We start from the raw sequence: 57,671 nt of genomic DNA, 5'->3' as shown, positions 1-57,671 counted from the left end.
GCAACAAGGTCCGCACTCTCCATCGGCGCCGTAATCTTTCCGGCTTCCGGTGACACATTGACATGGACTTTCAGCACCCGTTCCACGGTATGACGAGCCCTGTCAATGTCCAGCGGGTTTTGGACCGTCAGATGCAGCGACGAAGTCCCCACTGACATTTTCAGCTCATCTCCCGTACCTTCGGCCACCACCCGGCCGTAATCGATGACGGCGATTCGGTCAGCCAGCTGATCAGCCTCCTCCAGATACTGCGTCGTGAGCAGTACAGTTGATCCGGTATTCACCAGCCTGCGGATCGTATCCCACATCTGTGAACGCGTGCGCGGGTCCAGCCCCGTTGTCGGTTCATCCAGAAAAATGAGCGGCGGCTGGGCAATGAGGCTTGCCGCCAGGTCCAGCCTGCGGCGCATGCCGCCGGAGAAATTTTTGAGCGGCCGCTTCGCCGCCTCCGTCAATCCGAATTCCTCCAGCAATTCTTCGGACTTGCGCCGTGCCTCTGTACGGCCCAGTCCCAGCAAGCGTGAGAAGATGATCAGATTCTCGGTGGCGCTGAGCGACTCGTCAACCGATGCGTATTGGCCGGTCACCCCGATTAATTGACGAACGATCTGGGATTCCGCAAGCACATCGTGCCCGAAAATTCGGGCGGACCCTGCATCCGGCCGCAGCAGGGTCGCCAGCATCCGAATGGTGGTTGTCTTGCCTGCACCATTCGGTCCAAGCACGCCGTAAATCGTGCCTGCGCGCACCTGCAAATCTACACCGTCTACTGCACGATTGCTGCCAAAGGTTTTGACAAGTCCATGCGCTTCAACAGCGAGATCTCCATTGTTCGGTTCCATTCTCTTTCTGTATACATGCTCCACTTCTATTTCCTCCAATCCATTATTGATGATATGGGGATCGTAACACCCGTATTTAAACGGAATGTAAACCGTAAAATAAAATGGGCTCTTTTACGCGCCGCACACGAACCGTTCCTCCCCGCCGCTATGCTGTGCTGTGCAAAGGCAAACGTCAGACATAAGCAAAGAAACCGTTTCTTGGTTAAATGGAGGCACGTCCTGCCCATTTACGAAAGAAACGGTTCTTTGTTATTTTGATGAGGTGAGGTCTTCGTCAAGCGAGCGAACCTGCTCTAGGGGACAACCGGATCTTCCTCATCCTGATCCATCGTATATTTAATCTGCATCATAATATTTTGTTCATGATCGCCAAACTGACGGCCGAACAAATTCAGTCCGCCTTGATTTACGGCATCGGGTTTGATGCCGATACGCAGGCGCATTTTGGGGCTCTCGTTAATCCTAAGATGATCTAATGTAACATCGGACACTTTATCCATATCAAGGGTCGTCTTTTCGTGGTCCACTCGCCATGTTTTGAGAAAGCCGTATTGCGTGGCCCAATCATACCACCAATTCGGATTCAGTTTGCCGCGGCGGTCCCCGAAATCACCTGGACTTGTCCACATTCCAATCTCCACGCCGTTTACCCATACCGAAATATTGGACGGCCAATTATGATCATAATTCGGCGCTTCGGAACACATTTCCATGGACAGTCCAAGCGATTCAATGCGGGCTCCGGCCGGAATATCCATCGGCAGTAAATACTCCAGATACCCCTTGCGCAGCCAGATGATCTGGGCGTTCACATGCTTGGGATGGTAAAAGCTCGCAGGCTCGTCTTCCTTAATGATATAACCGTCCGCATTAGCCATTCCGCAGGTGGGAGATACCTCGCAATCGCTGTAATGTCCGATCGGCATCTCGACTTCATAAACATGCGTTACTCCCTTGGGGACCGAATTCTTCAAGTTCAGGGCAATGTGAATATCGTCGTAATTCCGGCTGCAGACCTTCATGGCCCCGCGGGAAGCCGGCAGCAGTTCAGTATTGATTAACTCGGCAGCTTCCAGTACTTTGATGTTGCTGGCTACTGTTGAGACCGGAAGTTTAAGCTTCTCGGCAATCTCGATAATATTTAAATTTTTGGAATTCAGGAGCCTTAGAATATCAACCCGTGAACGCGTTGACAAGGCATGGGATACCGTGACGAGTCTTTCCGGGTCGTTAAAGCCAAGTTCCAGCACGAATCTGCTCTCCTTTAAACTAAACATATTCATTACAATTATCTTACTTCTTAACGTGACGAAAAACAATCAAACTTGCAAAGGCTTACATCATTGATCTATCATCAATTATCCGTTAGTTAGCTCTTCGAAGGAGTAGGGGAGAACGCCTCCTTGCTTAGCCAGAAAAGGCCTCTCGGGAGAACCGGAAGCCATCCATGGTCAAGCGAACACCACTATTTTTTTCGGTTCCATCTGTCATGCACAGCGTGCTAATTCGCTGGCTTGATGTCAAAAAAATCGATTTCTCCGTAGCCTTCGCCTTTAGAAAAACGGATCTGGTTCACGCCGGCCTTAAGCTGAACTCGCGCCGTGGACAATCCCCAGTTCTCCCAGCCTTTATTCGTGATGTGAAACCTGCTAGGCACGCCTGAATTTACGCTTAACAGAAAATTGGACCAGTTCCCCCCGGCTGTGCCGTTTGCTGTCCGGGCGAGCAGAATATATTCGCCAGCCGATGCGGCATGAACGGAAAATTCCACATAACTCTCCGGCGTGTCGATATGTCCCGCCTTAAGTCCTCCCGAGCCGTTGGGGCTTCCGGATGCATAGGCGACACCGCCGAGCGCTCCCTCTTCCCCTTCGTAACGGGTGTGAGCGGCTTCGCCTGAAGGCAAGGTTATGGGCGCATTCGGATTCGCCGGAACACCAAGATTCGGGGTATTGTCCGCATTCCATGTGAATTTCTGCATTCGAACCTCACGATTCCACCCGGCATTATGATATTTGGCGACGTGGTAGAGCATCCAATCCTCCGTGCCATCCGGCGACTTCGTGAACGAATGGTGGCCCGGTCCGTACAGCCCATTACCCGACTTGAATATCGGTTGGCTGCGTTTGTTCCAGGATGCCGGGTTCAACAAATCGCTGGTCGTGCTGGCTGTGATCAATCCTAGACAATAGTCATTGGTCCAGCTCCCGCTGGCCGAGTACACCAGGCTAATGACGCCATTTTGGATAATCACCTGGGGACCTTCGTTTACGTGCGGGGAGTGATTCGTCTCCCAATGATAAGTAGGCCTTGCAATCTCCACCCGATCCGAGCTGATGGTCCACGGATTGCTCATGCGTGCGATATACAGATTCTGCCGCACATTGGTATCCCCTTCCCAGCCGGACCAGATAAAGTACAGCTGACCGCCTGCTTGCAGCACCGTGCCGTCAATGGCCCACTTGTTGGTGTGGTCCGTAATCTGACCTTTATACTGCCAGGTTCCCTGTGTCGGATCTGCCGATGTATTCTCCATCACATACATACGGTGATTGACATTGTCCCCGTCGTCCTTCGCGTAGTAGATGTACCAAGCGCCGTTGATGTAATGCAGCTCGGGAGCCCATATCCCGCAGCAGCCTGTGTTTACAACCGTAGTGGGAGCTGCATCCATCACCGTCAGCTGGGCTGACTTCCAGATCGTAACGTCACCGCCGGTCGTTTTCGTAAAATAGTAGTAACCGTCTGTATGTTTATAAACCCAAGGATCCGCTCCATCCTGCATGACAACGTTGTAGAAGTTGTTTTGGCTTGAGACGGCATGGGTCACCTGCCCCATAGGAAAAATAAGAAGTGCGCACACTGCGAGCAGCCATTTATTCCGAATGTCTACCTTCATTACCGGTCACGTCCTTTTTGGATAATGTAACAACATGCACTTGGGCATCCAAGATTCCGGCCTGTACAGAGCAGTCATGGGACAGCGGCTTCAATCTTCAATGGCGGCCTTACGCAAATTTATGCTTCGTATCACATCAGGATCGAATTTCGGCTTCCTGTCGTAGGTATACAGCCCGTTCACTTCCTGCTCGACATCGTATAGCTGGGTGTAACAAAATCCGAACATCCGCGGATGATCGAGCAAGACATTTGTCAAACCCGCATAACGCGTAAGAAAATCTTCTTCGGATGTCGGACGATCCCCGTATCCCCAGGACTTCTCGTCTTGCTGCTCCGGATTCCACCAGATGCCGCCATATTCACTGATGAAATAAGGCTGCCCCTCATACTGCTGCCGGTTCGGAAAGCTGTTGTACACCTCGCCGCCATCCTTCATCGGCTCATATCTCTCCTGGAATGTCTGCGGGTTCTGATCATAATCATGAATGTCGAATATATCCGTCACGACATGGAAGTTGCCGCTCGTATCAATGACCGGACGCGTCGGATCGATTTTTTTGGATACCTCGTATACAATGCGCAGCACTTCGTTATTTTGTTTGGCACCGTCCCGATCCCAAGTCTCGTTAAAAGGACACCAGCCGATAAGGGCAGGATGATTGAAATCACGCTCCATCCCTTCGAGCCATTCCGGCAGGAAATGGGACAGCCCTTCGGTTGTTGTGATGTCCAGTCCCCAATTTGCATGCTCTCCCCATACCAGATAGCCTAACCGGTCGGCCCAATACAAGAAGCGCGGTTCGAATATCTTCTCATGCAGCCTCGCGCCGTTAAAGCCAAGGCCCATCGATATTTCGATGTCGTTGCGAAGAGCCTCGTCGCTTGGAGCCGTATAGATGCCGTCCGGGTAAAAGCCCTGATCCAGCACAAGACGCTGAAATATGGATCTGCCGTTGATCCGAAACGCCATGCCGTCCAGCCTAACGCTTCTGAGTCCAAAATAAGCTTGCACCGTATCACCTGTTTTACCTTGCTCCTGCAGGGATAACTCCAGATCGTACAATCTGCCCTGACCAACCTCCCATAAGTGAACCTCCTCCAACGGAAGGGTGAGCTTGACGGACGGTCCGGATACCAGAGCGCTGGCATTCCCTACAGCCTTACCCTCATAGAGAGCGACAGCAGTGAGCTTGCCCCCCGCTGCCTTCCCGACCACCTTCACTTCAAGGTGTACGCAAGCATTATCAGGGTCTGCCACCACTTTCATGTCAGACAAATAGGCTTCCGGCACGTGCTCCAGCCATACCGTCTGCCAGATGCCTGTGGTGCGCGTGTAATCACAGCCATGGGAGTAGAAGCGCTCGCTCTGTTTGCCTCGCGGCTGACGTCCGGAACGGACATCGTCCTCCGCATATACGGTAATCACATTCGCGCCCGGTGTCATCTGAGGGCTGATATCAAAGCTGAACGGGGTATATCCTCCGCGATGGGTACCTATGGATACTCCGTTCACCCATACTTCCGTTTCATAATCGACCGCCCCGAAATGAAGCAGTGTTCTGCCATTCCAGCTCTCCGGCACGGTAAACTCCCGTTTATACCAGACGCCAGCCATAAAATCCTTATATTCAACGCCGGACAGCTTGCTCTCCGGGCAAAAAGGGACCGTGATCGTTCCGGACAGCTGATGTCCGATTTCTGGGTAACCGCGTTCTTTTCCGCTTCGGGCATGATCGATTTCGAATTGCCATGAACCGTTCAGGTTGATCCAATCGGGTCTTACCCATTGGGGTCTCGGGTATTCGGGACGCGGAACTGTAGTGTGGGTCATGGTTGAACTCCTTTTAACGTTTAATTTGTCTGTATAGTATCTATTGCCATGGGGCTGTAGGTGGGCTCTGTCTCAGCTTTTCTTAACGTACAGCCTGCTGGTCTCCTCCCATATCTCATCTGGCTCCAGACTGAAACAACCGACTTCCTCCGCTGGCATGTCCATATTGGGCGCATTGACCAGATTAATCTGCGGTTCAGGGCAGAGGAAACCCTCCGTCGCTTCATTATTCCAGATCATCCACTGCTTGTAGGAGGTGCCCACGTCGTACACCAGCGTCAATTGGGCCGCCTCATCAGTAAGCTCCATTCGGTTCCTCCCGTTCTGAGCGGCGGCGGTATAGTGATTGTCCATACGCTCGAAGAACGGATAGACGCCGTCGCCTTGCATCGCTTCCTCACTCGCGGACAATGGCTGATGGGCGCCGGTGGGCAGCATGGATTCACCGAGCTCCCACCGCTTACCGAGGGTCAGCTTCATCCGGTAATCCCGGGCATCGCCTCCCTCCACGAAAGGCGCATTAATGGACGTATGAAATGCAAGCAGGCACGGCATGGATGCTGTCCCCGTATTGGTTATCGTGACACGCTGGGATAACCCTTGATCGCTTAAGCTGTACCGCAGCTGAATATGAAACGGGAACGGAAAGGCTTCGTATACCGAATGCCGTTCATCCACATGGACAGATACCGTCACATAAGCCTCCTGCTTGGAGTGCCCGTAGTCATCAAGCTCCCATGGAATATTGTACAAGAAGCCATGAAGATGATGACCGGTTGCCTCCTCGTTGACGGGAAGGTGATGGATCTTGCCGTTCCACCGGAAATTGCCTTGCTCATAGCGGTTCGGGGGAAACAGCACCGGTATGCCGTGAATCATCGGTCTTTCCCTGAATGCCGCCATTTCCTCCGGTGCCGGTTCATGCAGAAACCGGTACCCCTTCTCCAGGTCCCGGAACGAGATCAGATTCCCCCCGATTCCCGGAAGCATGACTGCTTCATAAGCTCCTGCCCTTAAATAAACCGCGCTCTCGTCATGGTATACACCCTCATAGGCATTCGTTCGGTCCATTTCTTCTTCATCTCCCCCGATTAGGTTCCCATCATAATCTTACGGATGGTCTCAAGCGGTGCTTTCGGCTTGCGGTCATACGTCAGCAGTCCATTGATCTCCTGCTCAACATCCGTTAGCTGTGTGTAGCAATATCCCTGAACCACAGGTGACGAGAACATTGGATCGACCACCGCCTTCAGCCGGGCCAAGAAATCCTCTTCATTCTCTGCGCCGGAATAACCCCAGCCATCCCACTCACTCTTCTTGAAGGCAATGCCGCCGAACTCCGATACGAATATCGGCTGTCCTTGATAGCTGGCTCCGCCGACAAAGATCCTCCGGTTAGCCGGCATGGCCTGCACCGCAGACGCGGCTGTTGCATACCGCTCCTCCAGCACCTCCTGACGGCTCTCATAGTCATGAATCGTGACCAGATCGGTGGTCATATGCTCCCATCCGTCGTTATAAACGACGGGTCTGCTATCATCCAGCGATTTAGTCAAATGGTACATCGCCAGTCCGTGCTGCTGCTGGCGCCGATCCATCTGGACATTCGGAATGCCCCAGCTCTCGTTCAGCGGAACCCACGTGATGATGCACGGATGATTGTAATCCCGCTCCATAATCTCCTGCCACTCCGCCGTGAACCGGCGGACATACGCTTCGGAGTATTCATACGCGTTAGCTGCCTCACTCCATAACAGCAGGCCGAGTCGATCACACCAGTACAGGAAGCGGGGGTCCTCACTCTTCTGATGTTTTCGCACCCCGTTAAAGCCCATTTCCTTCGCCAGTTCCACATCGCGTTTTAACGCCTCATCCGACGGCGCCGTCAGGATGCCCTCTGGAAAATATCCCTGGTCCAGCACCAGCCTCTGAAAGTAAGGGCGATTATTCAGGCACAGCTTGCCATCCTCGATGGAAACCTTGCGCATGCCAAAATAACTCGATACCTGATCCACCACGGCTTCGGCTTGAAGGAGGCGAAACTCGATATCATACAGGTTCGGATGCTCCGGGCTCCACAGCCGCCCCAATCCATGATCTGTGAAATCACTCAGACCAATGGTCCGAAGCTGCTCCGCATTTTGAATCGCATATTGATCCTCCGCGACAAGCTCTCCCTGAAACCTTACGGTAATCTGCAGCTTGATCTCCTCCGCAGACTTAACTCCCTCTATAAACGTCCGGATGCGGATTTCATTTCGATCAATATCAGGTGTCATCATCGTCTTGCTCAGATGTACAGGGGATACCGGCTCGATCCATACACTTTGCCAGATGCCGGTCGTGCGGGTGTAGAATATGCTTGCGGAATGCTCAAGCCAATACTGCTTGCCGCGCGGCAAGGTGACATCGTGGCTGAAATCCTCGGCTCGAACGATGACGGTGTTGCTTCCTGCCGCCAGCGCAGCCGTGATGTCTGCCTGGAACGACGTATGACCGCCTTCATGCACCGCCACCATATGCCCGTTCACCCATACTTTGGCCGCATAATCCACGGCGCCAAAATGAAGCACGATCCGTTTACCATGCCAATCCGGCGGAATCTCGAACGTTCTACGGTACCACACGACATCGTGAAAAGCCGGATCGTCGATGCCGCTCAGCTTGCTTTGAAACGTAAACGGGACCGTTATTTTTCGTTTAAAAGATTGTTTGGCATTCCCCAGAAACCATCGCTCATCCTCACCGATGCCAAGATCATCAAATCCGAAATCCCATTCTCCATTAAGGCTCAGCCATTCCTTGCGTTGAAACTGGGGTCTTGGATATTCGCTGCGCAAACCTGTTTGTGTCTCGCTAACTGCTGTCGTCAAGATGTGACTCACTCCTGTTCGATTCATCTCTATCTAGTTCATCCAAGTACAAGTTCACCGTCTATCCTTTGATCGAGCCTACATAAACGCCCTTCACAAAATACTTCTGCAGGAACGGGTACACCAGCAAGATCGGAACCGTGGAAACCACGATTGCGCAATACTTCACGAGTTCCCGGAACGCAGTGGAGCTCTGAGCGCTATTGATGACAACACCGCCGGCGCTGCCGATCGTTGTCGCCGTAGCGTCATTGGCAACAAGAATTTCCTTCATGAGCAGCTGCAGCGGGAACAGCTCCCGATCCTTCAGCAGCACCATTGCATTAAACCAGGAGTTCCAATTGCCAACCAGATAGTACAGGAATATGACAGCCAGCGTCGCTTTCGATAGCGGGAGAATCACCGTTACCAGGATGCTGAACTGGCTGGCGCCATCGATTACTGCCGCTTCCTCCAGTTCCTTCGGGATGGACTGGAAACCGGTCCGCAGGATGATGATATTCCATGTGCTTAACGCCGTTGGCAGGATCATGGCCCACAGATTGTTGTACAGGCCGATATCCTTCATCAACAGGAACCATGGAATCAGCCCCCCGCCGAAAAACATCGTAATGGTAATGACAATCATGATGAAATTCTTGAAATACAAGTCCCGCCTGGATAACACGTATGCACCTAATATCGTCATGACCATATTGACCAGCGTACCGAGTCCCACGTAAATGATCGTGTTCTTGTACCCGTTCAAGAGACTGTTATCTTTGAACACCAGCTTGTAGCCATCCAGTGTGAATCCCAAGGGCTTCAACAGCACCCCTTTATGTGCCATTAATGCGCCCGGATCACTGACGGAGGCGAACAGGATATGCAGAATCGGATAAAAGCACACCAAGGTCAATGCGGTAAGTACCGTATAGTTGGTCCAATCGAACACGCGGTCCCCGATGGACTTGTGCTTTCTGCTTCGTTTCGCTTTGGGTTGCATGATATCTTTCATAACCGTCCCTCTTTCTTACCATAGGCTGGATTCGGATCTACGCTTCGCTATCGTATTTGTCATCCATAACAGCCCGAAATTGACGATGGAGCTGACAAGTCCCACAGCCGTGGAGTAGCTGAGGCTCGCTTCCCTTAAGCCCCTTCGGTAAACATACGATGCGATGACATCTGCCGTATCGTAGATGAGCGGATTATACAGCAGAATGATTTTCTCGTAACCGGACGACATCAATCCGCCAATTGCAAAAATAAACAGGATGATGATGACCGGACTGATCTGCGGCAGCGTGATATACCACATTTTTTTCACCCGACCCACGCCGTCGATATCGGCTGCTTCATATAACGAAGGGTCAATGCCGCTCATCGCGGCCAGATAGATAATGCTGTCCCATCCGATACTCTGCCATATTCCCGAGAAGGTGTAGATCGGCCGGAACAAATTGGAGTATCCCAGAAGCGACGAGTAATCTTTGCCTGTGATGAACGACAGCAGCTGGGTTACGACCCCTTCGTTCGCCGTGAATATGTGTATGATGCCGCACACCACAACCAATGAGATAAAATGCGGCATGTACGTAATGGTCTGCACGGTCCGCTTGAACTTGGACGAACGAATTTCATTCAATAGCAAGGCAAGTATGATTGGAGCGGTGAATCCGAATGCGATGCCCCACACGTTCAGAAGCAGCGTATTCTTGACCACTCTCCAGAAATAAGGCCCTGTGAAAAAGTCGATGAAATGCTTGAAACCGACCCAATCGCTATCGGCAAATCCGAGCAAGGGCTTGAAATCCTTGAAGGCGATCATCACGCCCCACATCGGGCCGTAGCAGAAAATCAGGAACCAGGCTACGACCGGAAGGGCCATCAGATAGACAAACCAGTTTTTCTTTAGATCCTTTTGAATCAGTCGCTTCGTATTCTTCGGTTTCGGGTTCAAACCTACCGGGTCCATTTCCCTTGGTTTCCTTAATATCTCCATGATTCAACCACCTGTTCTTCGAAAGTGACACTAGCGTTGGTTGTACCGATCCAAGGCTGCTTGATGGAGACTTAAGAATTCCTCCAGCCCCATGCTTTGCGCTTCCTTCAAAAATTTATCGTACGCATCCACCGGCAGTTCACCCATCATGATCTTGGCAAAATATTCACCGCGCAGCGTAGACAATTGGTTCCCGAGCTCTGCCTCCCGTGAGGCTTCCTCTTTCGTGAATGTAATCGGCGGCATCGCCATGCTCGTATCCATGTTCTCCGTCCAGGTCTTTCGGATATCGCCCGAATAGCTGCCTTTTGCCGCAATCAACGGATTCGCATGGTGCTCGTCACGAATATTCGGCCAGTTGTGCATGCGGTATTTCCAGAGCGTCACATCAACCGGCTGACCATCCGGATCATTGTAGATATAGCTGCTCTCCGGGTAATACGGCATCCCCTGCTCATCCACCAAATGCACCGTGCCGTACTCGCCGAAGTTAATGAGCTCCCAGCCTTTTTTCGTGAAGTTGAAATCCAGCCATGCCATAGCGGCCTCTACGTTCTTGCTCTGCGTGGTGATGGCCGCATTGGTACCGGCTCTCTTGAAATTCTTATAGGTGGATGCGGATTTATCCCCTTTGTTCAGCACAGGATTCAGCGCCCCGACAAAATCGATATCGTTCTGCACCTTCCAATAGCTCCACATCGTATCCGGCGAGTCCATCATGACAGCCGTATCATCGGAAATGGCGCTTGCCATCCGTTGATTAAAGTCAGCGGTCGCCCAGTCCCGATTCAGTAAGCCTTCCTTGTTCCATTGCTGCATCGTGGTCAGGTATTCCTTCGCTTTCGGCTGTGCCGGTCCCCATGCAACCTTGCCGTTCTCATCGATGAAGGTCCAATCCCACACGCCATACGCTCCGTTAATGATGCCAGTAAAGATTTGGCCGTAAGTGGATCCGTAATTCAGCGGGTTCTTATATCCAACTTCCTGGCATTTCTTGAGGAACGTGTACCATTCATCAATCGTTGTCGGAACTTCAAGCCCTGTCTTATCCAGTGCTTCCTGCTTGATTAAGGTTCCGAACCAGATCCATTCGGAATACGGCGCGATGCCGTAGAAGCCAAGCAATCGGCCATCGTCCGTTACGGTCGTTTTTCTTCTCATTTCATCGGAATTTCGCCATGCCGTGTAGTTGGGGGCAAACTCTTCCATCTTATCGGTGAGGTCCAAATAGGCACCATCGTTCACCCCGGCTTCAAAACCTCCCGGGTAACGCCCCGGATCGATAATGATATCCGGCAGCTCGCCGGAGGAGATCATCAAGGTGAAGGCGTCCGCCTCCTGCCCGACAGGCGGCGTAATGAAGTTCACTTTGATTCCGGTCAGCTTCTCCACCTGCTTCTGAACCAAGTGATTATTCATATCCGGGATATTGGAGTTCGCGGGCATCCACACATCCAGTACCACGTCACCTTGGACCGGATATGCAGAATAATCACTCGGAATCACTTCCTCGTAAACATCACCGAGGTATGTATCGTTTAACGTGCTGTTCACCTCGTCAATCTGCTCCTGCGTCGGTGCTGTATTCCCGCGAATGTCTCCGCTGATGTCTTCGAAAGTCACTTGATTCTTCTCTTTGGAAACGCCTTCTTCTTTGGCTACGGGATTATCGGGCTCATTGTTTCCTTTACCGCTGCAAGCGGTTACCGTCGAAATGATCAATATGGATATGAATAACAGTGTGAAAAGGCGCTTCATCGTTCTGTTCATGCTTAACCTCCCATGATATGAATAGTTGCAAGCGTTCCCGTATGGTGTCGAGATGTTCTATTAGCTGTAGTTATTCAAGGGCGCCTGATTAAAGCTTGACTTCATTCTTAAATCTCGGAGCATTGGTTGCTTCTCGGAAAGCGAATGTTATTCACTCCAACAAGAACATAGAAATGCGGACCAGCACCTCCTCGCTGGAAGCCATGCTTCTGCTCTCATTACCATCCCGAAAACAAGTCCCCTTTCAGCTATAAAATAACTAGAACAAAACTCAAATCCCCCTCATTTAATACAAATATCCTGTATATTTAATCGAAGTATAAGCATATATCATTGTTTTGTCAACGCTTTCAAACGTAATTAATGTAATTAATTTGATGTATTTTTTAATCTTTATGTTTTTGGAATTGTAAGTGTTGGAATAGAAAAACATCGATAAGTCTTGTTTCATTAGTATTATCAATAAAAATTCATCGGATGAGTCAGCAGTCCCAGACGTTTATCCGACTAAACCTCTATTCGTAACAAACGCCCATTTATTACAGATTACCTGTAATAAATGGGCGTTTGGGTTCCCGTGAAAAAATCTATCGATTTACAGCAGTTCATGCATTTGTAATTCAGGAGGTGATTCCCTTTGAGGGAATCGACCTTGCAAGACGAAAGCCGAGATCCTCAATTCGAAATGTAGGATGACTTCGGCGGCGGCACGTTGCTCCACATCCCCTGGCTTCTTCAGCCCAGCTTCCACCACGAAAAACTCTGTAGGGACCGTACACTTCCGGGTCGTATAAATCCCAACACCACTCCCAAACATTTCCCAGCATATCGTAGAGCCCCCACGCATTCGGCAGCTTTTTGCCTACTTCATGCGCCATACCCTCCGAGTTTTCACCATACCATGCAATTTGATCCAGCTCGCCGTACCGATAACCACCCGTCCCTGCTTTACAGACATACTGCCATTCCGCTTCTGTAGGTAAACGATAGCCATCCGTCTCCCGGTCACAGATAACCTGCTCTCTATCATCGCTTACCGAGTAACATGCCTTTAAACCTGACTTCTGCGATATTGTATTACAAAAGAGAATCGCATCATGCCATGAAACATTCGCAATCGGCGCTTGAGGCTTGTCACCGAGTTTACCTGTCTGTTGCATAATCGAGCAATACAACGCAGCCGTAACTGGAATCGGTGCTAGCAAAAAAGAATTTACCTGAGCTGTCCATGTTGTCTTGATACGATCGTCCCTTAGTTGAATTTCACCTGCCGGTATTTGTACCATAGGATACCCGTCTCGATTACGCTCTGGTTTCAACCACGTTCCTCCTCCCGTTCCTGCTAACTTATCCGCTATTTTTATTCCACAAATAGCAATTTTAGGTTGTGTTTCACAATTCAATTCTTTCAAATCTAACGTTTGTTGACTATAGTATCAAGTTTGTTGTCTGGAAGCATCGAAACTTTCTCTTATACAATGAATTCAACAAGGCCACTACAAGCGAGATATCCCCGTAAGGAGTGACGGACATGAGCTCTACAGCCGAACCAAAAGATAAACGAAAGCGCTTTCGAATGCGCTGGCACAAACAGGATACGGAACTGACCCTGTTGGCATTGCCAACGACGATCTGGTACATCCTGTTTAGTTTCTTGCCGATGTTCGGGATCATTATCGCCTTCAAAAATTTCAGGATTAGCGGCGGCTTCTTGAGTAATGTGTTCAACAGTCCATGGATAGGCATCAAAAACTTTGAGTTCCTGTTCAAGTCGAATGACGCCTGGATCATTATCCGTAACACCATTGGCTACAATATGATTTTTATCATTACTGGGATTGTGCTGCCCGTTCTATTCGCCATTATGATCGGTCTGCTCCACAGTCGAAAGGCAAGCAAAGTCTATCAGACGATGATGTTCCTGCCCTATTTCCTATCCTGGGTTGTCGTATCTGCCGTAGGCTGGGCCTTCCTGAGCTTTGATAAAGGGATTGTCAATCAAGTGCTCGTCAATATGGGCAGCGATCCGATTAACTGGTATATGGAGCCAAGTTATTGGCCGTACTTTCTGATTCTCCTGAATATCTGGAAAGGCTTAGGTTATGGCATGGTCATCTATCTGGCAACCATCACGAGCATTGACAGCACTTATTACGAAGCAGCTGTCATTGATGGCGCCTCCATCTGGCAGCAGACAAGATTTATTACATTGCCCATGCTCAAGCTGGTGATTGTCATGATGTTCATTTTGGCCGTCGGACGGATTTTTTACACCGATTTCGGTTTGTTCTATCAGGTTACGCGAGATTCCAACTCTCTCTTCAACGTGTCTACCACCATCGACGTGATGGTGTATAAACAATTAAAAACCGCCACCGTAGGGATGGCCTCTGCTGCCGCATTTGTGCAGTCTGTTCTGGGGTGTGCTACCATTCTGATCGCTAACTGGATTGTTCGCAGAATTGATCCGGATAGCGCGATGATGTAGGAGGCAAAACGATGACAACAAAAACCGCTTATGAGACGGGCCTGGAGAAGTTTAACCGTACAAACAAAGCCGTGAACCTTCTGTTTAATCTAATTTTTATAATCCTGGCGCTGCTCTGCGTCATCCCTGTTGTTGTTGTTCTATCGATTTCATTCTCCAGTGAAGACTCCATCCGCGAGACGGGATATCATCTGCTGCCGGTTGCTTTGTCAGCTGACGCCTACGTCTATATCGTCAAGCAGGGTACGATGATTCTGCGCGCGCTCGGCGTATCCGCACTTGTTACCGTAGCTGGTACCGTACTCGGTGTACTGCTGACCACTTCGATGGGTTATGTTCTCTCTCGCCCAACCTACAAGCTGAGAGGTTTTCTGACTTGGGTCGTATTCATCCCCATGGTCTTCAATGGCGGCTTGGTATCCAGTTACTTCATTAATACAAATCTATTAGGTCTCAAGGATAGCATCTGGGCCCTTATTCTACCGCTGGCTGTTTCATCATTCAACGTCATCATATGTAAAACTTTCTTCAAAAGCACGATTCCGGATGGGCTGATCGAATCTGCCGAAATTGATGGCGCGAGCCAGCTGCGAATCTTCTTCTCCATCATCATGCCGATCTCGCTGCCGGTCATCGCAACGATCGGACTGTTTCTCTGCTTTAGTTACTGGAACGACTGGTTCCAATCGATGCTGTATATCGACAACCAGAACCTCTATTCTCTGCAAGCACTGCTTAACAGCTTAATGAGCAATGTGGATGCACTTGCCAAGAATGCCGCAAGCATGGGCGTCAGCTACGCGCTGCTTGTCGCAACGATGCCGAAGGAATCTGCCCGCATGGCTGTAGCCATTCTCATCGTTCTGCCTGTCGCATTCGCCTACCCTTTTTTCCAAAAGTACTTTATATCCGGACTTACGGTCGGTGCAGTCAAAGGATAACAGCGAAATAAGCCAAGCCATACTTGGTTTATGATAGATCACTCATATACAACTTTTACGGTGAGTTAACTTCAAAAAGGGGGAAATGGAATGAAGAAATCTTTAAGGTTCTTATCTACACTGTGCGTGATGACACTTATGCTGGCTGCTTTGGCGGCCTGTGGCGGCTCGAAGCCTGCATCCACGTCTGATGGATCTTCGACGACACCGGACACATCTAAAGAATCCGCAGCTGAAAGCAAGGATGTCCCAACGCTGACTTGGTGGACCATTGGCGGTCAAGTGCCTAATAATTTCAGCAAAGCGATTGATGCCATGAACGCATACACAGCCGAGAAGATTGGCGTGAAGATTGACATCAAGGTTGCCAGCTGGGGGGAATGGGACACCAAAATGAACACCATTGTGAATACCGGCGAGCCATTTGACATCATGTTCACGAACAGTGGTAAATACAGCAAACAAGTAGCTATGGGCGCATTTGCCGATATCACGGATCTGGTGCAGAGTGAAACGCCCGACTTGTACAAATTGATTCCCGAGAAGGTATGGGAAGGCACAAAAATCGGCGGCAAGTATTATTCTGTTCCGACTTACAAGGATTCGGCACTGACGCAGTACTGGGTATTCGATGATAAGCATGTACAAAAGTACAATATCGATATCAATCAGATGAAAACATTGCAGGATCTGGATAAGCCTCTCCATGACATGAAGGCTGGCGAAGGCAAAAGCTTCTATCCGCTCCCGATGACGCAAGGCGAAGGCTTGAACGGCTTCTTCAACGAGTATGACGATTTGACCTTAGGCTTCCCGCCCATCGGCGTAAAGGCTGACGATGCATCGCGTACGGTTGTCTCTGTCCTTGAGCAGCCTGACATCATGGCAAACCTGAAGCTCTTGCATGGGTGGTACCAGGACGGCATCATCAACCCGGATGCGCCGACAAAAACAGAGAACGACAAAGGAAGAGCATTCTTTGCAGCCCAGGCCTTCCCTGGGGCAGAGGTCAGCTGGCAAATCAATGACGCCGTGGAGAAGTACGATATGGTTCAGCATTACGGACCTATTTATACAACCAGTACGATCCAAGGCTCGCTAAACGCAATTTCGGCGAATTCAAAATATAAACAGGAAGCCCTGAAGTACCTCGAGTTAGTGAATACGGATCCCAAGCTCCGCAATATGCTGGCCTTCGGCGAGTTAGGCGTGGACTACAACAACGTTGATGGCGAGAAGGTGATTGAGCGCACCTCCGATACTTGGCCGCTGGCTGCCTATACGCAAGGGACGTTCTTTAATTTAGCGGTTACAAAAGGCGCTCCTGAAGATCAATGGGAACAGGTCAAAAAGCTGAACGATGCAGCGACCTCTTCAACGATTCTGGGCTTCGCGCTTGACATTACCGATCTTCAAACCGAAGTGGCGAATTGCCAGGCCGTATGGGATAAATACAAATATGAACTCATTACAGGTGCATCCGATCCGGAGAAAATGGTGCCCAAAATCACGGCGGAATTAAAGTCGGCCGGCATGGACACGATTATGCAAGCTGCTCAGGAGCAAATCAACCAATACTTCAAGTAATGCTTAGAATTCATGCGCATCCCTTAATGAGTCGCTGTTAAGGGATGCTTTTTCCTTACACCTATGAAGCTTGGTGTTAATCGTGTTACATTGAGATATAGCAACGATTATTTCGGCCGATCTGCTGCAATCGAGGTGTCGTATGGGCTCTTTTTTACAAATCAAAATTTATCGTCACAAGTTTATTGCCTATTGTATCTTCGTCGTGGCCATCGGACTCACCCTCGGCACGCTGACCAGTGCCATGCTGCTGAATCAATGGATTGGCAATGCCCGCATCGAGGCGGCCAATGCCTTCGCGCGCGTTGAGAACGAGCTGCAGTATGATGCCGACCGAATCGAAGCCTACATGCAGCGGATATACTCCAATCCCGGTCTGATGAACGACGCTCGCAGCTTTTTAAGCAGCAGTGCGGAAGGCTACTTAACCAACAGGCTGGTCAACAGCCAATTCTCACAGCCGCTGGTTTCCTTTCCGGAGGACGTTAAGACCTACCTGTACAGCTGGGCGCAAGGCGAAATTACGCAGATTAGTCTGCACACCGCCCGGTATGGCAATGTCGTACGTTTTAACGAAAACGGAACGGCAAGCTTCAGCTTCGGGCTGCCGAATGCAGATGAGGCCTTTCGCGATACCATTATGAAGGGCTTCGTATATCGCAAGAAACTGTCGGATCCGGCGCTCGGCGCTCCGGAGTTCGGGGAAATGCGCTTCCTGATCAGCAGTGATCAGGTTTTTAAATCCATACGAAATTTTCGATTCGGCAATGCTGCTGCCGTTAGTGCTTCTGGTGATACCTACCTCATCGGCAATGGACAGGACCAGGACCTGGAGGAGCTATCCCGTCTGGCTGAGGCGGATGGACGCAGTCATGGTTTTATTTCGAAAGGGTTCATGAAGCATATCCTATTTGCCTCCTTCCCGTCCACCAAATTTAATTTCAAATTCATCACCCTCATCGATTTATCCATGCTGATTCGTCAGCATGCCGGCATGCTGGTCACCGTTTTTCTGATTGTATTGGCAGCCATGATTAGCGTGCTTCTTCTCATTGCATACAATATGCGGGATGATGCCCTCTTCCTGCGCCGCATCATTCAATCGATAGGACGTGTGAAGATGGCCAATTTTACGCCAAGCGGGCCTGCCCGCTATCGTCGCAATGAATACGGCATGATCGCCCGGGAATTGGACGATATGATTCAGCAGCTGAATAAGCATATCCGCAATGAATATCTGCTGAAAATCAAACAGCAGGAAACTGAAATGAAAGCGCTTCAACATCAGATCAACCCTCATTTTTTATACAATACGTTAGAGGTTATCCGCTCCACGGCCCTTGTCAACCAGGACAGGGACACCGCGGACGCCATTGCTACGTTAGGGACGCTCTATCGGGAGATGGTGAAGAAGGAAACTGTCATTTCGATTGCAAGCGAGCTGGAATTGCTGCAGAAGTACTTGGAGATTATGGAGTTTAAATACCCGGGACGTTTTTATTACCAAATCAATGTGGAGCCGCCGCTGCTCTTGCTCCCTACCGTGAAATTCTGGATGCAGCCTTTGGCTGAGAATTTTTTCATTCACGGCTTCAATACCCATCACGAGTTTAATCTGTATGTAGTTAATGGTTTTGAGTCCGAAGCGTGTTACGTGCTGGAATTTGTGGACAACGGGAGCGGGATTTCGCCAGAGCGCTTGGAAAACGTCCGAAGCACGCTGTCTAACCACGATGATCCGTCTTCCGGCAGCATCGGGCTGCGCAACGTATACACACGCCTTCACTTCTTCTATGGGAACGGCTTTTCGATAGAGATTGAGAATAATAAGGAAGCCGGAGTCAAAATTTCCGTGCGGATTTCAAAAGAGGTGATTGCACATGTACAAACTGATGATTGTGGATGACGAACCTCAGATTTTGGAGGGGATGAAGCGAATTCTGGATTGGAAGCAATACGGCTTCGGCCGGATCGAAACCTGTGAATCCATCAACGAAGCCATGTCCAAAGCAGTGGACCTGATGCCGGACATCGCCATATTTGATGTCTGCATCGGCAAGGAGCTTGGATATGAGGCGATTCGCAGACTCAACGAATTTCAGCTCCCTACTAAATTTATTATCATGAGCGGTTATAGCGAATTCAAGTATGCTCTGGAAGCCATTCGCTGCGGTGTCAAAGACTATCTGCTCAAGCCTGTGGAACGCACCAAGCTGCAGCAAGTGATCGAGAAGATTATAGTGGAGGAGCTGAACGGTTCGATTGGTGATATCAATAGCGAGAGTTTGAACAAAGATCCGGTATTAGGTGTAAGTTATGACAGCTTATCGAAGCTGGTCAACCGCATTCTGCTGATGATCAAGACAGAGTATGCTCAGAACATCACCTTAAAATCCGTGGCGGAGCGTTTTCAGATGAACAGCACCTACCTTGGACAATTGTTTCTCAAAGAAACCGCTATGAAGTTCTCAGAATATCTCATGGCTTACCGAATGCTTCTTGCTCAAGAACGAATTCAAGGAACCGATGAGAAAATTTCCTGCATCGCGCTTTCGGTGGGCTACAACAATCTCAATTATTTCTATACGCAATTTCACAACTTTTTCGGTAAATCTCCTTCTGAACTGCGGGGAAAAGGATAACAACACGCTTCGAGAAAGGAGGAGATCGATGTTGAAGCATGCCAGACCCCGAAGATGGTTCATGCATATTGTTCTTATAATGCTGCTCACATCGTATACAACCGGCTGTTTCCCGCAGCCCGGACATAACGACGAGGCCTACGATGGCGACACGGTTAACCTGATCTATTATACGATCGGAGAGCCGGACAAGGATCTCCAGCTCGTAAACGACAAAATCAATGAAATCATGGCTCGCAAAATCGGCGTAACGATCACCTATGTCAAGGTAAGCTGGCTGGAATACGAGGATCGGCTGAACACGCTGATATCCGCCGGGAGTCCGTTTGATATCGCTTTTGCCCCCGATTATGCAACAACTGCGATGCGCGGCGCCTGGCTGAAGCTTGATGATTACCTTACCGGCATTGGTAAGGACATGTACGATGCCATTGACCCAACCTTCTGGCAAGGGGTGCGTATGAACGATGGCAGCATTTACGGCGTGCCCACCAATAAGGAATTAGCCGTACGTGATCATTGGATGTACCCCGCTTCCATCGTGAACAAGCACAATATCGACATTACCCAATACAATACGCTGGAATCCCTTGAACCCTTGCTACGAATGATTCGCCAGGAAGAGCCGGCATACATGCCTATGGAATTGGACCGGGATTCACAGAATTTCTTCGCGCTCCATGGATACGAATATATTCTGAACCATAAATTGCCCTTGATGGTGCAATCGCTGGACCCTGCCGCCCAGGTGGTGAATATCTTCGAAACCAAGGAAGCGCGGCAGGTGCTGGATACGTTGCGGCGTTATTACAAGGAGGGCTTCATTAACAAGGATGCCGCGCTGCGAGAGCCTGGAGCGCTTAAGCGAGGGGCCAAGGTGTTCTGGAAGTCCTCGGGCGGCGGACCGCTCTCGGAGACAACTTGGAGCAAGGATCGCGGCTACAAACTTGTAGCCCATCCCGTAACCCCTAACACCGTGACTACGGAAGCCGTCCGTGGAGGCATCATGGCCATTAATGCCAACACCAAACATCCCGTGGAGTGCATAAAATTCCTGAATTTGCTGAATACGGACCCGGAAATACGCAACTTGTTCAATTACGGGATCGAAGGCGTGCACTACACGCTGGATGAACAGGGCCAAGTAGTTCTGATTACGGATAAGAACAGCAATGACGACGCCGTCCCGGATACGCCGGCAAGCAGCTATTCAGGAGTGCAGTACACGCAGGGGAATTGGTTTATCCTGAAAACCATGGGCGGCGATAACCCGGAACCCCTCGACAAATGGGACCAATTCCGTAAATACAACGCCGGTGTCGTTAACTCCACTGTTCTTGGATTCACGCCAGATCTATCCAGCCTGACCGCCCAAACCACTAACATCGAGATGGTCTGGCAAAAATATTATCCAAGCCTCATGACAGGCTCCGTCGATGTCGATACCATCCTCCCCAAGTTTAACGAGGAGCTGAAGCAAGCAGGCATGGACGAAGTACGACAAGAGGTGCAGAAGCAGCTGGACGCTTGGCGAAGCCAAAGAGAGTAAGCGGCAGGTGGCGGAATTGAACCGGGGTGAATGAACCCTATTGCCTATATTCAGAAGAGACCTTGAAGCTGATTGCTTCAAGGTCTCTATTTGCAGTTTTACTCCCATTTGTCGTAGGCTGCCTGCAAATTCATTCCGGACAGGAGTCCTTTTTGCAGCTGCGGACTCGGAACCATCCGGTTGTACTTCATAATTTTTTGGTTGATGGCCTCCAGCTCAGCCTCCGGGATTGCATTTAGCTCTGGACGACCCAAGAGCCGCTTAATGTCGGCCGCGATTTCTTTTCTCAGCTCAATCCATGCCGGCTGGTAATTCGCGTTTTTCATGATACCGGTTAATACATCCCCGTCTTCGATCTTGATTGGCTTTCCCTTCAACGGCAAATCGTCAAAGCCGCCTTCTCTTGCAAACTTATCGACCGCCGATTCCAGAAGCCCGCTGCTGGTCGACACAGGACGCCGTTCTTTTTCTTGATGCTGATCTTCATCAGCTGCAGAAGCAGATTCCTTTGGGTCCTTGTTCACATCCATCTGCTTCACCTCCTTTTTTTCTCCTACCGAGGGAATGAACATGACTCCTTCTTTAACTCATTCTGCATAACCATCGTCATGACCTGTAAAATGATCGAAAAATATAACATTTTCTCATCCGTAAATGGAAGATAACCGGTGTGGAATGAATTAAGCTCATATACTTCTTCTAAACCAGGCTAATACGTTGAGTAAGGATTGTTCAAAGCTCCACCATCGCTTTGATCACCTTGGCGGAAGGATGCATCCAGCCCTGAAATTCACGGATCAATTCTTCAAATCTGCACCGATGAGTTATGTACGTTTCTACATCCAGGCCGCTGTCCGAGATCCGCTTCATCACTTCATTGAAATCATCCTTGGTGGCGTTACGGCTGCCCATCAGCGTCAATTCCCGTTTATGAAATTCAGAATCCCGAAATGAGATATCTCCTTGAATCAAGCCGACATACACCAAGGTCCCCCCGTGGGCAACCATATGAAAAGCGTTGGTCATGGATTCCTGGTTTCCTGTTGCGTCCAAAACGATGGAGGGAAATTCTCCTCCTGTTAGCGCCGAAAGATCGGATAGTTCCTCTCCAATCTGAATCGTATGATCTACCTTCGCCCAGTCTTTGCAAAAGGCCAGTCGATCGGCGTTTGTATCCATGGCGATAAGGGTTGCTCCCATCGCTTTGGCACAAACCATGATTCCAAGTCCAATAGGACCGGCTCCGATCACCAAAACCGTATCCTTGCTGGTTACATTCGCCCGCTTAACGCCATGAGTTCCAATGGCTAACGGCTCTATCAAGGCCGCCTGATCCAAAGACAGCCCTTCGGTCCGCATCAAATGGGAAATCGGAACGGAGATGCGCTCGCGCATGCCGCCGTCGAGATGCACGCCAATCACTTTCATGGATCGACAACAGTTGGTTTTGCCTCTCAGGCAAGACCAGCATTCTCCGCAGTGTATATAAGGAATGACACAGACGGTGTCCCCGACCTTCAATCCCTCATCGTTAACTCCGACCTTTTCAATCACACCGGATAACTCATGACCGAGAATTCGCGGGTACGTGAAAAAAGGCTGATTACCGCGAAAGGCATGTAGATCCGTACCGCAAATTCCGATTCGCTTGATGCGGATGATGGCTTCTCCGTCGAGTAATTGTGGCTCAGGCAAGTCCTCCCGGTATTGAAATTCCCCAATCCGATTACACACAATTCCCTTCACTTCTAACTGCCTCCTCTCTTGATCAGCGGATGCCTTCATTGTATTCCGGACGGCCGCTTGTCCAAGTCCACCCTTGTACGGGCTCCAATATGTTCAACACTTCGGCTAAGACGATAGGATCCAGCGACTCTTCACTCCAAGCAGCATTACGCTTTATATTGTCAGGGTTAGCCGTACTGACCAGCGTTGTCGGTATCTGTTCATTCGAGGTTGAGAACTGCACAGCTAGTTTCGCAATATCCACTCCGGCTTTGGCGCAATATTCGGACGCACGTCTGCAGGCTTCCTTGATCTCCGTTGAAGCCGGGTGCCAGGACGGCGCTCCTCTGGGACCAAGCAATCCCATGGATAAGGGAGATGCATTAATAAGGCCAACTTCCTTGTCGTTAAGCAGCGGCAGCAAACCGGTAAGTGTCTGATCGTTCAAAGAATAATGGCAATAAGAAATGATGACTTCCACTTCCACTTGCACTTGGGGCAGCAGTTTCTCGAACAGCTGCAGCGGCAGACCGCAAATCCCGCCAAACCGGATTGTCCCCTTCTCTTTTAGATGCTGGAGTGCAGGAAGAGCCTCCTCGAGAATAACGGATGCGGGAACGAACTCTATATCATGCAAAAAAAGAATATCCACGTAATCGGTTTTAAGTCGTTTCAAGCTCTCATCGGCACTGTCGATAATCCGCTTGGACGTGAAATCAAAATCATGCTCGCCATACCGGCCTGCTTTCGTGGACAGGATAAACTTGTCCCGGGGTAATTGTTGGATTGCTTCGCCCAGCACGCTTTCCGCCTTTGTCAAGCCGTAATAGGGGGATACATCGATCAGATTGATGCCCGCATCAACGGCTGCGTGCACGGTTCGGATTCCCTCGCGGTCGTCCGTTTCCCGAAAGACGGAGCCTAGCGAAGAAGCTCCGAAGCTTAATATGGAAACATCGAGCCCGGTACGACCTAACTTACGATATTTCATGATGAAAACACCCTCCCTATTCATAGATATATCGATTCATGAGCTGCCCGGCTGTATCCCAGCTATTCTTCCAGACCGTCACCACGAACATCCTTAAGCTTGTAAAACGCCTTGGCATTCAGGCCGAACAATCGGGCATATTCCGCCTCTCCCCATGATTTCGGCAGAGCTTCGGCCAATACGTCAACCACTTGGCCATATTCAGCTGAAAGCAGGCATACGGGCCAATCGCTGCCGAACATGACCCGCTCAGGACCGAACATCGCTGTCACTTTATGTACATACTTATTAAAATCCTCCTGACTCCATCGGCGATGCTCCGCCTCGGTTACCATGCCGGAGAGCTTGCAGTAGATACTCGGAAAACCGGCAATTTGCTTCAGGAGGCTCTCCCAAGGCTCGATCCGCCCGCTCCGGATCGGCGGTTTGCCCAGATGATCGACAACTCCGCGGATGCTGGGAACCTGTTGGATTAGCTTCAGCAGCGGTTCCAACTGGTGACTCAGAACAAGAAGATCGATTGGAACCTCCTCCTTGGCATATCCACTAAATGCTTCGATGTATGACGGCTCCAGGATCACCTGGGCATCAGGCATATCCTGGATCATAATACGAAAGCCGATAAATTTCGGATGTTTCCGAAATCGCTCGTAATGCTGCCGGTGCTCGGGATCGAAGAGATCGATCCATCCTACCACTCCGAGAATGGAAGAATCGTGATCCGCGAGCGACAATAGATAGTCTGTCTCTTCCATGGTCGGTGCTGCCTGGACGGTTATGCTGCCGTCAAACCGGTGCAAATCCAAATGCGGCTTCAGATCAGAAGGCAGGAAGTTTCGATAAAGCTCTGGAATATCCGGCTTGATCCATCCATAATCTCCTCGTTCTATCAGCCAATAATGCTGATGGGCATCTACTCTCATGAACATCCCTGCCTTTTTGATGTAATGTTTGCTATTTTCATTGTATGATCAAAGTCTGTGTACAAATATAGCGTGGAATTGCAATTTTATAACTTATTTTGATATTGTGTTTCTATTAGAAGATAAGGAGCGATGATCATGACTCCCCTGCGCAAACCATTTAAAGGGGACCCCCTGTTTCCGATGGAATTGGTTTATCGGACTACAAAAAGCCCCGAAGTGGAGCTGCCTCATCATTTGCATGATCTTTACGAATTGGTATATGTGTACCAGGGAAAGGGCACTTTTTTTATTGAAAACAAGCTGATGGAGAAAAAAGCAGGCGACCTTTTCATCATCCCCGGAAACACGATTCACAGCTCTTTCCCTGACCCGGATGATCCGATTATTTCGAGTGCTTTATTCTTTGCGCCTTCGCTCGTCTTAGGTGCGAATGGAAGCGATCTGCAATATGCAATCCTTTCTTGCTTCGACGTTGCTCAAAAATCAGGATCTTATCGTCATGAATTACCCAAGTCAAATCAACAATATATCGAGGGTATGCTAAAAAGGATCTCGGAAGAGACCCGACTTGCTCAGTTGGGTTTCCGCGAGGCGCTTGTGCTCTTGCTGCGCTCCTTACTGCTGCATATCAATCGCTACATCAGTACCTTGTCCGCAGAACAGCCGGCCCACTCACAGATCGGCCCCTCCTGGTTGAGGGATTCCATCCAATGGATTCATGAACATCTGGATCAACCCATAGGACTAGCCACTCTGTCGGCCCATGCATCGGTAGACCCGGCCCATTTTTCCCGTATGTTCAAGAAATATACTGGTTTGCATGTTACGGGTTACATCAATGCCAAACGAATCGCCCGTGCTAAAGAGCTCCTGCTACACCACGAGAAATCTATCGGACAAATCGCTGAAATCTGCGGATACGACACCCTGACTCACTTTCATCGAAATTTCAAAACGTTGACGGGAATGACTCCCGGAGCGTATAGGAAGCAGGCAATTGACAGTTGACCCATTTAGAATTATATTATTTATAGTTAAGCACTTAACTAAATAGGGGGTGTGATCTCGTTGAATGACGACCTGCAACAATACGTGCTGGATTTGCCGCTGCCGACCCTTGCTTTCTTCACGTTGGTGGAAACAACGGCAAAGCTGGTCGACGTATCCGAAAGCTACTGGAAGGCACAAGGGTTGAACGGAGCCAGAATACGTATATTAGTTGAACTTATGAAAGAGGGAGGAACCATGCTTCCCTCCAAGCTGGCACAACAAATCGGAGTAACCAAACCCAATATCAGCCTGCTGCTCACCCCCTTGGAAAATGAAGGCTTGATTCGGCGGGATAACCATCCCCGGGACGGTCGAAAATCGGTTATCACCATTACAAATGAAGGTCAGCATTTATTAATCCATAACCTGCCTGCGAACAGGCAGCAAGTTTCCGCTAAGATGAACGTGCTGAATGACGAAGAATTAAAGCAGCTACTGGCCCTTCTGCGTAAATTAAAGGAGGCGTGACGGCTTTTCACGCCCATTTGGTTAAGCACTTAACTAAAATCAAAAAGGATGATGGCAATGTCAATCGTAATTACAGGAGCCAATGGCCGGCTCGGCAGCCTCATAATCCAAGAGCTTCTTCACCATGTTTCACCTGATCAAATCGTTGCTTGCGTTCGGCGTATGGAATCCGGAAAATCATGGGAGGACCAAGGAATAACTGTTCGTTTCTGCAACTACGACGAGCCCGCCTCCCTGGAGAAGGCCTTCGTGGGTACTTCGCGGCTGTTGTTCATCTCTAGTCCCCATCCCGATGATACCGTTCGTATGCGGCAGCATGCCCATGTGATAGAAGCTGCAAAAAAAGCGAACGTTGGCCATATATTCTATACCAGCTTTGCCTTTCCCGAACATAGCGACATTTCACTGACCCATTTGCATTTGGCAACGGAACATGCCATTCGCACAACCGGAATTCCGTATACTTTTCTTCGCAATGGCCTATATATGGACTTTATCGAAGCACTCGATGTGAATGCGTCCATTCTGACAGGAAATCTTCGTATCCATCCGGGGTCGTGGAAATTCAATGCGGTTACGCGCTCCGATCTGGGAGCCGCCATCGCGGCAGCATTATCCGGTGAGGGCCATCTTAATAAAACGTATGAGCTTGTGGCGCCTGACGTTTGGACCTTCAGCGATGTAGCCTCCACTCTTTCAGAACTAACGGGCAGAGTGATATCCCTATGTCCCACCAACGAGTTACAGCATTGGATATTCAGCTTTTTAAGAAAAATCGATACGGCTTCAACTTCTGGCGATCTGGAGTATTTATTGGGACGCCCGTTAACAACGATGAAAGAAAACATGAAAGCTTATGTCGGGGCAGTGATTAGATCCGACTGACGATGAATCGACATTTCCCCTTCATTGAGTACTGTGCAGCCAACGTACCCAATATAATTAAGCAATACGGGAATACGATGGCCCCTGGGACTCAAGGAAGGAGGCAGGAATATGCCGATACGTCCGCCCATATTGCAGAGAGGCGATACCGTTGGAATCGTTACCTTGGGCAGCCCGCTCGATGCCAACATCATCAATGCACGGATCGAATATTTACGAGCCATGGAGTTCAATGTCGTATTGGGCCAATATGTATATGCCCAAAACGGGTTTCTGGCCGGAACAGACGAACAGCGGGCATCCGATTTAATGATGATGTTTCAAGATGATCAGGTGAAAATGATACTGCCCACAAGAGGCGGCACCGGAGTAGCCGGAATCCTTCCATACCTTGATTATCAAGTGATCCGGAACCATCCGAAAATCTTGACGGGCTACAGTGATATAACGGTACTATTAAACGCACTGCATCAATTCGTGGATTTAATTACGTTTCACAGCCTCTTGCTTATCGACTTCAAACCCGAGACGCCCTCCTACAATTACGACCAGTTTTTTGCCGCGACGTCCCTGTATTCATTAACACGGCCCATCCTGAATCCCCCCGAGATGCCTCTGATTAGCCGGGTTCCTGGCAACGTTACAGGGCCGCTTGTGGGCGGTAATCTAACCTCGTTTGTAGATACGCTTGGAACGCCTTTCGAAATCGATACGCGGGGCAAAATAATCGTTCTTGAAGAAACTCATGAACCGACCAATACCGTCTACAGGTACTTGAACGATTTGAAACTCGCGGGGAAATTTCGTGACTGCATCGGCATTATCACGGGGGAATGTACAGGCTGCCAGGCTGCTTACGGCAAATCCTACGAGGATCTCATCAACGAGTTCATTGTGCCGCTCGGCAAGCCGTTGATCACGAACCTTGCCACGGGTCATGGTTTGTATAAAGCAGCTCTGCCGATTGGCGCCTTGGTTAATCTCGATTCCATTCTTAATACCATAACCGTGGTTGAACCTACGATCAGTGCATAAAGCTCGTTGCATGGGCCTCGCTTCATCCCCATGCTGCCCATGCGCAGCGAGATATTACTGAAAAAAAGGCAGTTGATCATTCAGATCAGCTGCCTTCATTTTTCTATGTGATGCTGCAGATAAACTCATAGCTGCGCTACAGATGGGCAAGACCTTCACACCTGATTTATTTGACGTAAAATGTAGCGTCTCTTTGATCCCATGCTGTCGAGACCGGAGAAATTTCCAACACGCCGTCCCGGTGTATTTTCCGTAATCTTATTTTCTGAAAACCTAGCTTGGCATAGGCATAGGTAATAAATGTATTTTTAAGATACTTGTCCTCTGTCTGTTTAAAGCTTCCTCGAGTTGCACTTTCAATCTGCTGAATTCCGATTGTGAAATTGGACAGTTAATATATATAGTATCTATTCCGATATTGACCATATATAAAATTTCTTGTATAGAACTACTAATTAAAGATAGATACATAAGGAAAATGCCATCTGTAGGAAGGCATACTGGTGGAGAGGGGTTACATTATTTAAGCATTATTCATTTGTTTGGTTTGCAATAAAAAACACAAGGACGGCGATCATCGCTGTCCTTGTGAATATTTCGGTGCGGCAGAGCCACTTGGTTAATTAGTGAGAGCCATGATGTTATCGAAATAGAGGCCAGTAATTTAATAAGGAGAGCCATCAGAATATGAGGGTTCCCCCATTTTTCAATTTTCAACTATCGTGCCCTTTTGATGGGCCGTTTACTGCGTGATGCGAGACTTCGGAACTCACATCGGAAACTTGCACCGATTTAACCTCTCTTTCGATAAAAATAAAGAGAGTGAGGAACCCTATCTCCACTCTCTCTCTTTGCTTATATCCTCTAAAAAACTGCTACTTTCCCAATTACAACGACTCGGATGCTTGCTTCAGATAGCCGGACAATTGGGCCAGATCCGGCTTATCTCCTTCGCGCAGCTTGATCCACTTCCGTTCGGCCGGACCCTCGAAGTCTTTCGGAAACGCCATGCCGACTGTATTCATGATCATAAATGCAATTGCATCTTTCGAAGGTGAAATGACGGCAGCAAACTGCCCGTTCTTCAGAAAATGCGGTTTCTTGTATTGAATCTTCTCTTCCGCTCCGGGAATCGTCTCGTGGACCATATGCCGAAGCTGACCGCACAATTGAACTTGCCATGGCGAGGACAGATTTTCAATAAATGTGGATACTTCTGGGTTCATTTTCAACACGTCCTCTCTTATCGATGGATATTAGGCTTCCTGTTGCAACTTGGCCAAATATTCGGCGTAACGTTCCATGGACGCAATCGCGCCTTGCTCCGCACCGGAAGCCAGTGAGCCTTGAAGGGCTTCAGCAGAGACGTATTCCGTGCGCATCGTCAATTTTGATTTACCGCCTTCAAGCTGTTCAAACGAGTCGAAAATGACGGATTCGTGCTCGTTATACGGAGCCACGTCAAAAATCATCGTATAGTTCAGTCGCTCAGGCTTCACAATTTCGCGATACGTACCGATGATAGGAAACTCGGTCCCATCCGGACCCAACTGAACATATCGGTAGGTGCCACCCACTCGCAAATCGATCTCGCAGGCATGGAGGGGTACTCCGCCGTGACCCCACCAGCGGGACACATGCTCCGGCTTTGTCCAAGCATCCCACACCAACTCGCGCGGTGCTTCGAAAATACGCTCAATGATTAATGCTTGTCCTTCTACTCGCGTTGTTGCTTTATTTGCCTGTTGACTCATCGTGTTTTTCCTCCTCATTTGGGTAAGAAATAGGGTTCTGCTCAGATTTTATCCCATTTTTTCCAATATCGCCAACACAGTAGTTAACGGTTCAAGTTTTGTTCCAAGAACGCATCGAGTTGATCAAATGTCCCGACGAATCCTTGCTGTACATGCGGGCGCATGCTCTCAAAGGTGGCGCGTTCTTCCTCAGTGGCGTTAAACGGACCGCCTCTTAGCGTAAGCGTCGTCTTTCCTTCGCTTTCGGTTAACATCAAGTGATTGATCACTTCGAGCGGCCACGTTCCGCTGAACGGAGCCCGGATCGTGTTACCTTCTTCATCGGAATACGATTGGATGAAGTCTGGATAAATCAGCATTTGGATTAACGTCGCGTGAAAACTCCAATCCATTCATACGCGCGATTACAAAGGATTCGCTATACGAAAGCAAACACGGGACCTTCTGACCAATGCTCCCAACAACAGGACGACGGCAACAATCAAGAATGCCGATTTCTTCGACCAAATCACTCCTTTTCATATTATTTTCTGTTCATTTTGAATATACCTGTCAAGGAATATACCTGTCAAGGAATATTTAGTATTTAAATTGACCGCACTTTCATTAATCGCGCCGAAGCGCGAAAGGCCAAGAATTTTACAGAATACCTCATGTCGTAGAAGTGTGCGCTTGACGCAGGCTTAAGCCGTGATTAACCATGTCTCGGACGATTCAGCGCGGCGGCGTCTGCCGAATACGAAATAGAAGAGGCCTAAGCTGGTAACTTGTAAGACCGCCAGCACGAACCAGATATTGCTGAAGATCAAGCCCCCGCGTTGCGGGTGATCCAAAGAGCGGATTCCATGCTGGAATCGCCGATCCGCTGAGGTCCGTCATCTTGCCATAGATCCCGATTGCCATCCCTTGCGCGATGAAGTTGACCATTGCCAGCATCGAACATTGGGAGGAACAAAGCCTATGAATTGCTAAATAGTGGCGAAATCAAGGCGATAAAGATGAAGGGCTATCGAATTCCGAAGATAGCTGTCAGGGATTACGTACTGTCGCAGGCAAAAATAACAATGGAACGCTACAAGGAATTATCAGAAGGAGATTAAAATAAGCCGCGCATTTTGCTGCGGCTCCGCTGGCTCGTACTATAGAGTCTATGATTTGATTGTGTGTACGAAGTTAGGCACTCCTGTAAATCCACGCAACTTGCTTCGAACGTTCTATGATTTGACGAAGAAAGCGAAAGTCCCTAAAATTTGGTTTCACGATCTTCGTCATACCGTGGTCACATTAATGCTTAGTAGTAATACAAACCCAAAGATTGTAAAGGAAATCCCTGGGCATTCAGACATTCGAGTGACCTTCGACATTAATTTCCATATTTCACCATCTATTCATAAGGAAACCACACATCAGTATGGCAACATGATTTTCGGGTCGCAACTTGAGAGCAAAGAAAAGGAGGTTTTAATCGCTGCCGACACGGGTAGCTCGTTAGAATTTGATTCTGAATCGTTAAACATGATTCAATAATTCATCCTCAACTTACTGACCGCCTTTCATCGGAGCATTTAGAACGGAGTAAAAGTAAATCACCCTGCCTCCAAAAGAGGACAGGGCGATTGTTTGTGATCGAGAAAAATAAAATAAAGGTCTGAGCGGAGTCCTATTTGCCTCGCAAAAGATGAAATAGCATTAAAAAAATCCTTAGTGTGACCAAACGTGTGACCACGCGCTCAAATCATATCTAAGCATAGCAAGAACCCGCCAAACACTCGAAAATCCCTGTGTTTAGCGGGTTCTTTTTAGTTATGGAGCCTAGGGGGATCGAACCCCTGACCTCATCGCTGCCAGCGATGCGCTCTCCCAGCTGAGCTAAGGCCCCGTAAGCGACTTCTATATCATATAAAATATCAGCAGGCCTGTCAACATTTTTTTGGCATTTTATGAAGACAAGCTGTACTTCTTTTACTCTCTATATAATGTCACTTATCATGATGAGGCTGCGGAGCCATCCTAACATCGGTATAGTACCCGTCTCCCTAAAAAACCACGACGCTCTTACAGCTCCTGTACGTCCGTATCCTTGGACAGCAGGCTTTTCAATTCCTTCATAAACATATTGATATCCTTGAACTGCCGATACACGGACGCAAATCGGACATAAGCTACCTCATCCACGGGATATAACCGTTCCATCAGCAGCTCGCCGATTTGGCGGCTCTCCACCTCGGCTGCTGCGGTATTGCGCAGTGCTTTCTCCACATCCGACACAATCATATCCAGCTGGTCGACGGATACCGGACGCTTCTCGCAAGCCCGAATCAGGCCACGAAGCACCTTCTCCCGGCTAAACTCTTCACGGCTACCATCCTTTTTAACGACAATCAGGGGCGTTTCCTCCACCATTTCAAAGGTTGTGAATCTTTTGCTGCACTGCTCGCATTCCCTGCGGCGGCGGATGGATTTATTTTCGTTGGCCGGCCTGGAATCCAGCACTTTCGTTCCGGCATAACTGCAATATGGACATTTCATAAAGTCATCTTCACTTCCTTTGTTCTTCGCATATTTAACCTGTAACTACATTCAGAAAAATTTACCAGCAAAACTTTTGTCTTTTATGTTATGAAAATGCGAAACCCGAGACATAATACTTTTACCAACTCAAGGAGGTGAACTTAACATGGCACAAAGCAACAACAACTCCAACAACCTGGTTGTTCCTCGCGCAAACGCTGCTCTTGAGCAATTGAAGTACGAGGTAGCTCAAGAGCTTGGTATCTCCATCCCACAAGACGGATACCAAGGTAACATGACTTCCTACGAGAACGGTTCGATCGGGGGATACATCACAAAACGTCTTGTAACCCTGGCCGAGCAACAATTGGCTGGTCAATACTCCGGTCAATAATTGATTCTTCCTTAAAAAAGGAGTGTTGGCGGCTCGATGTAAGAGCCTGTCCAGCGCTCTTTTTTCATTAAAAACCGCCCTTATATACGTCCGTATATTGATTATAATAATAAATTACTCGCTGTACATAATGCCTGGTTTCCCCAATGGGAATACTCTTCACATTCTCATAGGTTCCATCCCACATACCCTTGTTGATCCAGTTCTTGACGTTCCCGGGGCCGGCATTATAGGCTGCAATGGCGGCAATCGGATTGCCGTCCATCTCTTTGTGCAGGCTCTGGATATACCAGGTGCCCAGCTGGATATTCGCGTCCACTTCATTCTTTACGCTCAGGAGGTTCACCGAGGGCAGCTTGGCCATTTCCATCGCCCAATTTGCCGTATCCGGCATCAGCTGCATAATGCCAAGCGCGCCCTTCTTGGACTCCTTGCCCGGCTTAAAATTGGTTTCCACCCGAATGATGGACGCCACCAGGAATGGATCAACCTCATAGTAATCTGCATGCTTCCGGATCTCATCTTTATAATGGATCGGGTACAGGAGCGTCATCCAGTTGGAGCTCAGGAACAGAAGCGCTACAAAAGAAACAAACAGCAGAAGCAGCACTCTTTTTTTAAGCAGCCACTTCATATTTGAACCATCCTGCGCCACAGGTTGTCCACCTGCAGCTGTGTCTCGACTAGTGAGCCGCTGTTGTCGATAAGAATATCCGCCAGCGACTTCTTCTGTTCGATATCCATCTGGCTGCTTAAACGTGCCTCTGCCGCTTCTCTGGTAAGAGCATCACGATTCATCAAACGCTCAAGCTGCAGCTCTCGCGGTACATAGACAACCGCTATCTGCTCAAGAAAAGGATATTGCTCCCTCGCCTCCAGCAGCAGCGGAATATCGGCCACCACGAGCCGATCCGGATGCTGGCGTTCGTACGCTTCCGTCTGTTCCCGGATTTCCTGCCGTATCGCAGGATGTGTGATACCATTCAGCGCCGTTCTCTGCTCGGGATTATGAAATATGATTTCTCCGAGTTTTTTTCGATTCAAGGTACCGTCCTCAAACAGGATATCTTGTCCAAAATGTTCGGTCACTTCATCCAGCACCGGATGACCCGGGAGCATCACTTCCCGGGCGATGATATCCGCATCGACGAGAAGCGCTCCCTTCATGGCCAACATAGAGGACACGGTGCTTTTGCCTGTTGCAATTCCTCCGGTTAAACCGATATTCATGACTTCACCTCATAACAGCTTCATTATACCCATGACGATTAACAAAAAAGCGGGCAAATAAGAGATAAATCGCATTCCGCCCTTGGAAGCAAAACGTAAACCGATCCTCATGCCCATAACGAGGAATATCCCGCTAAACAATGCAACCACAGCCGCCGTACCCAGCGGCGAAAAACCCAGCATCGCTGCGCCAAGTCCAGCTCCGAACGCATCAAGCGATAACGCAATCCCGAGCCACATCGCCTCCCAGGGAGAGATGCTGCCGGAGTCATCCAGATCCGCCTTTGTCGGACTGCGCAGAATTTGAATGACAACGCCGATCTTCGGAATCTCAAGAGAGAATACAGCTTTCTGAAGCTCCTCTGGTTCAGCTGTGCCAGCCCCACCGTGGGTGGACTTCCTTTGATTTAAAGCAGCCTGGGCTTCCGTAAGGGATTCGGAAATCCCCGAAGCAGAAACCGGCTGCGCTTCAGACTCGCTTCTTCTGCGGACTTGCTGATAGAGGGACCACAAACCCAGCAGAATCAAAATGGCAGCTCCGATAACGGATGCCACAGATGGGGATAAGAACCGCTGTAACAGAGCACCCGCCTGCATGGAGACGCCTAGCACCAGTCCGGAGCATAGCGAGATGATTAATACAGACAATAGCGGTATCCTTGTTTTGCGCAGACCGTATGTAACACCCGCTCCAAAACCGTCCAGACTTAATGCCATGGCCAGCAGCGCAGACGAGAAAATATGATTGAGCACCCTTTTCCCTCCTCCGAAAGCGCCATAGACAGCTGCTCATTCATAAAGAGAGCAGCTCCATGCGCTCCACATATGTTCCACATTATATGTGTGAGAAGGGGAATGGGTGCACGCCTATATTTTATTGCTTCTGGACCGGTTGACATTTCGGGCAATAATGGGTCCCGCGTCCACCAACAACCATCTTATGAACCGGACCACCGCAAGCATGGCACGGCTTGTCCTTACGCCCATAAATCTGATGGCTGTGCTGGAACATGCCCATCTCGCCCTGTCCGTTGACGTAGGATTTAATAGAGGAGCCCCCAGCGTTTACGGCCTCGGACAATGTATCCACAATGGCATGGTACAATCGCTTCAGCTCCGCATCCTTCAAGCTGTTCGCGCTGCGCTCCGGATGAATCTTGGCCCGGAACAAAGCCTCATCGACATATATATTGCCGATTCCGACCACATATGCCTGGTTCAGCAGCACAGCCTTGATCTTTGTTTTTTTGCTGCCAATGACCTGCTTGAAGGTTCCTAACGTAAATGTGTCATCAAGCGGCTCGTAGCCTAATTTGGCAAGGGGAGCATGCTTGAATTCTTCCCCGGGCGCAAACAGATGCATCGTACCGAATTGGCGCACGTCCTTATAACGCAGCTCTGTGCCATCCGAGAAATGGAATATGACATGGGTATGCTTCTCTACAGGTTCCTCGGCCCTATATAATCCATATCGGCCTTCCATCCGAAGATGGGAAACGAGGACCAGCCCGTCCAGCAGTATCCGCAAAAATTTGCCTCGGCGCTCCACCCCTTGCACGGTGTGATCCTTCAGCATAAACGCAAACGCCTCGGCATCGTCGGGACGTTGAATAATCCGCGGCAAATGTACGGAAACTTGATCTATGTGCTTACCTTTAATCAATTGGTTAAGTGTTCGTTTAACGGTTTCTACTTCCGGCAATTCCGGCATAATGACTTCACCTCATGTACCATTATACCGGAAGTTGGGACACAGCGGGACCATGGTTTTGTGGAAAGGTATGGTGCATAATCAGCCCCCTCTTCACGCCATGATCCCTTAGAAACGTCCCATCATCTGTAAGCAAGCTGCCTGCGAGGCAGAGCCTGCAGCACATCTACTTCGCTTCGTACCAGTTCTCTCCGTAGCTGACTTCCGATTTCAGCGGTACCGACAGCTTCAATGCATGACTCATGACTTCCGGAACCAATTCCTTCATGACCTCCAGCTCATCCTCCGGCACCTCAAACACCAATTCATCGTGTACCTGAAGCAGCATGCGGCTCTTCAATTGGCGTTCATGCAGCGCTTTGTCCATATGGACCATGGCAAGCTTGATAATGTCCGCCGCGGTTCCCTGTATCGGCGTATTCATCGCCGTACGCTCCGCGAAAGAGCGCAGGTTGAAGTTGCTGGCGTTGATCTCCGGCAAATAACGTCGGCGTTCCAGCAGCGTCTTCACATAACCGTCCTGCTTCGCCTGCTTGACGATCACGTCCATATAGCGGCGTACGCCCTGAAACACCTCGAAATACTGGTCGATAAACGCCGCAGCTTCCTTCCGGGTAATGTTCAGGTTCTGGGACAAGCCGTAGTCGCTAATGCCATAGACAATCCCGAAGTTAACCGCCTTGGCGGATCGGCGCATATTTGAATCCACCTCATCCACGCCGACTCCAAACACATCCATCGCAGTCTTGGTGTGAATGTCCATATCTTGAACAAAGGCTTCCTTCAGCCGCTCATCATCCGAAATATGCGCAAGCACACGAAGCTCGATCTGGGAATAGTCGGCAGCCAGAATGCTCCAGCCGGGCTCCGACGGCACAAAAACTTTACGCAGCTTGCGCCCTTCCTCCAGACGGATCGGAATGTTCTGCAAATTTGGATATTGGCTGCTCAGACGGCCCGTCGCAGCTATTGTCTGACGGTAATATGTGTGTACTTTCCCGGTCTGTGCCGAGATTTCCTTCAGAAGGCCTTCCACATAAGTAGATTGCAGTTTAGCCAGGGTACGATACTGCAGGATCAGGCGAACGATATCATGATAAGGCGCCAGCTTCTCCAGCACTTCAGCATCGGTGGAATAACCGGTTTTGGTCTTCTTGATGACCGGCAGCTCCAATTTGACAAACAGTATTTCTCCCAGCTGTTTAGGCGAATTCAGGTTGAATTCTGTTCCGGCAATCTCGTAAATCTCTTTAACGAGTTTGTCGATCTGCCCCTCGAACTCACGCCCCAACTCCTTCAGAGCTTCCGCATTCACGGCAATCCCCTGCTTCTCCATATCGGCAAGAATGCGGGAAAGCGGCATCTCCAGATCATGGAAGAGAGGAAGCATTTCATTTGCTGCCAGCTCCTTCTCCTGTACCGGGACAAGCTCCGTGACGGCCAAACATTTTCTAGCCATATGTTCGCTAAGCTTCTCCAGCTCGGGAACCTTGTATTTTGCCCCTTTACCAAACACATCCTCATCGGCTTGAAGATACGCGAGCCCGTATTTGGAAGCCAGCCCGCTGAGGCTCTGATTTGATTCCGTCGGATCCAGCAGGTAGGCCGCCAGATGGACATCAAATGCCGCCCCTGCAAAAGCAATGCCCTGCCAGTGGAGCGCCAGATCAATCCGATGCAAATCATAACCGCGTTTTTGGATTTCACTATCAGCAAGCCAAGCACGGACAGGCTCCGCCTCCTCCGACTTCAGAACGTCAAACGGAATATAGTACTGCCGTTCCGCTGTTGCCAGCGCAATCCCGATCACCTCTGCATGATGGGGATTGTCTCCGTGCGTCTCGACATGCAGCATAGTCACGTGTTCAAGAATGTCAGCAACGCCGGCTAGCTCCTTCGTGCCTACAATTGCCACATCAATCTTCGCTTCCGGCTTCGCCTCCGCTGCATCACCGCTGATCCCGCTCGTGCTCAGGTTCAGCCTTTCAATCAGGGATTTGAACTCCAGCTTCGCCAGCGCAGGTCCGGCCGTTTCCTCATTCAAGCCTGCAAACGCCATATCATCGAGCGACTGCTCCAGCGGAACCTCGCGGAAGATCGTAGCCAGCTTCTTACTGAGAATGGCGGAATCCGCATGCTCTTCAATTTTCTCCTTCATCTTGCCCTTGAGCTCATCGGTCCGCGAGATCACAGCCTCTACCGAGCCGAATTCATGCAGCAGCTTCAGCGCTGTTTTCTCGCCCACGCCTGGAACCCCTGGTATGTTATCGGAAGCATCGCCCATAAGCCCTTTTAAATCGATAATCTGTTCAGGGGTCAGATCGTAACGCTCCTTGATCTGCTCCGGTCCATAATACTCGATATCTGTAACACCCTTGCGGACCATGGCAATCGTTGTATGCTCCGAAGCCAGTTGAAGCATGTCCTTATCTCCCGATACAACCATCACTTTACGGCCAGCTTCATCAGCCTGACGGGTAATGGTGCCGATGATGTCATCCGCCTCATAACCGCCGATTTCAAATTGGGGGACACCCAAGCCCTTAAGCAGCTCTTTAAGCAGCGGGAATTGTCCCGACAGCTCAGGCGGTGTCTTCTGACGTCCACCCTTGTAATCCTGATAATCCGCATGCCGGAACGTTTCCTTGCCAGCATCAAAAGCTACCATCATATGTGTCGGTTTATGCTCTTCAATCACCCGAAGCAGCATGGTGGTAAAACCGTAAACCGCATTCGTCTGCTGCCCGCTTGCATTCGTAAGCGGCGGCATTGCAAAGAATGCACGGTAAATGATATTATTTCCATCAATTAGAATCAGCTTGTCCATAGAACACCTCACACCAATATTACTTCCTTCCCACATGATAACATAGGTTACCGCTAATTCCGAACAATCCGTTCGATTAACGGTGAATTCAAGATTTCACGCAAAAAAACGCCGGCTTTCGCCAGCGTTTCCCTGTAATCGCGCTTATTGATTGAGGTCAGGACGATGCCCTGTAACGAGATATACGGTACTCTCGCCGATATTGGTTGCATGGTCGGCAATCCGTTCGATGTAGCGCCCCACCATGATCAGCAGCATGGCTTGATTGGCCGAATCCGGATCAGAAGTCAGATGCGCATAGAGGTCCTGCAGAATGACGCTGTATAGATGATCAACCTGATCATCGTCCTGAGCCATTTTATAAGCCAGATCTGTGTTTTCGGTTAGATAGGATTCGATCGATTCTGAAACCATCGCCCTCACCAAATCCGACATCCGTGGAAGATCCACGAGCGGCTTAATCAGCTTCTGTCCTTGAAGGCGGATCGTAACCTTGGCAACGTCTCGAGCCAAATCGCCCATACGCTCCAAATCGCTTGCAATGCGGAAGGCCACCAAAATCCGGCGCAAATCCTTCGCCACAGGCTGCTGGGTTACAATTAAGCGGGAGCCAATCTCCATGATCTGCTCTTCCATGGTGTTTAACTGCGCATCGTTCTTGATAACGGCCTGTGCTTTCTCCGTATCCAAGGTCTGGAGAGACTGTACACTGCTGGCCAGAGCTTCCTCCATATGTTTGCCCATATCCTGCAGCAGGGTCTTCAGCTCATTAAGCTGCTGATCAAACTCAATTCTCCGGATCATGTGTGACGCTCCTCCTATCTGCTTTTAAGAAAGATCATTTCGATATTGAATCATTACCCGAAGCGGCCCGAAATATAGTCCTCGGTACGCGCATCGGATGGTGTAGAAAACAGTGTATCGGTGTTTGCGGATTCTACCACTTCACCATTCAGGAAAAATACCGTCTGCCCGGATACACGGGCAGCCTGGTGCATGTTGTGCGTTACCATGACAATGGTGTAGTTGCTCTTCAGCTCTTGTACCAGCTCTTCAATCTTCAGCGTTGAGATCGGGTCAAGCGCCGATGTTGCTTCGTCCATCAGCAGAATATCCGGTTGCACGGCAAGCGCCCGGGCAATGCACAGACGCTGCTGCTGGCCGCCAGAGAGGCTCAAAGCCGAGCGCTTGAGATAATCTTTGACCTCATCCCACAGAACGGCTTGTTTCAGGCTCTGTTCCACGATTTGATCTAGCTGGGCTTTGTTGCGGATGCCATGCAGACGCGGCCCGTACGCGATGTTATCATAGATTGATTTAGGAAACGGATTCGGCTGCTGAAATACCATGCCTACCTGTTTGCGCAATGCTTCAACGTGAACCTCTTCGCTGTAAATTTCCGTCCCGCCAATTTGCACGCTGCCTTCAATCCGGGTGGAGGGAATCATATCGTTCATCCGGTTCAACGTACGCAGCAGAGTGGATTTACCGCAGCCGGACGGTCCGATGAATGCCGTCACGGTTTTCTCCGGAATGTCCAGATCTACATTTTTCAGGGCGTGGTACGTGTCATAATAAAGGTTTAGTTTCTCAATTTGTATGATGGATTCCATATCTTATTCATGTCTCCTTTTTCACGATTAGATCTGCTTATAGCCTCTCTTAGATGTTCTTCGAATACTTATTCCGGATCCACACGGCTGCAATGTTCATAATGAACAGCATGATGAGGAGCAGAATGATACCCGAAGCTGCCAGCTCGTGGAAAGCCTCACTTGGTCTTGATACCCAGTTAAAGATCTGGATCGGCATGACAGTAAACGAATCAAGCAGATTCTCCGGCAAGAAGGCCACGTACGTTAAAGCACCAATCATAATCAGCGGCGCGGTTTCGCCGATCGCGCGAGACAAGGCCAGGATAACCCCGGTCATAATTCCTGGAATCGCTGAAGGCAGCACGGCGCTGGATACCGTTTGCCATTTCGTTGCCCCAAGGGCATACGAAGCGTCCCGCCGATTCTTAGGTACGGCACGAAGCGCCTCCTGAGCCGCAACGATAATAATCGGAAGCACGAGTAAGGTCATCGTTAATACCCCTGAGAGCAGACTGCGGCCAAGGTTCATCCCACGCACAAAAATCGCAAGACCCAGGATACCGTATATAATAGAAGGAACCCCTGCAAGCGTACTGATATTCAACTGAATCAGCCGAACCCAGCGGCTGCGTCCCGCATACTCTTCAAGAAAGATTGCCGCACCCACACCCAGTATAAAGGACAGCGGCGCCATGAGCAGCAGCAGGTAAATCGTGCCGACAATCGGTGATTTCAAGCCAGCTTTATCCGCAATTCGTGACGGAAAGTTGGTGAACAGCTCCGGTGAGAGCCTGTGAACGCCATCCATCACAATCGTAACAATCAAAGCCATCAAGGCCAGAATACCAATGCTGGTACAAGCCAGAAAAATAATATGCAGCGTCTGGTCACTTCGACGTCTCCGGTTGATACCTTTGCTATCCCCCAGATTTAATTGTTCCATCTAGTATTCCTCCCTGAAACGGCGAGCGACCCACTGCGCCAGTATATTAAGCAAGAAGGTGATGACAAACAAAGTCAGACCTACTGCAAAAATCGTACCGTATTCGATCGTTCCGCGCGGAACGTCACCCATACTTACTTGAACAATATAAGAAGTCATCGTCTGAATGCTTTCCAGCGGATTCAGTGTCAACTGCGGGGTTGCACCGGCAGCCACCGTTACGATCATTGTCTCGCCAATCGCGCGCGAGAACGCCAATACAAAGGATGACACTACGCCCGATAGAGCGGCAGGCAGCACGATTTTCAGCGCAACCTCAAACCGGGTAGCTCCCAGCGCATAAGCGCCATGACGCAAACTCTTCGGTACAGCTCGCATGGCATCCTCACTTAGTGACGATATCATCGGCAGGATCATGATCCCGACCACAATACCGGCACTAAGGGCGTTGAATATACCCATGTTGGGAAAAATCTTCTGAAGGAATGGCGTTACCGTTTCGAGCGCAAAGTATCCATATACAATCGTCGGTACACCGGCCAATACTTCAAGTACTGGCTTTACAACCCCCCGAACCCGGGCAGGAGCGTATTCATTGAGATAAATAGCGCATGCCAAGCCGATAGGCACTGCGAATAAGACCGCAATGCCTGTAATCAGCAATGTGCCGCCCAGCAAGGGCAGCACGCCGAATTCTTTTGGAGGGAGAATTGGACTCCATGTCGTTCCTGTCAAGAAGGACCATACCGGCACTTCCTTAAAGAAGATCACGGATTCCTGTAGAAGCGTATATACAATACCGATGGTGGTAAGCACCGAAAGCATGGCACACAAGCCGAGCAGAACTGGAATGATTTTATCTGAGATGCGTGTTTTGCTTCGACGGAATGTCATGCTTTTAGTGCTTCCCGCCACGGGTGAAGTTTTGTTCATTCTCCTCTTCCCTTTCTATGGGTCGCCCGGAGGGAACCCTCCGGGCATCTAGTCTTTAATTATTTTGCCAACTTGTCTATTTCTTCTTGATACTGGTCATCTTGAAGTGGTACGAATCCAACTTCGCCAGCAAGACTAGCGGCATTTTCAAGGTAGAAGTTCATGAACGCATTCACTTCTGGACGCTCAAGCTCTTTGTCATTCACATAGAGCAGCAGCGGACGGGACAATGGAGCGTAACTGTTATCCTTGATCGTTTCGATGCTTGGAGCTACGGTAGCTGTTCCGTTATCAATCGGAACCAGTTTCAACTTGTCTTGGTTCTCTTCATAGAAGGAGAATCCAAAGTATCCAATGGAGTTCTTGTCACCGGCAACGCCTTGAACAACTGCGTTTGTATCGGCACTGAACGTAATTTGCTTATCATTTCTGCTTGACTGTGCTTCACCATTAATCGCTTCGGTGAAGTAATCGAATGTTCCGTGATCCGTACCTGGCGAGTAGATTTTAATTTCTTCTGCGGGCCATCCCTCGCGAACGTCAGCCCATGTTTTCACGGTGCTGTTTGGTTCATAGATTTTTTTGAGCTCATCCACGGTGAGTTTATCTACAAATTCATTGCTAGGGTTAACAACAACGGACAATCCGTCATAGGCTACCAGAACTTCGTGATACTCAATGCCGTTGGCTTTTGCTTCTTCTGCTTCGGTATCTTTAATTGGACGGGAAGCATTGGCCACTGCGATTTCACTGCTGTTAAAGCGTTTGAAGCCAGCACCTGTTCCGCCTGTTCCAATCGGAATACGAACATCCGGGTTTGCTGCACCGAACTCTTCAGCAATCGCTTCGGTCAAAGGATGCAGTGTGCTTGAGCCGTCAATTTCAATTGTACCTGTCAAAGCTGCTGTGTTCTCTTCGTTTTGCTGTGCTGAACCATTGTCTGTATTTTCCCCTGTCGCACTGCCGGAAGTACCTCCGCCACATGCTGCCAGAAGCGTGCTCAGCATTAACACCAATACCAGAATACCTGCTGGTTTACGACCCCGTTTTCTAAACAAACGAATCCACTCCTTCAAAATGGTTGTTGTCTCTACTTTCCTACTCACAATATTGATAATAATCCTGTAATGTAATAACAGTTTCTGAGAAATGTAAACTCTGTGTAAAATCTCAAAAAAAACTAGAATCATAGACATAGATTTCGACACTTACGTTGTTGAAACATCGCTGTTGCTCATTCCTGCAAGCTCTAATTTGACCCGCTCCACGCGCTGGACCGTTTCCTCTGCCAGTTGATAAACCCGATTGCCGGATATCTCTATCTCATGAACGGTCGTCTCCATTTCATGAAACATCTGACTGCCTTCACTCACATGACTCTCGCATGATTGGATTTCTCTCAGGGAAGATACGGCACCTTCGGCTGTATCCGCTGCGAGCCGCTCGATGTGCTGCAGCAGCTCCGATATATCGCCCGAGAGCTTTCGTGTCTGCTTGGCAAGCGACTGCACCTCCACCGCAACCACTTGAAATCCCCGTCCGTGCTCCCCTGCATGTGCAGCTTCGATTGAGGCATTCATGGCGAGCAGGCTGCTTTGATTCGCAAGCTCCGTAATCATTCCAGTGATAGAGGATATCCGGCTTGCATTCTGGACGAGCTCAGAAGCTTGTCCTTCACGCTTGGTCATATCATCGACAAGCCCAAGGTATGAGGTTCTGACAAGTTCCAGCTTCTCTTTCCCGGTATGGGACCATTCCCTCATCTGTTTGCATTCGGAACTTGTTTTCGCTGCTGCCGTTCTGACCTCGGTTAACGAGGATTGTATATTATGCGTATGGCGGTAACTTTCCTGCAAAATCAATTCCCGCTTCTCTTCGGCCTCGGCTTGAAGACCGCTGGACAGACGCATGAGGTCGCGGACAGTCAGCACACCTGCAAGCCGATCCCCATCCGTTAACAGGACACAGTCGTAGAATTTTGAATCCGGACGCTCCAAAGCCATTTGAAGCAGGGATCCTACCCTCTCCGACATGTCGATCTTCATCGGGTGATGGTCCGCAAACCGAAAGGCTGGCCTCGTATAATACAAATCTACGGAGAACCTTCCCATCATGCGCTGGTAAAAAACATCCCGCATGATCAGACCTGACGGCCTGTCCTCCTCATTGCAGTAAATAACACAAGGGATGGACGGATCTTTCGCGAATGTATTCAACACGTCCAGGCAAGATTCACTCTCCCGGATAACAGGGACCTTTCTTATGTACTGCCGATATGATGCACCTGCTTCAGGCTCCGTTGTTAATCGGCTCTCGTATGCCGTTTCTGCTTGTACTTCTACTACCGTTGATGGTGCCGGTTTGGTTTGAAGCAGTGTCATGCGCCCTCACCCCTTTTGATCTGGTCCTTTAGACGCATCTTACTGGACTAGTATTAGGAGAATTTACTCAAAATATTAAGGCAATGTAAACAAAAAAACCTAAAAAAGACTCCTCATCATTTCAAATCGAATGATGGGAGCCTTTTTTCGGATTAACAACCAGTTTATAGCCAACTCCGCGTATGGAGTCTATATGCACGGATTCAGGATCAAGCTCAAGCTTCTTGCGAAGTGAACTTACGTGAACGTCCACGGTTCGCTGTCCGCCAATATAATCAAAACCCCAGACCACGTTCATGAGATCATCTCTCGTTAACACAACGCCCGGTTTTTTGGCCAGATAGAGCAGTACTTCAAATTCTTTCGGCCGGAGGTTGATGCTCTGACCGCCCAGCCGCACCTCATATTTCTCAGGGTAGATTTCCAGCTGTCCCAGTGAAATGACATTCCCCTGCTGGTCAGGCGTCTTTACCTCTTCCACATGGCCCGAAACCCTGCGCATGACCGCGGACACACGCGCCAGCAGCTCGGATACCCCAAATGGCTTCGTGATATAGTCATCCGCTCCCATCTTCAGACCTTGAACAACTTCCTCTTCGGCGTTCTTCGCAGTCAGAATAATGATCGGCGTAGTGATTCCGTTGCCGCGCAGCTTCTCTAAAATCTGAAAGCCATTCATCCCAGGCAGCATGACATCCAGCAGGATCAGATCATACTCATGATTGGCTGCTTTCTCGTAGCCTGCAGTGCCGTGCTCCTCTACCTCGACTTGAAATCCTTCCTGCGTGAGATTGTAAGACAACAGCCGAGAAAGTGTCGGCTCATCTTCGATAACAAGCATGCGTTGACTCAATGTTACCCCCGCCCTTATCTAGATAATTGGACTGCTTATGCAAGTATATCAACAGAATGTTAACGGAGTGTTAACTTCCTGTTTCGTCCGTTTCCTGCAATACCGGAAGATCAATGATGAAGGAACTTCCGGTGCCGAGCTCGCTCTCCACCTTGATGGTGCCGTGATGAAGATCCACAAGATGCTTAACAATGGATAGTCCAAGCCCGGTTCCGCCTGATCCGCGTGAGCGTGCTTTATCCACCCGGTAGAATCGTTCAAATATGCGGGGAAGATCTTTTTTGGGAATCCCGATCCCGGAATCCGTCACCACGAACTCCACCATATCATCGGCACTGCCTTTATTATGCTGTTCACGCGCGGTTAATTTTACTCGTCCGCCTTCCTGCGTATAATTAATTGCATTGGAGAGCAGATTCATGAAAATCTGACGAAGTTTATCCTCATCCCCCTCCATAAACAACTCTTCCGGAATGTCCAGCTCCAGGGTGATCCGCTTCTTCTCAGCCACTGTACGCATCATTTCCGATATCGTATCAAAGAACACCGACAGGTGAATCGGCGAGTAATCCATCTGGATTCGCTTGGATTCGATTTTGGACAGCTCCAGGATGTCGCCGATCAGCCGGTTCAGCCGTTCGGATTCGTCGTATATAATCTGGAGGAAGGATCGCGAGGTCTTCTCATCTGTAACTCCACCCCCGAGCAGTGTTTCAGCAAACCCTTTGACCGCGGCAAGCGGGGTCTTCAGCTCATGGGACACGTTGGCTACGAATTCGCTCCGCATGCGTTCAAGCCTGCGAATATCACTTACATCCTGCAGCAGGAACAGCATTCCGCGATAGGAGTCCTCTTCCTCTTCCTGCCTCATCGTCACCCCATCCAACCGGATAATGGCTTCAACCGGATAATAAAGATTGCGCTCCTCATGAAAATCTTCCTTGCTCTCAAGTCCTTCCTCCATCAATTTCGTCAACTCATAATGCTGCTTGAGCTCACGGTATGATTTGCCGGTAATCACTTCGGCATCAATGCCCAGCATTTTCTCGGCAGCCCGGTTGACGAGAATGATCTGACCTGCCCTGTTCACCATAACGATGCCGCCCGTCATATTGTTCAGAACGCTTTGCAGCAAATCCTCATTATCCCTTATGGTGCGCAGCTGGGTTTGCAGGCTGTCAGCCATGGCGTTAATGGCTTGTGCCAATTGGCCAATCTCATCCTGACGGTGAATCTTCACCCTCGCATCATACTCAAGGCGCGATATCCGTCTGGCTACGCGCGTTATTTTTTCCAGTGGTGAGGTTAAACCCTTGGCAACACGGTAACTCACCAAGGCAGCAATCAGAAACAACACCAGCAGGCCGATCCCCATAACCGTCCAGCCTTGTCTGACTCCCTGATCAACTTCCTTCAGGCTGACAGACAATCGGACGAACCCGTCAAAGTTCTCCCCTGCCTGAACAGGAAGTGCAACGTACAGCATGTCCTGCTGAAGGGTATTGCTCCGGCGGATGGTGCTGCCGCGGCCTTCCTTCACCGCTTGAAGCATTTCCTCACGATAGGCATGATTATCCATGGTTAGCGGATCGCTCTCCGAATCCCCGATAACCGTCCCATCCTTCAATATAAAAGTGACTCGAGCGTCGGACAACTCCTCCAGTTGTTTCGATCGTTCGGTATAATACGATACGGCATCCGGATTCTCCGTAGCCGGAAACTCCATCATGGTCTGCAGAAGCCTGATCTCCCGAACCATATTGTCCTCGAGCAGCTGAATATGCGACTGTTTGAACACTGTCACCATAGCCAGGCCTGCTGCAAGCATGGATAGTCCAATTAAAGTAAGCATAATCAGGGTCAAGCGGTTGCGATACTGCCTCATGGTCTCTCCTCTTTCTGCTGCATAATCATTCTGGATATATTACCGCCCGCGTCCGCCTTCTATGAAACAGCGCATGAATAACCGTTGCGGCCGGCTGTTGAAACATAATGCCCAGCACAACCGGGATCGAAGCCTGCGGTGAGAAATAAGATGTCGCAAGCACCATCCCGAGAGATATATTACGCATTCCTGAAGCATATGTAAATGTGATTTGCATTTCCTGGGTCGGTCCAAGCATCACATACGAGCCAAAATACCCAAGCAGATAACATATCACAATCAGCGTAAGGACAACCGGTATAACCACCAGCATCTCATCCTTCATGCCAGCTGCATGGGGAGCGATGGCTGCCGCATTGAGCATAACCACCAGCATGAAAAACAGCTTGGATATCGGCTGTGTCACCGGAGCTGACCAGTCCTTCATCCGCCCTTTCGATACTTCGTACAGCATCACTCCGATCAGTGTCGGCAGTACCACCATGGTCAACAAATCCAGAATCAGTTCAGAAGAGTTCCATGTAACCAGAGCATCCCCGATAAACATGTCCATCAATGCTGGCACAACCAGCGGACTCAGTATAGTATCCAGCACTACAACAGCTAATATGAACGGAACGCTCCCGCCGGAGCTTCCCACCCACATCACCGAGGATATCCCCAGTGGAATGATGGCGAATAACAGCAGACCTATCGTATAGGCGGACTGTGCTCCGAATACGGCAGAACCCAGTCCGTAAGCAAGCACCGGAGCCGCCGCATGGGCGAGCAGCAGCGTCAGTATGACGGCAAAGGGCTTTTTTAGAACACCTTGCAAATGTCGGATGCCGCAGCCAAGAGCCATGATCAATGTAATATAACCAAACAAATAGGGGATCCAGTGTACAAAATCCAGCAAATAATCCGAGAGCAGCCAGCCAAGCACCAGCGAGCCGGGAATCAGCAGAAAGGTGTACTTTTCAAACCAAGCTGCAAAAGCCAATCCAAAACTTCTCACCTGTTTCCTCCTATGACTGAATTGACGTATTTGACTTTCATCATAAACCGGAGTGTTCTGATCCGCAACGAAAATTCGAAATAAGATCATGCGAATTCATTGTGACTACGTAAGCAGGCCCTTTAGCCAGCAAGTACCAGATCGCTATCCGGAGTGCCAGATTCCATATCATCCATGCTCCGATAAAAATGTGCCGATCTCTCCCGTTGTATCAACCATACCAATCTATGAATCTCGCATATATTGGTTAAGGAAAGGAGGAGATTACGATGAAGAAAGTCTCAATCTCCCAGGTAGTTTATCCCAGACTCGCGCTTTATAGAGAGGAGTTCTACGCAGGACGCCGGTTTGTCGGACGTGGAAACTTAGGGATCCGCAATCTCGAAGGAACCTTTGGTGACATTGAAAGCCTGCGATTCTTCTCGACAAGATCCAGCGCCACCCTGGTTCTGTTCTCAAGACGTAATTTCAAAGGTGTGTTCAGGGTGTTCCGCGGCAGCACCAATATCGCGGATCTTGGTGATATCATTGGCGGTGAGGAACCGGAATCCATTATCAGCTCGAACCGTTTCTTGACCCTGGCCGAAATCAGAGAGATCCGGGATACCGGCGTTCTTCCGAGCGGTTTCAGAAGCGTCTGATTATCCGAATCATCAATCACATGAAAACAGCGAATATCCAGGCTGAAGTCCTGGATATTCGCTGTTTTATTCTAGAAACGTATGCTCGAAGTCTCTCGTAACAGATACAAGTGACTTATCCGTTAATCACTTCACCGCCATTGACGTGAATCACCTGACCACTCACATAGGAGGAGTCTGTTGATGCCAAATATACATAAGCCGGAGCCAGTTCTTCCGGTTGACCCGGGCGCTTCATCGGCTGGGTTGCGCCGAATTCACTCACCTGGTCCTCCGGGAAAGTTGAAGGGATCAGCGGCGTCCAGATCGGCCCCGGGGCTACCGCGTTTACCCGAATCCCTTGCTCAACGATATTCATTGACAACGAGCGCGTAAAAGCAACAATGGCTCCCTTGGTAGATGCATAATCCAGCAGCTGCGGGCTTCCCCGGTAAGCCGTGATGGAGGTCGTATTAATAATCGAGCTTCCCTTGGACAGATGCGGCATGGCCGCCTGTGTCAGATAGAACATCCCGAATATGTTTGTTCGGAAGGTCCGCTCTAATTGTTCTTTCGAAATGTCCTCAATTTTCTTCTGAGGATGCTGTTCCGCTGCATTATTTACGAGAATATCGAGTTTCCCAAGCTTCTCTACCGTTTCGGTCACGGCATCGCGGCAAAAAGCATCATCGCCAACATCACCGGAGATCAGCAAGCACTTACGTCCTTCCTGCTCCACCTGACGCTTCGTTTCTTCGGCATCCTTGTGCTCGCTCAGGTACACAATGGATACGTCCGCACCTTCCTTGGCATAATGCACGGCTACCGCACGGCCAATGCCGCTGTCACCACCGGTGATCAAGGCTACCTTGCCTTGCAATTTACCGGCAGCTTTGTATTCATTACTCTCGAATTCCGGTTTCGGGTGCATCTCCGATTCCGTTCCTGGCCTGTGATCCTGATGCTGGGGCGGCAATGTTTGCTTTGGTTGATCTTGTGGCATATGAACATTTCTCCTTTCAGGTCAGTATCTCAAACAACCATTCTTAGGATGTGTACGACACGGCTCTTTATACTCCTAAAAAGCCTCTCGCTATTGTTTTTTACCCATATTGATCAGGATCAAACGTTGTACAGTGTTTTCTTTCAACAAAAAAACCGCCCGATTCACCGGGCGGTTTTCTCCTCGTATGTAGCTGTTCTTAGATGATGTGGTTGAACACCATGAAGAAAATCATAACCAAAAGCAGCAAGGCCAGAAGAGCGCTAAGCGTACCCAGCTTGCTTGTTTCTTCCTTCACTTCACGTTTCTCGCGGATTCCTGCAATCGCATTCTTCAGCGGTTTGCTCATAATGCCCCCTACCGCAAACATAGCCAGAAGCAGGATCGTTACAATAATCATCCAGGCAGGTGAATAGTCCCCTTGAGACATCAAGTATCCGCCAGTCAACAGCTGAATGACCAAACCATACTGAGCAAATCGATTCGTTACCCGAATCGTATTAATAGCTCCTTCTTGAGCACCGAGAGACAGCTTCTGAATACCGCCAACAACAAACGGCAGGATCAAGTAAAATCCTAGCGCCGCCGTACCGACCATATGCAGAAAAAATGTCACGTTCCACATAAATAATTCCTCCAAAGTCATTAGTGTGATTATTGTTACATACACGTCATCGTCCTTATTATACTGGACAGATCATCCAAAGAAAAGCAATCCCGCCCCTGGAAACGGGACGGGACTGCATTTTTAGACGATTCTGTGAAGCGTGATTCAGTTACAGAGTCACAACCGCCGTCACATTGCGTACAGATTCAGCAGATTTATCCAGTGCAGCTTTCTCTTCAGCAGTCAGCTCGAGCTCAAATATCTTCTCGATGCCGTCTCCCCCGAGGATGGCAGGCACACCCATGAACAGGTTGTCATAGCCGTACTCGCCTTCCAAGAGAGCAATAACCGGAATAATCCGCTTCTTGTCCTTCAGAATTGCTTCCGTCATCTGCACAAGAGATGCCGCCGGGGCATAGTACGCACTGCCGTTACCCAGCAGGTTAACGATCTCGCCGCCGCCAACGCGAGTGCGCTGTACAATCGCTTCAATCCGCTCGGCGGGAATCAATGTGTCGATCGGAATACCGCCGACACTGGAATAGCGAACGAGAGGGACCATGTCATCGCCATGACCGCCAAGAACAAATCCGCGCACATCCTCAACGGATACGTTCAGCTCCTGTGCGATGAATGTGCAGTAGCGGGCTGTATCCAATACGCCGGACTGACCGATAACGCGGTTCTTGGGAAATCCAAGTGTGTTATATGCCACATACGTCATGGCATCCACCGGATTACTCAAGATGATGACCGTCGAGTTCGGAGCGTGAGTCTTCACGTTCTCACATACCGATTTCACAATTCCTGCATTCGTGTTAACGAGATCGTCGCGGCTCATGCCCGGCTTACGAGCTACACCAGCTGTAATGATAACGATATCGGAATTTGCTGCATCCTCATAGTTGGATGTACCGACAATGTTGCTGTCAAATCCTTGAACCGGGCTTGCTTCCAGCATGTCCAGAGCTTTACCTTTGGTTGGGTTCTCGAGCTGTGGAATATCGAGCAGAACCACATCACCCAGTTCCTTTTGAGCAAGCATCAGCGCGGTCGTCGCACCAGTAAAGCCAGCACCTACTACCGTAATCTTTTTACGAGTAATTGCCACGATGTCTCTCCTCCTTACAGGTTTTTAATGATTTCGTCTGCGAACTCGGAGCATTTTACTTCTGTAGCGCCTTCCATGAGGCGAGCGAAGTCATAAGTCACGGTTTTGTTGTTGATGGATGTTTCCATGCCTTTGTAGATCAGGTCAGCCGCTTCCTGCCATCCCAAATGCTCAAGCAGCATAACGCCGGACAGGATAACGGAGCCTGGGTTCACCACGTCTTTGTCAGCATATTTCGGAGCAGTACCATGAGTCGCTTCGAAAATCGCATGTCCTGTTACATAGTTAATGTTAGCACCTGGAGCGATACCGATACCGCCAACTTGTGCAGCCAGTGCGTCGGAGAGATAGTCACCGTTCAGGTTCAGCGTTGCGATCACATCAAAGTCGGTTGGACGTGTCAGAACCTGCTGCAACGCGATATCAGCAATCGCATCTTTTACGATGATTTTGCCAGCATCTTCAGCTGCCTTCTGAGCAGCGTTAGCCGCATCGACGCCTTCTTGATCCTTGATGATGTCGTATTGAGCCCAAGTGAACACTTTATCGCCAAATTCAGCTTCAGCTACTTCATAACCCCAGTTTTTGAAGGCACCTTCCGTAAATTTCATGATGTTGCCTTTGTGAACCAGCGTAACGGACTTACGTCCATGCTTAACTGCATATTCCACAGCTGCACGAACAAGACGCTTGGAACCTTCAGCGGATACAGGCTTGATGCCGATACCGGACGTTTCCGGGAAACGGATTTTGTTCGCTCCCATCTCGTCTTGAAGGAACTTGATCACTTTCTTCACTTCTTCGGAACCTTCTTTATATTCAATACCTGCATAGATATCCTCTGTATTCTCACGGAAAATAACCATGTCAACCAGTTCGGGACGTTTTACCGGGGATGGCACGCCTGTGAAGTAACGAACAGGACGCAAGCAAGTGTACAGATCCAGCTCTTGGCGAAGAGCAACGTTCAGGGAACGGATACCGCCACCGATTGGCGTCGTAAGAGGTCCTTTAATTGCAACGATGTACTCGCGAATCGCTTCAAGCGTATCATTCGGGAGCCATTCACCGTATGTATTGTAAGCCTTCTCACCGGCAAACACTTCATACCAGGCAATTTTCTTGGAACCGTTATATGCTTTCTCTACAGCTGCATCAAGCACGCGCTTGGAAGCTTTCCAGATGTCACGGCCCGTCCCGTCACCTTCAATAAAAGGGATGACCGGGTTGTTAGGTACCTGCAAGCTGCCGTTATCAATCGTGATTTTGTCGCCTTCAGTCGGTAGTGCGAATTTTTCCAATTTCATAAGTATGAGTTCCTCCTTCGAATATGGTTCTTATTTCTAGCCATTCAGAAAAATCCATGTGAATAGGCACAGAGAAACCCGCCAGCCGCGATTCGCTCACGTTTAAGCGGTTCTCTAGCCTATTGTACATGATTGCCAGTCACTTAGCGAAGTTCTATCGGCACATATTTTTGATCGGTCAAACCTGTATACTCTGCACGCGGGCGGATAATACGGTTGCCTTCATACTGCTCAAGGATATGCGCAGTCCATCCGGATACGCGGCTGATGGCAAAAATCGGTGTGAACAACTCCTGCTCGATGCCGAGCTGAGTATAAACCGATGCGGAATAGAAATCAACGTTCGGCTTCAGACCCTTTTGGTTTGTAACCGTCTCGTCGATCAGAACCGACATGTCATACAGCGTGGTATCCCCTTTCATTTCACCAAGCTCACGAGACATTTTTTGCAGATGCTTCGCGCGGGGATCGCCGTTTTTGTAAACACGATGTCCAAAACCCATAATTTTCTCACGGTTGTCCAGCTTCTCCTGAATGTAAGCCTGTGCCCGATCAAGCGAACCGACTTCGTTCAGCATCTTCATAACGGCTTCGTTCGCACCGCCGTGCAGAGGACCTTTGAGTGCGCCGATGGCAGAAGTAACACCGGAATATATGTCAGACAGTGTTGCTACGGTTACGCGGGCTGCAAACGTGGATGCATTAAGCTCGTGATCCGCGTGAAGGACGAGCGCCTGATCCAGCGCCTTGATGGAAGTCTGATCAGGATCCTCGCCTCTCAGCATATACAGGAAGTTCTCCGAAATGGAGACGCCGGCTTTGGGAGCTACCGGATCCTTGCCCTGACGCACACGAGCGATAGCAGCAATGATAGTCGGAAGCTGAGCTTGCAGTTTAACCGCTTTCTTCTCATTCGCTTCACGGCTCATATCATCGCCTTCTGCGTCGTACAGCGCAAGCGCGGATACAGCGGAACGAAGCGCAGCCATCGTATTGCCGTCCTTCGGATACAATCTGATCTGCTCAATAAGCTCATCCGGAATTGCAGCGTAGTCGCTCAAATCCTGCTGGAGCGCCTTGAGCTCCTCTGCGTTTGGAAGCTTTCCAAACCAGAGCAGATAGGCTACCTCTTCAAAACTTGCATGTTCTGCGAGATCGTCAATATCATATCCACGGTAGGTCAGAACGCCATCGACGATCGAACTAATCGCGGAGGTGGTAGCTACAATGCCTTCCAAACCCTTGGTAGCTGTCATGCATCATCTCTCCTTTGTGATCGGGATAAACTGAACGGTTTTGACTTTCATGAAAACATTTTCATGAAGTCGGATGAAAAAGAAAAACACGCAAAAAAATTGCTATGGTCCTAGTCACAAAACCTTCTCATATCATACTGGATTTTGTCTGATATGTGAACATAAGCGACGACATTCGCCGCATCAAAATGTTTTATCGACACCATAAACATTTTTTTGAAATCACTTACAATTCCATTATACCTATGATATTTCTCATTGTCGAATCATGAAGATGGACGTTTTCGAACTCTTTATCCTTATATTGAAACTCCTCGCATAGGTATAGAATGAGCCCATTCTGCTCGTCCCTGAAGTCAGCCGCAAAAGGAGTGTGATTCAATGGAACGATTGATGCTCAAACGTATCGGCCGTGGAGTGTGGGTGATGTCTTCCATCTTCGTGACTGCCTATTTGATATATGTACTGCTGCCGCTGCTCTACCCCTTCCTGCTGGCCTGGGTCATCGCTTATGCCATGAATCCTTGCGTCAACCTGCTCCAGCAGAGCATGAAGCTGCCGCGCTGGGTGGCTGTCTCATTGTCCCTGCTGCTGTATTTCGGTGCGGCTCTGCTGATTCTGACTGCAGCTGTTACGAGGCTGGTCAAGGAGCTGATCACCCTCTCCCAGTCCTTCAACCTGCATATCGACGCCTGGATGGACTGGCTTACCTCTTGGACGCAAAATGACAGCTTCCAGAATATTGTCAATGAGATCGGCCGCTTCTATCAGAACAACCCAAACTACCATGAAACCATCAATCAGAACGTGACCCGCACTACACAAACCATCGGTACGGCCGTGACCGACCTGGTTACTGGTATTTTTAACGGAATTCTGCAAATTATTTATTACCTGCCGAATTTAGGCACGATTTTCATCGTTGTCCTGCTCTCCACCTTCTTTCTCAGCAATAGCTGGGAGCGTCATAATCGGGCGCTGTTCCGCATGATTCCGGGCGTCATCCATAAACCCATGACCTATATCTTCTCGGACCTCAAAAAAGCGCTGTTCGGATTCGCCAAAGCCCAGCTGATCCTAATATCCATTACGGCCTTTATCGTCATGATCACGCTGTATGCACTCGGCGTCAATTCCGCCTTTGCCATCGGACTTCTGATAGGATTGGTGGATCTTCTCCCTTATCTTGGCGTCGGAATCGTCCTGATCCCCTGGTCGCTGTATGCCTTCATGTCCGATGACCTGACGCTCGGCATCGGACTGACAGTTCTGTACAGCATCATCCTGATCGTCAGGCAGATCATGGAGCCCAAGGTGCTTGCCAGCAGCGTGGGATTAGACCCGCTGGCCGCCTTGTTCGGCATGTTTGTCGGACTGAAGCTGTTCGGCATTCTGGGTCTGATCATTGGTCCGGTTTCGCTTGTCATTGTGGATGCTTTCCGGCGGGCCCATGTATTCAAGGATCTCAGGAATTACATTATCGGGGGCAGGGTGAGGTAACTGACCCTAACTTCTCCATGGAGGAGAGATGTAATTTACAGGCCGCTGAGCTCCATGAAAGTGCAGTGCTCCATATAAATAGACCGGCCCCTGATGGGCCGGTCATATATGGGGAAGCCTTTTTTTGGATTTATCTGCGAAAAATCGTAATCTTGCCGTTCTTCATATTTTTCTTCATCCACTTCAGCAGCAAAATTCGGTACAACGGACGGGTCAGTGGAAATACCAGCGTAAATCCGATAATGTCAGTGACAAAGCCCGGCAGAATAAGAAGTACTCCACCTGCAAATATACATAAGCCATCCGCCATGGAAACACCGGGAACCATACCTGAATTCATTCTCTGTTTGGCATCTTCCATCGCTTTGCGGCCTTCAAACCTCATCATGGCAACGCCGACGGCAGAGGTCAGCAATGTTAGAAGAAATGTATTCATACCGCCCACGCGATCCGCAACGAATTGGAAACCGAATATTTCAATGACAGGCACGAAGATGAATGCTGCCAGCAACCATTTGAACATGAAGCTACTCCTTCCTCCCCAAGAGGGTGTCCTTCAATGCATCATACAGCTTTGGAGCGCATTTATCCAGTCGAGCCGGCTTCCACTCACGGTTCAGCCATACATGACGGGTTGCCCCTGCGGTTAACAATGCACCGGGAAGTCCGGATTCCGGGAACATCATACTGGCATCCAAATCATCCAGCTCCTGCCCACTCAGTAGACGAACCTCATACTCATAGTGTATTCGAAGCGGAGAGAAAGCAGTCATTCGAGTGAATACCGTAACCAAATCATCATATCGGGCTGGCTGGCGGTATTTGATGTCAAGGTCAACCACCGGGAGCAATACGCCTTCCTCTTCCATTCCGCGATAAGAAAATCCCAATTCACGAATCATTTCGGTTCGACCCATCTCAAACCAGTTTAAGTAGTTAGCATGATATACCACGCCCATCTGATCACTTTCCTGATAACGCACCCGAAAGGATGTCCAGTACCAGCGGCTGGGTCTCCATTCGTCTTTGCTAGGCAATGTCATCACCCCTTATCTATGCAAAAAGCAATGGTCGATAGAGTTCATCGTCCATTGCTTGTATGCGGCTATATTCAGAATCTCGCGATTCCTGTTAATCGAAATTACTTCTGCGCAGGGATTTGATCCACTTTCAGCAGGTTGGTAGAACCGGAACGGCCAAGCGGCACACCTGCTGTAATGACAACAAGATCGCCTTCTTTAACAAGTCCGGACTTCACGCCGCCTTGCAGAGCATAATCAAACATCTCGTCTGTAGAAGAAGCCTGTTCGCCTTTAACCGGCGTCACGCCCCAAGTCAGTGCCAAACGTCTCATCGTTCTGTCTTGAGTCGTTACAGCGACGATAGGAGCCTCTGGACGGTATTTGGATACCATGCGAGCCGTTTGACCGGACTCCGTGGACGAAATGATCGCTTTTGCATTCAAATCGAGTGCGGAGATCGCTACCGATTGGCTGATCGCTTCTGTAACGCTGGTATCCTGCGCGATGCGCTGTTTCAAGAACATTTCACGATAATTCAGTGCAGACTCCGCTTTTTCCGCAATACGGGACATAGTCAACACGGACTCCACCGGGTATTTACCAGCAGCCGTTTCGCCGGACAGCATGATGGCATCTGTACCGTCAAAAATCGCATTCGCCACGTCACTTGCTTCCGCACGGGTAGGACGAGGGTTGCGCTGCATGGAATCCAGCATTTGGGTAGCCGTGATAACAGGTTT

General features: G+C 49.4%; 56 protein-coding genes and 1 tRNA gene (2 of these 57 cut by a window edge). 15 read left to right on the top strand and 42 right to left on the bottom strand.

Features of this window, described 5'->3' with window-relative positions; all coding sequences use genetic code 11:
- From PGL02S_RS17195 to PGL02S_RS17150, 10 genes are all read right to left on the bottom strand, one after another.
- A protein-coding gene (locus PGL02S_RS17195) for a daunorubicin resistance protein DrrA family ABC transporter ATP-binding protein (protein ID WP_036643251.1) crosses the window boundary here: on the bottom strand, window positions 1-866 show its 5' portion. Its footprint begins 166 nt before the window's first position; only the first 866 of its 1,032 coding nucleotides appear in the window; it begins with the start codon at window positions 864-866; the stop codon falls past the left edge of the window.
- Between the two features lie 272 nt (window positions 867-1,138).
- Window positions 1,139-2,095: an ArsR/SmtB family transcription factor gene (locus PGL02S_RS17190; RefSeq protein ID WP_006211986.1), complete on the bottom strand. Its 957-nt coding sequence runs from the start codon at window positions 2,093-2,095 to the stop codon at window positions 1,139-1,141.
- Between the two features lie 251 nt (window positions 2,096-2,346).
- Window positions 2,347-3,744, bottom strand: a complete 1,398-nt coding sequence (locus PGL02S_RS17185; RefSeq protein WP_036643253.1) for a family 43 glycosylhydrolase — start codon at window positions 3,742-3,744, stop codon at window positions 2,347-2,349.
- A 90-nt stretch (window positions 3,745-3,834) separates the two neighbouring features.
- Entirely contained in the window at window positions 3,835-5,577 is a 1,743-nt protein-coding gene (locus PGL02S_RS17180) for a glycoside hydrolase family 2 protein (protein WP_036643254.1), read from the bottom strand.
- 72 nt (window positions 5,578-5,649) lie between these two features.
- Window positions 5,650-6,648, bottom strand: a complete 999-nt coding sequence (locus PGL02S_RS17175) for an aldose 1-epimerase (RefSeq protein WP_036643255.1) — start codon at window positions 6,646-6,648, stop codon at window positions 5,650-5,652.
- 20 nt (window positions 6,649-6,668) lie between these two features.
- Window positions 6,669-8,450 carry a glycoside hydrolase family 2 protein gene (locus PGL02S_RS17170; RefSeq protein ID WP_036643256.1) on the bottom strand — a complete coding sequence of 594 codons (1,782 nt, stop codon included), beginning with the start codon at window positions 8,448-8,450 and terminating at the stop codon, window positions 6,669-6,671.
- 61 nt (window positions 8,451-8,511) lie between these two features.
- Window positions 8,512-9,447 (bottom strand): carbohydrate ABC transporter permease, encoded by a 936-nt coding sequence (locus PGL02S_RS17165; RefSeq protein ID WP_006211992.1) that lies wholly within the window; start codon window positions 9,445-9,447, stop codon window positions 8,512-8,514.
- 15 nt (window positions 9,448-9,462) lie between these two features.
- Window positions 9,463-10,434 (bottom strand): ABC transporter permease, encoded by a 972-nt coding sequence (locus PGL02S_RS17160; protein WP_036643257.1) that lies wholly within the window; start codon window positions 10,432-10,434, stop codon window positions 9,463-9,465.
- Window positions 10,435-10,464: 30 nt separating this feature from the next.
- The gene (locus tag PGL02S_RS17155; RefSeq protein WP_036643259.1) at window positions 10,465-12,204 is read right to left on the bottom strand and encodes an extracellular solute-binding protein; all 1,740 of its coding nucleotides are present in this window, start codon (window positions 12,202-12,204) and stop codon (window positions 10,465-10,467) included.
- Between the two features lie 620 nt (window positions 12,205-12,824).
- Window positions 12,825-13,490, bottom strand: coding sequence for a formylglycine-generating enzyme family protein (locus PGL02S_RS17150; RefSeq protein ID WP_036643424.1), 666 nt, complete (start codon window positions 13,488-13,490; stop codon window positions 12,825-12,827).
- Between the two features lie 245 nt (window positions 13,491-13,735).
- Here PGL02S_RS17150 and PGL02S_RS17145 point away from each other — a divergent pair, with 245 nt between their 5' ends.
- From PGL02S_RS17145 to PGL02S_RS17120, 6 genes are all read left to right on the top strand, one after another.
- A complete protein-coding gene (locus PGL02S_RS17145) occupies window positions 13,736-14,692 on the top strand; it encodes an ABC transporter permease (protein WP_006211996.1) in 957 nt (318 codons plus the stop codon).
- 11 nt (window positions 14,693-14,703) lie between these two features.
- Window positions 14,704-15,633, top strand: a complete 930-nt coding sequence (locus tag PGL02S_RS17140; RefSeq protein WP_036643260.1) for a carbohydrate ABC transporter permease — start codon at window positions 14,704-14,706, stop codon at window positions 15,631-15,633.
- Between the two features lie 90 nt (window positions 15,634-15,723).
- Window positions 15,724-17,220 carry an ABC transporter substrate-binding protein gene (locus tag PGL02S_RS17135; protein ID WP_036643261.1) on the top strand — a complete coding sequence of 499 codons (1,497 nt, stop codon included), beginning with the start codon at window positions 15,724-15,726 and terminating at the stop codon, window positions 17,218-17,220.
- A gap of 142 nt (window positions 17,221-17,362) precedes the next feature.
- Window positions 17,363-19,126 (top strand): sensor histidine kinase, encoded by a 1,764-nt coding sequence (locus PGL02S_RS17130; protein WP_036643263.1) that lies wholly within the window; start codon window positions 17,363-17,365, stop codon window positions 19,124-19,126.
- Entirely contained in the window at window positions 19,101-19,862 is a 762-nt protein-coding gene (locus PGL02S_RS17125) for a response regulator transcription factor (protein ID WP_036643265.1), read from the top strand. The genes PGL02S_RS17130 and PGL02S_RS17125 overlap by 26 nt, the downstream gene beginning before the upstream one ends.
- A 28-nt stretch (window positions 19,863-19,890) precedes the next feature.
- Window positions 19,891-21,411: an ABC transporter substrate-binding protein gene (locus PGL02S_RS17120; RefSeq protein ID WP_036643266.1), complete on the top strand. Its 1,521-nt coding sequence runs from the start codon at window positions 19,891-19,893 to the stop codon at window positions 21,409-21,411.
- Window positions 21,412-21,509: 98 nt separating this feature from the next.
- Here PGL02S_RS17120 and PGL02S_RS17115 read toward each other — a convergent pair whose 3' ends face one another.
- The 4 genes from PGL02S_RS17115 to PGL02S_RS17100 all read right to left on the bottom strand — a co-directional run bounded on the left by PGL02S_RS17115 (window position 21,510) and on the right by PGL02S_RS17100 (window position 25,050).
- Entirely contained in the window at window positions 21,510-21,941 is a 432-nt protein-coding gene (locus PGL02S_RS17115; protein ID WP_036643425.1) for a DnaJ family domain-containing protein, read from the bottom strand.
- Window positions 21,942-22,143: 202 nt separating this feature from the next.
- Window positions 22,144-23,157: a zinc-binding alcohol dehydrogenase family protein gene (locus PGL02S_RS17110; protein WP_036643267.1), complete on the bottom strand. Its 1,014-nt coding sequence runs from the start codon at window positions 23,155-23,157 to the stop codon at window positions 22,144-22,146.
- A 22-nt stretch (window positions 23,158-23,179) separates the two neighbouring features.
- Window positions 23,180-24,127 carry an aldo/keto reductase gene (locus PGL02S_RS17105; RefSeq protein WP_036643268.1) on the bottom strand — a complete coding sequence of 316 codons (948 nt, stop codon included), beginning with the start codon at window positions 24,125-24,127 and terminating at the stop codon, window positions 23,180-23,182.
- A gap of 62 nt (window positions 24,128-24,189) precedes the next feature.
- Complete coding sequence (locus PGL02S_RS17100) at window positions 24,190-25,050, bottom strand: amidohydrolase family protein (RefSeq protein WP_173937140.1); 861 nt, start codon at window positions 25,048-25,050, stop codon at window positions 24,190-24,192.
- Between the two features lie 138 nt (window positions 25,051-25,188).
- Here PGL02S_RS17100 and PGL02S_RS17095 point away from each other — a divergent pair, with 138 nt between their 5' ends.
- The 4 genes from PGL02S_RS17095 to PGL02S_RS17080 all read left to right on the top strand — a co-directional run bounded on the left by PGL02S_RS17095 (window position 25,189) and on the right by PGL02S_RS17080 (window position 28,491).
- Window positions 25,189-26,061, top strand: coding sequence for an AraC family transcriptional regulator (locus PGL02S_RS17095; protein ID WP_036643272.1), 873 nt, complete (start codon window positions 25,189-25,191; stop codon window positions 26,059-26,061).
- Window positions 26,062-26,121: 60 nt separating this feature from the next.
- Window positions 26,122-26,571: a MarR family winged helix-turn-helix transcriptional regulator gene (locus PGL02S_RS17090; protein ID WP_036643273.1), complete on the top strand. Its 450-nt coding sequence runs from the start codon at window positions 26,122-26,124 to the stop codon at window positions 26,569-26,571.
- 57 nt (window positions 26,572-26,628) lie between these two features.
- Entirely contained in the window at window positions 26,629-27,456 is an 828-nt protein-coding gene (locus PGL02S_RS17085) for an NmrA family NAD(P)-binding protein (protein ID WP_036643274.1), read from the top strand.
- A gap of 111 nt (window positions 27,457-27,567) precedes the next feature.
- The gene (locus tag PGL02S_RS17080) at window positions 27,568-28,491 is read left to right on the top strand and encodes a S66 peptidase family protein (RefSeq protein ID WP_036643275.1); all 924 of its coding nucleotides are present in this window, start codon (window positions 27,568-27,570) and stop codon (window positions 28,489-28,491) included.
- A gap of 887 nt (window positions 28,492-29,378) precedes the next feature.
- Here the strand turns inward: PGL02S_RS17080 and PGL02S_RS17075 are convergent.
- From PGL02S_RS17075 to PGL02S_RS17060, 4 genes are all read right to left on the bottom strand, one after another.
- Window positions 29,379-29,717, bottom strand: coding sequence for a DUF1801 domain-containing protein (locus PGL02S_RS17075; protein ID WP_036643277.1), 339 nt, complete (start codon window positions 29,715-29,717; stop codon window positions 29,379-29,381).
- A gap of 30 nt (window positions 29,718-29,747) precedes the next feature.
- Complete coding sequence (locus PGL02S_RS17070; protein WP_051449313.1) at window positions 29,748-30,245, bottom strand: SRPBCC domain-containing protein; 498 nt, start codon at window positions 30,243-30,245, stop codon at window positions 29,748-29,750.
- A gap of 83 nt (window positions 30,246-30,328) precedes the next feature.
- The gene (locus tag PGL02S_RS17065; protein WP_036643281.1) at window positions 30,329-30,604 is read right to left on the bottom strand and encodes an SRPBCC family protein; all 276 of its coding nucleotides are present in this window, start codon (window positions 30,602-30,604) and stop codon (window positions 30,329-30,331) included.
- Between the two features lie 355 nt (window positions 30,605-30,959).
- The gene (locus tag PGL02S_RS17060) at window positions 30,960-31,172 is read right to left on the bottom strand and encodes a hypothetical protein (protein ID WP_036643282.1); all 213 of its coding nucleotides are present in this window, start codon (window positions 31,170-31,172) and stop codon (window positions 30,960-30,962) included.
- Between PGL02S_RS17060 and PGL02S_RS17055 the strand changes: the two genes are divergently transcribed.
- Together PGL02S_RS17055 and PGL02S_RS17050 are read left to right on the top strand one after the other, a co-directional pair.
- The gene (locus PGL02S_RS17055; protein ID WP_076152143.1) at window positions 31,172-31,345 is read left to right on the top strand and encodes a helix-turn-helix domain-containing protein; all 174 of its coding nucleotides are present in this window, start codon (window positions 31,172-31,174) and stop codon (window positions 31,343-31,345) included. The two genes, PGL02S_RS17060 and PGL02S_RS17055, sit on opposite strands and share 1 nt — an antisense overlap.
- Before the next feature lie 61 nt (window positions 31,346-31,406).
- A complete protein-coding gene (locus PGL02S_RS17050; RefSeq protein WP_164762870.1) occupies window positions 31,407-31,772 on the top strand; it encodes a tyrosine-type recombinase/integrase in 366 nt (121 codons plus the stop codon).
- Between the two features lie 279 nt (window positions 31,773-32,051).
- Here PGL02S_RS17050 and PGL02S_RS17045 read toward each other — a convergent pair.
- Together PGL02S_RS17045 and nrdR are read right to left on the bottom strand one after the other, a co-directional pair.
- A tRNA-Ala gene (locus tag PGL02S_RS17045) sits at window positions 32,052-32,124 on the bottom strand.
- 176 nt (window positions 32,125-32,300) lie between these two features.
- Entirely contained in the window at window positions 32,301-32,774 is a 474-nt protein-coding gene (gene nrdR, locus PGL02S_RS17040; RefSeq protein WP_006212015.1) for a transcriptional regulator NrdR, read from the bottom strand.
- Between the two features lie 148 nt (window positions 32,775-32,922).
- On the opposite strand from nrdR, the gene PGL02S_RS17035 reads away from it, so the two are divergent.
- Window positions 32,923-33,150, top strand: a complete 228-nt coding sequence (locus PGL02S_RS17035; RefSeq protein WP_006212016.1) for an alpha/beta-type small acid-soluble spore protein — start codon at window positions 32,923-32,925, stop codon at window positions 33,148-33,150.
- Between the two features lie 67 nt (window positions 33,151-33,217).
- On the opposite strand, the gene PGL02S_RS17030 is transcribed toward PGL02S_RS17035, so the two are convergent.
- The 14 genes from PGL02S_RS17030 to PGL02S_RS16965 all read right to left on the bottom strand — a co-directional run bounded on the left by PGL02S_RS17030 (window position 33,218) and on the right by PGL02S_RS16965 (window position 48,505).
- The gene (locus PGL02S_RS17030) at window positions 33,218-33,784 is read right to left on the bottom strand and encodes a lytic transglycosylase domain-containing protein (RefSeq protein ID WP_006212017.1); all 567 of its coding nucleotides are present in this window, start codon (window positions 33,782-33,784) and stop codon (window positions 33,218-33,220) included.
- Window positions 33,781-34,380, bottom strand: coding sequence for a dephospho-CoA kinase (gene coaE, locus PGL02S_RS17025; protein ID WP_036643283.1), 600 nt, complete (start codon window positions 34,378-34,380; stop codon window positions 33,781-33,783). Before coaE ends, PGL02S_RS17030 begins: the two co-directional genes overlap by 4 nt.
- A gap of 9 nt (window positions 34,381-34,389) precedes the next feature.
- Complete coding sequence (locus PGL02S_RS17020; protein ID WP_036643284.1) at window positions 34,390-35,133, bottom strand: MntP/YtaF family protein; 744 nt, start codon at window positions 35,131-35,133, stop codon at window positions 34,390-34,392.
- A gap of 121 nt (window positions 35,134-35,254) precedes the next feature.
- Window positions 35,255-36,091 carry a DNA-formamidopyrimidine glycosylase gene (gene mutM / locus PGL02S_RS17015; RefSeq protein ID WP_006212020.1) on the bottom strand — a complete coding sequence of 279 codons (837 nt, stop codon included), beginning with the start codon at window positions 36,089-36,091 and terminating at the stop codon, window positions 35,255-35,257.
- A 166-nt stretch (window positions 36,092-36,257) separates the two neighbouring features.
- Entirely contained in the window at window positions 36,258-38,918 is a 2,661-nt protein-coding gene (gene polA, locus PGL02S_RS17010) for a DNA polymerase I (protein WP_036643285.1), read from the bottom strand.
- A 144-nt stretch (window positions 38,919-39,062) separates the two neighbouring features.
- Window positions 39,063-39,722: a phosphate signaling complex protein PhoU gene (phoU, locus tag PGL02S_RS17005; RefSeq protein WP_006212021.1), complete on the bottom strand. Its 660-nt coding sequence runs from the start codon at window positions 39,720-39,722 to the stop codon at window positions 39,063-39,065.
- 53 nt (window positions 39,723-39,775) lie between these two features.
- Entirely contained in the window at window positions 39,776-40,531 is a 756-nt protein-coding gene (gene pstB, locus PGL02S_RS17000) for a phosphate ABC transporter ATP-binding protein PstB (protein ID WP_006212022.1), read from the bottom strand.
- A gap of 49 nt (window positions 40,532-40,580) precedes the next feature.
- Entirely contained in the window at window positions 40,581-41,456 is an 876-nt protein-coding gene (gene pstA / locus PGL02S_RS16995) for a phosphate ABC transporter permease PstA (RefSeq protein ID WP_006212023.1), read from the bottom strand.
- Window positions 41,457-42,350 carry a phosphate ABC transporter permease subunit PstC gene (pstC, locus tag PGL02S_RS16990; RefSeq protein WP_228029941.1) on the bottom strand — a complete coding sequence of 298 codons (894 nt, stop codon included), beginning with the start codon at window positions 42,348-42,350 and terminating at the stop codon, window positions 41,457-41,459.
- Between the two features lie 98 nt (window positions 42,351-42,448).
- Window positions 42,449-43,447, bottom strand: a complete 999-nt coding sequence (locus PGL02S_RS16985; RefSeq protein ID WP_063455948.1) for a PstS family phosphate ABC transporter substrate-binding protein — start codon at window positions 43,445-43,447, stop codon at window positions 42,449-42,451.
- Between the two features lie 150 nt (window positions 43,448-43,597).
- Entirely contained in the window at window positions 43,598-44,770 is a 1,173-nt protein-coding gene (locus PGL02S_RS16980) for a methyl-accepting chemotaxis protein (RefSeq protein ID WP_036643289.1), read from the bottom strand.
- Between the two features lie 121 nt (window positions 44,771-44,891).
- Window positions 44,892-45,623: a response regulator transcription factor gene (locus PGL02S_RS16975; protein ID WP_036643290.1), complete on the bottom strand. Its 732-nt coding sequence runs from the start codon at window positions 45,621-45,623 to the stop codon at window positions 44,892-44,894.
- 70 nt (window positions 45,624-45,693) lie between these two features.
- Window positions 45,694-47,508, bottom strand: a complete 1,815-nt coding sequence (gene pnpS, locus PGL02S_RS16970; protein WP_036643292.1) for a two-component system histidine kinase PnpS — start codon at window positions 47,506-47,508, stop codon at window positions 45,694-45,696.
- A gap of 25 nt (window positions 47,509-47,533) precedes the next feature.
- The gene (locus tag PGL02S_RS16965; RefSeq protein ID WP_036643294.1) at window positions 47,534-48,505 is read right to left on the bottom strand and encodes a bile acid:sodium symporter family protein; all 972 of its coding nucleotides are present in this window, start codon (window positions 48,503-48,505) and stop codon (window positions 47,534-47,536) included.
- Between the two features lie 269 nt (window positions 48,506-48,774).
- Here PGL02S_RS16965 and PGL02S_RS16960 point away from each other — a divergent pair, with 269 nt between their 5' ends.
- On the top strand, window positions 48,775-49,146 hold the full coding sequence (locus PGL02S_RS16960) for a hypothetical protein (RefSeq protein ID WP_036643296.1): 372 nt from the start codon (window positions 48,775-48,777) through the stop codon (window positions 49,144-49,146).
- A 115-nt stretch (window positions 49,147-49,261) separates the two neighbouring features.
- On the opposite strand, the gene PGL02S_RS16955 is transcribed toward PGL02S_RS16960, so the two are convergent.
- The 5 genes from PGL02S_RS16955 to citZ all read right to left on the bottom strand — a co-directional run bounded on the left by PGL02S_RS16955 (window position 49,262) and on the right by citZ (window position 54,409).
- Entirely contained in the window at window positions 49,262-50,128 is an 867-nt protein-coding gene (locus PGL02S_RS16955) for an SDR family oxidoreductase (protein WP_006212031.1), read from the bottom strand.
- 199 nt (window positions 50,129-50,327) lie between these two features.
- Window positions 50,328-50,753, bottom strand: a complete 426-nt coding sequence (locus tag PGL02S_RS16950; RefSeq protein WP_036643298.1) for a hypothetical protein — start codon at window positions 50,751-50,753, stop codon at window positions 50,328-50,330.
- A 151-nt stretch (window positions 50,754-50,904) separates the two neighbouring features.
- Window positions 50,905-51,846, bottom strand: a complete 942-nt coding sequence (gene mdh / locus PGL02S_RS16945) for a malate dehydrogenase (protein ID WP_006212034.1) — start codon at window positions 51,844-51,846, stop codon at window positions 50,905-50,907.
- Window positions 51,847-51,860: 14 nt separating this feature from the next.
- Window positions 51,861-53,153: an NADP-dependent isocitrate dehydrogenase gene (icd, locus tag PGL02S_RS16940; RefSeq protein WP_036643299.1), complete on the bottom strand. Its 1,293-nt coding sequence runs from the start codon at window positions 53,151-53,153 to the stop codon at window positions 51,861-51,863.
- Window positions 53,154-53,296: 143 nt separating this feature from the next.
- Entirely contained in the window at window positions 53,297-54,409 is a 1,113-nt protein-coding gene (citZ, locus tag PGL02S_RS16935) for a citrate synthase (RefSeq protein WP_006212036.1), read from the bottom strand.
- A gap of 381 nt (window positions 54,410-54,790) precedes the next feature.
- Between citZ and ytvI the strand changes: the two genes are divergently transcribed.
- On the top strand, window positions 54,791-55,909 hold the full coding sequence (ytvI, locus tag PGL02S_RS16930) for a sporulation integral membrane protein YtvI (protein ID WP_006212038.1): 1,119 nt from the start codon (window positions 54,791-54,793) through the stop codon (window positions 55,907-55,909).
- Between the two features lie 130 nt (window positions 55,910-56,039).
- Here the strand turns inward: ytvI and PGL02S_RS16925 are convergent, their stop codons facing one another.
- The 3 genes from PGL02S_RS16925 to pyk form a co-directional block, all read right to left on the bottom strand.
- Window positions 56,040-56,432 (bottom strand): FxsA family protein, encoded by a 393-nt coding sequence (locus PGL02S_RS16925; protein ID WP_036643301.1) that lies wholly within the window; start codon window positions 56,430-56,432, stop codon window positions 56,040-56,042.
- Between the two features lie 4 nt (window positions 56,433-56,436).
- Entirely contained in the window at window positions 56,437-56,952 is a 516-nt protein-coding gene (locus tag PGL02S_RS16920; protein ID WP_036643303.1) for an acyl-CoA thioesterase, read from the bottom strand.
- A gap of 98 nt (window positions 56,953-57,050) precedes the next feature.
- Window positions 57,051-57,671, bottom strand: the end of a protein-coding gene (pyk, locus tag PGL02S_RS16915; protein WP_006212041.1) for a pyruvate kinase. The gene runs 807 nt beyond the window's last position; 621 of the gene's 1,428 nt are visible here — the last part of the coding sequence; its start codon lies beyond the right edge, outside the window — the gene reads right to left on this strand; its stop codon occupies window positions 57,051-57,053.

Origin of the sequence: Paenibacillus glucanolyticus NBRC 15330 (assembly GCF_004000885.1) — a bacterium.
Classification (GTDB): domain Bacteria; phylum Bacillota; class Bacilli; order Paenibacillales; family Paenibacillaceae; genus Paenibacillus_AQ; species Paenibacillus_AQ glucanolyticus.
This window is presented reverse-complemented; position numbering and strand designations above follow the sequence as displayed.

What these genes read in the sequence shown, in the direction of transcription:
- PGL02S_RS16925 (WP_036643301.1), bottom strand. Translation starts at nt 56,432, where the DNA reads ATGTTCAAATGGTTGCTGGCAGCATTCATCTTCGTGCCTGTCATTGAA.
- PGL02S_RS17175 (WP_036643255.1), bottom strand. Translation starts at nt 6,648, where the DNA reads ATGGACCGAACGAATGCCTATGAGGGTGTATACCATGACGAGAGCGCG.
- icd (WP_036643299.1), bottom strand. Translation starts at nt 53,153, where the DNA reads ATGAAATTGGAAAAATTCGCACTACCGACTGAAGGCGACAAAATCACG.
- PGL02S_RS17095 (WP_036643272.1), top strand. Translation starts at nt 25,189, where the DNA reads ATGACTCCCCTGCGCAAACCATTTAAAGGGGACCCCCTGTTTCCGATG.
- phoU (WP_006212021.1), bottom strand. Translation starts at nt 39,722, where the DNA reads ATGATCCGGAGAATTGAGTTTGATCAGCAGCTTAATGAGCTGAAGACC.
- PGL02S_RS17085 (WP_036643274.1), top strand. Translation starts at nt 26,629, where the DNA reads ATGTCAATCGTAATTACAGGAGCCAATGGCCGGCTCGGCAGCCTCATA.
- PGL02S_RS17125 (WP_036643265.1), top strand. Translation starts at nt 19,101, where the DNA reads ATGTACAAACTGATGATTGTGGATGACGAACCTCAGATTTTGGAGGGG.
- PGL02S_RS17145 (WP_006211996.1), top strand. Translation starts at nt 13,736, where the DNA reads ATGAGCTCTACAGCCGAACCAAAAGATAAACGAAAGCGCTTTCGAATG.
- ytvI (WP_006212038.1), top strand. Translation starts at nt 54,791, where the DNA reads ATGGAACGATTGATGCTCAAACGTATCGGCCGTGGAGTGTGGGTGATG.
- coaE (WP_036643283.1), bottom strand. Translation starts at nt 34,380, where the DNA reads ATGAATATCGGTTTAACCGGAGGAATTGCAACAGGCAAAAGCACCGTG.
- PGL02S_RS17165 (WP_006211992.1), bottom strand. Translation starts at nt 9,447, where the DNA reads ATGAAAGATATCATGCAACCCAAAGCGAAACGAAGCAGAAAGCACAAG.
- PGL02S_RS17160 (WP_036643257.1), bottom strand. Translation starts at nt 10,434, where the DNA reads ATGGAGATATTAAGGAAACCAAGGGAAATGGACCCGGTAGGTTTGAAC.
- PGL02S_RS17100 (WP_173937140.1), bottom strand. Translation starts at nt 25,050, where the DNA reads ATGAGAGTAGATGCCCATCAGCATTATTGGCTGATAGAACGAGGAGAT.
- PGL02S_RS17180 (WP_036643254.1), bottom strand. Translation starts at nt 5,577, where the DNA reads ATGACCCACACTACAGTTCCGCGTCCCGAATACCCGAGACCCCAATGG.
- pnpS (WP_036643292.1), bottom strand. Translation starts at nt 47,508, where the DNA reads ATGAGGCAGTATCGCAACCGCTTGACCCTGATTATGCTTACTTTAATT.
- PGL02S_RS17185 (WP_036643253.1), bottom strand. Translation starts at nt 3,744, where the DNA reads ATGAAGGTAGACATTCGGAATAAATGGCTGCTCGCAGTGTGCGCACTT.
- pstC (WP_228029941.1), bottom strand. Translation starts at nt 42,350, where the DNA reads ATGACATTCCGTCGAAGCAAAACACGCATCTCAGATAAAATCATTCCA.
- PGL02S_RS17155 (WP_036643259.1), bottom strand. Translation starts at nt 12,204, where the DNA reads ATGAACAGAACGATGAAGCGCCTTTTCACACTGTTATTCATATCCATA.
- PGL02S_RS16955 (WP_006212031.1), bottom strand. Translation starts at nt 50,128, where the DNA reads ATGCCACAAGATCAACCAAAGCAAACATTGCCGCCCCAGCATCAGGAT.
- PGL02S_RS16920 (WP_036643303.1), bottom strand. Translation starts at nt 56,952, where the DNA reads ATGACATTGCCTAGCAAAGACGAATGGAGACCCAGCCGCTGGTACTGG.
- PGL02S_RS17060 (WP_036643282.1), bottom strand. Translation starts at nt 31,172, where the DNA reads ATGGTCAACTTCATCGCGCAAGGGATGGCAATCGGGATCTATGGCAAG.
- PGL02S_RS17120 (WP_036643266.1), top strand. Translation starts at nt 19,891, where the DNA reads ATGTTGAAGCATGCCAGACCCCGAAGATGGTTCATGCATATTGTTCTT.
- PGL02S_RS17115 (WP_036643425.1), bottom strand. Translation starts at nt 21,941, where the DNA reads ATGGATGTGAACAAGGACCCAAAGGAATCTGCTTCTGCAGCTGATGAA.
- PGL02S_RS17035 (WP_006212016.1), top strand. Translation starts at nt 32,923, where the DNA reads ATGGCACAAAGCAACAACAACTCCAACAACCTGGTTGTTCCTCGCGCA.
- PGL02S_RS17140 (WP_036643260.1), top strand. Translation starts at nt 14,704, where the DNA reads ATGACAACAAAAACCGCTTATGAGACGGGCCTGGAGAAGTTTAACCGT.
- PGL02S_RS16960 (WP_036643296.1), top strand. Translation starts at nt 48,775, where the DNA reads ATGAAGAAAGTCTCAATCTCCCAGGTAGTTTATCCCAGACTCGCGCTT.
- PGL02S_RS16950 (WP_036643298.1), bottom strand. Translation starts at nt 50,753, where the DNA reads ATGTGGAACGTGACATTTTTTCTGCATATGGTCGGTACGGCGGCGCTA.
- PGL02S_RS16980 (WP_036643289.1), bottom strand. Translation starts at nt 44,770, where the DNA reads ATGACACTGCTTCAAACCAAACCGGCACCATCAACGGTAGTAGAAGTA.
- nrdR (WP_006212015.1), bottom strand. Translation starts at nt 32,774, where the DNA reads ATGAAATGTCCATATTGCAGTTATGCCGGAACGAAAGTGCTGGATTCC.
- PGL02S_RS17105 (WP_036643268.1), bottom strand. Translation starts at nt 24,127, where the DNA reads ATGAAATATCGTAAGTTAGGTCGTACCGGGCTCGATGTTTCCATATTA.
- PGL02S_RS17150 (WP_036643424.1), bottom strand. Translation starts at nt 13,490, where the DNA reads ATGGTACAAATACCGGCAGGTGAAATTCAACTAAGGGACGATCGTATC.
- PGL02S_RS17130 (WP_036643263.1), top strand. Translation starts at nt 17,363, where the DNA reads ATGGGCTCTTTTTTACAAATCAAAATTTATCGTCACAAGTTTATTGCC.
- PGL02S_RS17065 (WP_036643281.1), bottom strand. Translation starts at nt 30,604, where the DNA reads ATGCTGATTTATCCAGACTTCATCCAATCGTATTCCGATGAAGAAGGT.
- PGL02S_RS17080 (WP_036643275.1), top strand. Translation starts at nt 27,568, where the DNA reads ATGCCGATACGTCCGCCCATATTGCAGAGAGGCGATACCGTTGGAATC.
- pstB (WP_006212022.1), bottom strand. Translation starts at nt 40,531, where the DNA reads ATGGAATCCATCATACAAATTGAGAAACTAAACCTTTATTATGACACG.
- PGL02S_RS17030 (WP_006212017.1), bottom strand. Translation starts at nt 33,784, where the DNA reads ATGAAGTGGCTGCTTAAAAAAAGAGTGCTGCTTCTGCTGTTTGTTTCT.
- PGL02S_RS17135 (WP_036643261.1), top strand. Translation starts at nt 15,724, where the DNA reads ATGAAGAAATCTTTAAGGTTCTTATCTACACTGTGCGTGATGACACTT.
- pstA (WP_006212023.1), bottom strand. Translation starts at nt 41,456, where the DNA reads ATGGAACAATTAAATCTGGGGGATAGCAAAGGTATCAACCGGAGACGT.
- PGL02S_RS17075 (WP_036643277.1), bottom strand. Translation starts at nt 29,717, where the DNA reads ATGAACCCAGAAGTATCCACATTTATTGAAAATCTGTCCTCGCCATGG.
- citZ (WP_006212036.1), bottom strand. Translation starts at nt 54,409, where the DNA reads ATGACAGCTACCAAGGGTTTGGAAGGCATTGTAGCTACCACCTCCGCG.
- mutM (WP_006212020.1), bottom strand. Translation starts at nt 36,091, where the DNA reads ATGCCGGAATTGCCGGAAGTAGAAACCGTTAAACGAACACTTAACCAA.
- polA (WP_036643285.1), bottom strand. Translation starts at nt 38,918, where the DNA reads ATGGACAAGCTGATTCTAATTGATGGAAATAATATCATTTACCGTGCA.
- PGL02S_RS17070 (WP_051449313.1), bottom strand. Translation starts at nt 30,245, where the DNA reads ATGAGTCAACAGGCAAATAAAGCAACAACGCGAGTAGAAGGACAAGCA.